The organism is uncultured Psychroserpens sp. (assembly GCF_947501425.1).
GTDB lineage: Bacteria > Bacteroidota > Bacteroidia > Flavobacteriales > Flavobacteriaceae > Psychroserpens.
This window is the reverse complement of sequence record NZ_CANMVN010000010.1, coordinates 173,015-230,685: the sequence shown is the minus strand read 5'-3', so window position 1 is coordinate 230,685 and position 57,671 is coordinate 173,015. Positions and strand designations below refer to the sequence as shown.

The window sequence follows — 57,671 nt, the reverse complement described above, 5'->3', positions numbered from 1 at the left end:
GACCGTTGCCTTTGGAGTAGGCCTGACTTAAAAGTTCGGTCATCCCATATTCACTATGAATATGAGTGACGCCAAATCCAGATTTTAAAATATGGTGAAGTTCGTCTCTAACTAGTTCTTTTCTGCGACCTTTCATACCACCTGTTTCCATAATGATGGTGTTTTTTAAATTGAATTGGTATTGCTCAACAAGATCTAAAAGAGCAAATGACACACCAATGAGCAGTATTTTTTTTCCTTCGGAATCAGACCTGATAAGTTGTGTTTTCAATGCTTCAAGATCATTCAAATAAAAACCACTCTCTGAATGCTGAGAGGCTTGTATCATGGTATTGACCATGTAGATCAATGACGAGCCCTCGCGTTCCAAATAGTTTGGTAATAATGCCAGAACAACATAGTCACTAATGTTTCCGTAGAACTGTTGAAAGCCCTTATTAAAACTTTGTTCGTATAAATTGAGATCTGTCACGTAATGTTTACTTGTAACAGTTCCTGTGGTTCCACTACTTGAGAAAACATCTTCGATTTGAGCTTTGGAACTTAAAACCTGATGGCTTTTAAAGAATTGAATGGGCAAAAAAGGAATGTCCTCAATCAATCTTATATCACTAGGATGTTTATAAAGCAAATCACAAAATGACCGATACACTGTATTATTTTCAAACTGGAACTTAAAGATGTCTAAAGCTAAAGTATTGAAGGTTGTTTCCGAAGTAATTGAAAATATATCCTGTGTATGTATCATCATAGCAAAAATAAAAAAAGCGTCCCGAAATTATCGAGACGCTTTCATAATAATTTATAATAACGTGTTTACTTGATCACTAACTTTTTAGTGACTGAAGCGTTATTTTGAGAGATCTTTAAGATATATACACCAGCGTTTAATGCAGATACATTTAAACGGTCGTTAGTTAAAGACTCATTGATCACTTGTTTTCCTAAAATGTCAAATACAGCAACAGTAACATCATCAGTATTTGTACCTGTAATGTTTACAAATCCTGTTGAGGTTGGGTTAGGATATACTTTAAAGTTATCTGCTGTGAAATCTTCAGTAGATAATGTTGTTGGTGTCACTTCTGCCCATGATGTTCCTAATCTTAATTCGTCAAATAAGATAAATGGTGTCTCACCTGTGCTATCTTGTCTAAGCGCAAATTGATCTAAACTTGTCTCAGGAGACGCATCGGTTACTGTAGCTGTAGCAGCAGGTGCTGTTCCTCCAAATGTAGCATCACTAGGATTAACCCATGTATTTATAACACCATCAGTAGTGTTATAACTCATAACCACAAGAACAGTAGAACCAGCATTAAGAACAGTTGGATCTAAACTTGCGCCAGAAGGTGCCGTGTTCACGTTAGAAATACCAATTTGGTACTGTCCACCAGTTCCTTGCTCTGAAGGAGGTGCTATTGGAACAATCCATAATCTTGCATCAAAACCACCTAGAATTGCAAAGTATCCTGGTGTAGTTGCAGCACTATTATCAGTTACATTAATCAAGAATGATGCATAAAGTGTATTACCACTATCAACAGCTGTAAATTCTATAGCTGTATCGCTACCAGCACCATCAAATGTGACGTGGTTTCCGGTTTGTGAAGAACTTGCTAATTGAGGGTATGTTAATCCGCCTGGTCCACCAATCAATATTTCATCAGAAGAATCAGAAATGTTTGCCCAGTTAGGTGTGTTTCTCAACTCTGATCCCTGTGCATAATCAAATCCTTCGTAAAGAGGTAATGTAAGTGCAGGGTCACAATCAGGGCTGTTTATGTTTCTTGTGAAATCACAGCTACTATTTGCAGGATCTCCAGTAAATGTTACTGTGAAATCAGTACCTTCAGTAATGCCAGTAATTGTGATTGTACCATCTGCAACAGATGTTGGGTCATCACCACCAACAGTTCCAACACCGCCTGTGTCAACCGTATAAGTTGTTGTAGCACCACCTGTATAAGCTATAGTCACATTGTATGTGTCGTCAGTAGCTGGAGTAATACTATCACATGTTTCTGTAATCGTACCTACTTGTAAATCACAAGGGAAAGCGATATCAAAACTTGACATATCTGAAGCTATTGGACCACCACCATCAATTAATTCAACAGTAACCATAAACGTATCTCCGTCAGCAGTTGGAGTAATTGTAAACGGACTTGTAACACCGTTAGTTGTTACAGGTGTTCCACCATTTGTTACAACAGTAATATCAAAAGTAGATCCGCCTGGTGCGTTTTCAGCATTGAAAACAACATCAACAGACGTTGTTCCAGAAGCAACCGAAGATCCATCTCCAGGAGATGTGATTGTTACAGCAGGAGTCGTTGAGCATCCTGTGTAAGAACCTAAAGTGTCCCAACCAGAATTAGAATCACCTATAACCCATTCAGAAGTTGCAGCATCCATACCGAATGATGCTAATGGAACAGGGTTAGGACTGCACACAGATGTTTTTCTTGTCAATGTTTGGTTTTGAGTACCATTAGTGTCATCACCAACTGCCCAACCAGAACCTGGATCATCTTGTAAATCACCTAAAATATCAATGATAGTGTAAGTGTCAGCAGTAGCACCTGCTAAAGTCAGAGCAAAAGCATCATCACCATTACTAAGAAAAGTAAAAGTTTGATCTGCTACAGCTAAAATTGTTGCGTCTGCACTAGGATGTGCAATGACATAAACATCACCATCAGCTAAAATTGTTCCAGGAGCAAAAGTTACATTGTCTGGAAAATCAAATTCATCAAAAGTGTTACAACCGTTAGAACATGACGATAAAGAATAATTACTTAAATCAACATCAGAACCTGTACCATTGTAAATTTCTAAAAATTTGTTATCTCCAGAACCTTCACCATATTTACTAAAAAGTAAATCGGTTGTTTGCGCATATGACAAAGATGCCATAACAAATGTTAAACACAAAAAGTAAAGTTTTTTCATAATTAATTATATTAGATTGAAAATTAAAAAGTCTACAAATATACTCAGTTTTTGTAGTTAAATCGAATAATAGAGTTACTAAATCGTTATTTTAAAATTAAGTAGTTAGGTGTATTAAATATCTATTACTCAATTTTATAGTGGAATATTCAGGTTAACATAATGTTATTAATTAATATAGGATGATAACTTTTTGTTATTAATTATATCTTTACAATACTAAGTTTTTTCAAAATAGGACAATGAAAAAAAGAGATATTAAGATTTTATTAGTTGATGATGAACCAGATATCCTAGAAATAGTAGGTTATAATTTATCATCTCAAGGGTATCAGATCATCACAGCTGAAAATGGTGTGGAAGCCGTAAAAAAGGCGAAGAAAGAAAAGCCACAACTCATTATTTTAGATGTCATGATGCCTGAAATGGATGGTATTGAAGCATGTGAACTTATCAGAAAAGTTCCAGAACTTACCGATACCATAATTACTTTCCTGACAGCTCGCGGAGAAGATTATTCGCAAATGGCTGGTTTTGATGCTGGAGCAGATGATTACATCACCAAACCTATAAAACCAAAAGTACTGGTAAGTAAGGTGAAAGCACTTTTAAGACGCCTCAAAGAAGAAGATAAAGCCGATGGAATTATTAAAATAGGAAACCTTATTATAAATCGGGAGGAATATAAAATTACAATTAAAGGTCAGGAACTTGTTCTGCCAAGAAAAGAGTTTGAATTGCTATCTTTGTTGGCAACTAAACCTAACAAGGTTTTTAAACGTGAGGAAATACTTGACAAAGTATGGGGAAATGAAGTCGTTGTTGGTGGACGTACCATAGACGTTCACATTAGAAAACTACGGGAAAAAATTGGAGACAAGAAGTTTAAAACTATTAAAGGAGTAGGCTATAAGTTTGTAGATTGATGCAGAATAAATTAAAAAAAACGTATAAGTTCGCTTTCAAAACGTCTTTATACATCACTATTTTTTTGACGCTCTTATCGAGTGTTTTTTTGTATTTATTACATTCTGTAAACTTAATTTACCTTATTTCATTTGCCTTATTTACTTATATCTTATCATTTATAGTCATTCAATATCGCGTAGAAAAATTCATTTACCGACGAGTGAAAAAGATTTATGATGATCTTACCCTTTTAGAATCTACCTCATTGCGTACTCAGCCAATCACAACAGATATGGCAACACTTACCGAGGAAATTGATAAATATGCCAAAGATAAAAAGCTTGAAATTGAAACCCTTAAAGTCAGAGAAGAATATCGTAAAGAATTTCTAGGTAATGTGTCTCACGAGTTGAAAACGCCATTGTTTACGGTTCAAGGGTATTTACTTACTCTGCTAGATGGCGCAATTGAAGACAAAAAAGTAAGAGATAAATATCTCAATAGAGCCAGTAAAGGTTTAGAGCGACTCATCTATATTGTTAAAGACCTCGATATGATTACTAAACTAGAGGTTGGAGATTTGCGACTTAACATAGAGACTTTCGACATTGTAGAATTGGTAGAAAGCGTGTTTGAGCTTCTCGAAATGAAAGCTGCTAAGAAGAAAATATCGCTAATATTTGACATTGATTATAATGAACCTATAATGGTAAATGCTGATAAAGAGCGAATTCAACAGGTGGTTACCAATCTTGTCGTAAATTCCATAAAATATGGAGAGGAAAAGGGTACAACAGAGGTAAGCATTGAAAACCTTATAAAAAATAAAGTGATTGTTCGGGTAACCGATAATGGTGAAGGGATTTCTGAAGCTAATTTACCCAGACTCTTTGAACGCTTCTACAGAGTAGATAAGAGTGGTTCTCGTAAAGAAGGAGGCTCAGGATTAGGATTAGCTATTGTCAAGCATATTATTGAAGCGCATAATGAAAAGATTTATGTAGAAAGTGAACTTGGTATTGGTAGTGAGTTTTCATTTACCCTCGAAAAGACGGAATAACTTCTTGTAATTTAGCTCATAATCCATCGCTTCTAAGCCTTTATAATCTGATATATTCTTTAGCTTTTCAAGATTGAATGCTTCCTGACTGCAACTCGGAACGTAACCAAGTTTAGTTAATCTCTTAGCTAAATATTCCTGTTCAAATTGCCCAGGTGTAGGGATGAAAAATGCAGTTTTACTCAATTTTGTTAAGTCCATTACAGTGGTATATCCAGACCTAGAAACAATCAGTCTACTTTCATTAATAGCAGATTCTAGTTCAGAACTGGTCATAAAATTATAAATGATCATATTGTTTTCCTCGGAAATAATCTGTTCTTGATCAATCGTGCCTCTAATGAAGATAACAGTCCCACTATAGTTTTTAAATTCATTGAAAAGTATCTTCTCAACAATGGTGCGTTGAGGTTCTGGCCCTGAAAGCAAAACCATGACATCATATTTGATAGGCGCCTCTTTTTTTGAAAACCGACTTAATGGACCAATGTATTTGATGGGAATTTCACTCACATGAGTATGACCTAATTTTCCACTAAGATTGATGTCTCCAAGGTTATCGGGAACCCAACATTCGTGAAAACGTTTAATGATTTTTTGATGTAATTTAGTACTTAACCAAGTGGTATTTCCACTAAGAACCTGAAGTTGATGAGTTACAAAAACACATGGTACTTTTTTATTATGAGCACCTAATCGGTTATCAGAAATAATTCCGTCAATTTGATGAGTCTCAATTATAGAGGCAATAACCTTTTTTTCTGCTTTAATAGCTTTCACCATTTTAGGAGAACTCTGTAGCATTTTTAATTTAAAGCGTTTCCCTTTTTTAGGATAGGTTATTTCGTAGGAAGGCAACTCTAAAGACTCAAGTTCGGGAAACTCCTTTTGCAGTAATAATAAGGCATCTCCATCACTAGCAATGACAGGCTCAAATTGGTGAGCAATCAAAGCTTTGATAATTGGGATGCATCTTGTAGCATGACCTAATCCCCAATTTAATGGTGCTATGAGTATTCGTTTTTTCAAATTCAGTAAAAACAAAGTTAAAGCTTAAAATGTTTCCTTAATTTTACCAGTTGAAAAATAAAATTAAGAAATTGTTAATTTGTAAACGTGGGAAGTAAAAATAAACTTAAACGATTTAAAGAAAACGAAACATTTGAAAATGTCTTTCAACCTAAAAGAGATGAACTAGTCAATTCAAATTTTAAATTGAAAGGGCAATGGAATGCTTTAGTATTCAAAAATGAAAACCCGCTTGTTTTAGAGTTAGGTTGTGGTCGTGGCGAGTATTCAGTAGAACTCGCAAAAAAATACCCCAATAAAAATTTTATAGGAATAGATATTAAAGGAGCACGTTTTTGGAGAGGAGCAAAAACCGCTATTGAAGAGAATATTCCTAATGTTGCATTTTTAAGAACCCAGATAGAATTAATTGATTATGCGTTTGCTAAACATGAAGTTGATGAGATCTGGATTACGTTTCCTGATCCTCAAATAAAATATAAACGCACTAAGCACAGAATGACAAACTCTAACTTTCTAAAACGCTATAAAACCGTTTTGAAACCAGATGGTGTGGTTAACTTAAAAACCGATAGCGAATTTATGCATGGTTATACATTAGGGTTGCTTCATGGAGAGGGTCATGAAGTCTTGTATGCAAATCATAATGTTTACAAGCAAGAGGGTAGCCCAGAGGAAGTTACCAGTATTCAAACCTATTATGAGTCACAATACTTAGAACAAAACAAACCAATTACGTATATTAGGTTTAAAATAAAATAGATTTGAACGTTACTGTCATTTTTTTTCTAGGATTAATCATTGCTCTTGTTGGTGTAGTTCCGCCAGGTTTATTAAATATGACAGCAGCTAAAATAAGTCTTAAAGAAGGCTATTCTAGAGGTATTATATTCTCCATTGGTGTATGTCTCATTGTGTTTCTTCAAACATACATAGCAGCAATGTTTGCTAGATATCTAAGCAATCATCAAAATGTTGTTGAAATTTTACAGCGTGTGGCTTTTGTTATTTTTGTGCTTATTACCATCTATTTTTTGTTGCTAGCTAAAGCATCTGTAAAACCAGATGTTGAACCGCTTAGTAGAAGTAAGCAGAGTCGGTTTTTTCAAGGGATGTTTTTATCAGCAATTAATGTATTTCCTATTCCATATCAGGCTTATATGACCATTACTATAGCAAGTTTTGGCTGGTTTAATTTTGATGCTATGAGTATTTTGACCTATTGCTCTGGAGCCTCAACAGGAACATTTGTGATGCTATATGTTTATATTTTCTTTTTCGATAAGATCAAGAACAAGAAATTTACATCTCAAAAGAACATGAACTATATTATTGGTGCTATTACTGGAATAGTAGCAGGAGTAACACTAATCAATATTATAATGGAGATGTAAGATGAAGCCCAAAACTCTAAATTTCTTTGACAAAGTTTATGAGGTTGCTCGATTAATTCCTTTTGGAAGAGTGACAAGTTATGGCGCAATTGCTAATTACCTAGGCGCAAAACGCAGTGCCAGAATGGTTGGTTATGCAATGAATGGCTCAGGCGGAAAAGATGTTCCGGCTCATCGCGTGGTAAACCGAAAAGGATTGTTAACAGGAAAGCATCATTTTGATGGTACAAATCTGATGCAACAGCTTTTAGAAAGTGAAGGTATTAGGGTTGTAAATAACCAAATACAAGATTTAGATGCCATATTTTGGGATCCAGCTAAGGAATTATAGTTTACTTATCTCATCACTTTATTGTTCTCGTTACTGATATTTAGTGTTCAATAACTTAGCCATATTACATCATAAGAAATAGCAATCTTTAGGCTTTAAACTTCAAGCTTTATTGAGTATCTTTGCATTTAGAATGATTCTGAATAAATCACATTTCAGAAGTTAAAAATTGCTATGAAATTAAATAAACAAGACATACTCAAGGCACTTGAGACCATTTCAGCTCCTGGAGAAGGACAAAACATGGTTGAAAGTGGTGCAGTTACTAATGTTGTGACCTTTGCAGATGAGGTAATTGTTGATATTACCATTACTAATCCAAGTTTGCAAGCTAAGAAAAAGACAGAAGTAGAAATCATGAAAACCATTCATGATAAAGTGTACGAAAAGGCTAAGATAAAAGTGAATGTTAAAGTTGATGCACCTACAAAGTCGGCTCCAAATGTCATAAAAGGAAAAGCTATTCCGGGAATTAAGAATATTATTGCTGTAGCCTCTGGTAAAGGAGGTGTTGGTAAATCTACAGTAACAGCAAATTTGGCAGTTACCTTAGCAAAAATGGGATTTAAGGTTGGTATTTTAGATGCAGATATTTATGGGCCATCTATGCCAATTATGTTTGATGTTGAGCTTGAAAGACCTTTAGCAGTTAATGTAGATGGAACATCTAAAATGCGTCCTGTAGAAAATTATGGTGTTAAACTATTATCTATAGGATTTTTCACAAAACCAGATCAAGCTGTAGTTTGGAGAGGGCCTATGGCTGCAAAAGCATTGAACCAAATGATTTTTGATGCCGCTTGGGGTGAATTAGATTTCATGTTAATTGATTTGCCTCCAGGTACAGGTGATATTCACTTAAGCATCATGCAATCATTACCTATTACAGGTGCTGTAGTTGTAAGTACACCTCAAAATGTGGCGCTTGCCGATGCCAAAAAGGGAGTGGCCATGTTTCAGCAAGACAGTATCAATGTACCAGTGTTAGGTATTATCGAAAATATGGCCTATTTTACACCAGAAGAATTACCAGATAACAAATATTATATCTTTGGGAAACAAGGCGCTAAGAACCTGTCTGAAGATCTAAATGTTAGATTTTTAGGAGAGTTGCCTTTGGTGCAAAGTATTAGAGAAGCAGGAGATGTTGGTCGTCCAGCAGCTTTACAAACGGCTTCTGCCTTAGAACAATCTTTTGAGAAATTAACTCAGAATGTGGTTGAAGAAGTGGTGAGTAGAAATGATAATTTACCACCAACAGAAGCTATTAAAATAACTACTATGGCTGGATGTTCAGCAGTAAAGAAGAATTAGAAAATGAGTACAGAACAATTAAGACTGAATGTCGAAAAAGCTTTAGATGAGATTCGTCCGTTTTTACAAAGTGATGGCGGTGATATTTCATTACTATCTATTGAAGACGATAAGTTAGTAAAGGTTCAATTGCAAGGCGCTTGTGTTGGATGTAGTGTCAATCAAATGACTCTTAAATCTGGTGTTGAGATGACTATAAAAAAGTATGCGCCGCAAATAGAAGAGGTTATCAACATCGAAGCATAAAATAATGTGACTTTTGTCACATAATTTGTCCCTCTTTTCTTTTAATTTTACTTTCCGAAATTTGAATTGATGATTACAACAGATATACTTATTATTGGAGCTGGACCAACAGGATTATTTACTGTTTTTGAAGCAGGTCTGCTTAAATTAAAATGTCACTTGATTGACGCCTTACCACAACCAGGAGGGCAATGTTCTGAGATTTATCCTAAAAAACCCATTTATGATATTCCTGCTTATCCCGAAATATTAGCTGGTGATCTTACCGATAAACTATTAGAGCAATGTAAACAGTTTGAACCAGGTTTTACACTTGGTGAACGCGCTGAAACTATAGATAAACAAGATGATGGTACGTTTATTGTAACCACTAATAAAGGAACCAAACACCATGCACCAGTTGTCGCAATTGCTGGTGGTTTAGGAAGTTTTGAGCCGCGTAAACCATTGATTGATAATATTATAGATTACGAAGATAAAGGTATTGAGTACATCATTAAAGATCCAGAATTCTACAGAAATAAACGAGTAGTTATAGCTGGTGGAGGAGACTCTGCGTTAGATTGGAGTATTTTTTTAAGCGATGTCGCAAGCGAAGTTACTCTTATTCACAGACGTAATGAGTTTCGTGGACATTTGGATTCAGTTGAAAAAGTTCAAGAGCTAAAGAATCAAGGGAAAATAGAATTGATCACACCTGCTGAAGTTGTTGGTGTTCATGGTAATGGGAAAATTGAAGCTGTAACTATCAAAAAAGGTGAAGATTCGTTTCAAAAAGAATGTGATCACTTTGTGCCGCTTTTCGGACTTTCACCAAAATTAGGACCCATAGCAAATTGGGGATTAGAAATCGAAAAAAATGCAATCAAAGTCAATAACGCACTAGATTATCAAACTAATATCCCAGGCATTTTTGCTATTGGTGATGTGAATACCTATCCAGGAAAGCTAAAGTTAATTCTTTGTGGTTTCCATGAAGCTACTCTGATGTGTCAGGCGGCATATCAAATCATAAATCCAGGAAAGCGTTACGTTTTAAAATATACTACTGTTAGTGGTGTGGATGGTTTTGATGGTACACGTAAAGAAGCACCAAAAGCAGTTGTAAAAGCTATAGAGTAGTGGAACAAGACGTAACTATAAAAATAACAGATCGCGACGGGAATACACATGAGGTATTAGCTCCTACAGACATGGCAATGAATTTAATGGAAGTGGTTCGTTCTTATGAACTTGCTCCCGAAGGAACTATTGGTGTTTGTGGAGGTATGGCGATGTGTGCTTCATGTCAGTGTTATGTCAAGTCTAATCACGAACTTCCAGAAATGCAAGATGACGAAGAAGCCATGTTAAGCGAAGCATTTTATGTTAAAGAAAACTCCCGTTTAGGTTGTCAATTGCCCATTTCTAAGGAGATGGAAGGACTTGAAGTGGAGTTGGCTCCTGAGAGTTAATCTGTTTTATAATCTTCTAGTTTTCTGGGACCTTCTAGTAAAATTCTAACAATCTTAAGTGTGCCATCATCAGTGGTAGCAATTTGCCATTTGATAAGTGAGATCTCGCCATTTTCAATTTCAATACCTGTTATGCTTCTTGGATGTACGCAGCTTCCATCGTTAAAAAAAGCAATATCTCCTGGCTCAGGAAATCGAGGCCGATGCGTATGACCAGCAATAGTAACTAGATTATTGTTTTCTGCAATCCATTTTTTAGTACGGCGTTCTACTTTGATGAGCTCCTTATAATTTTTAGCCGGACTCGTTGGATCTGCAATTCCCATAACATTCAATGGTTTCCATAGAATACGTACCATAAATCGACTCCACTTCCAAAATAAATAATTCCACCAATCGGCTTGATGACCATGTAACAAAAAAAGTTCCTGACCAGTTTCCGAGTGTTTTAAAACAACAGCCTCATGATATGTGATATCACAAAATAGCTCTACATCTTCACCTATCTTAGGATCAAAATATGTGGATAAGTACTTTTCAACATATTTAGGATCGCGATATACCATGTCGTGATTTCCCCAAATCATATGGAGTCGTCCCTGTTCGTGGAATAACTTCATTAACATGTATACATTCTTATGTGCTTCTAAAATAGAATTGAAAGAGAGATTCTCCCAAAGTTCATCGCCATCACCCAATTCGCAGTAGCTAAATCCTTCAGCATAATAATGTTTTAATGCATGGAAGTAGATGTTTCGGTTATTGGCAAAATCATCAGCAAAACTATTGTCGCCACGATGGCAATCACTAAATAAGATGTACTTACTAGAATTGTCAAAGTGGACAACTTTAGCATTTTTATATGCACGATCTAATCTGGTTTTTGATGACATGGATAAACTTTCAACTAAAATAAGCAGAAATTAGTCATTGAGTGATACCTCATTCAATTTTTTCAATTGCAAGTGGTAGCAAACGTTCAACAAATTTGCTGTATGCTATTTCAGAAGGATGCAAATTATCCGAAGCTATCAATTCTGGATTGTCCAAACCCTGACGTGTAATATCAGTGATATTCAGAAACGTGATGTTTTGTTCATTACAATAGGCTTCGGCAAAATTATTGTACATATCTATTTGAGAGGACGTCGTTGCAGGGTTTCCAAAATTTTGTCCAAATAAGGTATAGGCATAATCTGGAATCGATAATACGATTAGATTGTTTTTGTCTCCTTTTGCCGCTGTAACAGCCGTTTCTATCAATTGTGGGAATTCAATTTCATACAGTGAAAAAGGCTTGCCTTGGAATTGATTGTTTACGCCAATTAAAAGTGTGACGAGATCATGATCATCAGTTAACGTTTCCGAAGCAATGGCATTGATAAGGTTGGTTGTGGTCCAGCCTGTTTGTGCTATGACCTGAAGTTTAAAGGTGTCTTGTTCGGTGTATCTCTGTTTTAGGCTGTCTTTTAATTGCTCTGGAAACCTACAGGTGTCACAAACACTTTGTCCAATGGTGTAACTGTCACCTAAACTTAACATTTTAAATGTTTTTGGGAGAACAGGATCAGCTGATGTATCATCAGAAGATGAACAGTTCATAACAATTGCTAGCATTAAAAACCATATGATATGTGTCTTTCGCATGGTTGCAAAGGTACGATATGTTGCTAATAAAAAATGCTTCCCTTTTTTGAGAAGCATTTCATAAGTTATATCATTTGATAATTAACTCATACACAACGATTTCGTCAGAGTGAGATAATTAAAAAAGCCTTAGGTTTTATTTGAAGGCGTTGAGTCCAGTGATATCTAATCCGGTAATGAGCAAGTGAATATCGTGAGTACCTTCATAAGTAATAACACTTTCCAGGTTCATTGAATGACGCATGATACTGTACTCTCCAGTAATCCCCATTCCACCAAGCATTTGTCTTGCTTCACGAGCAATATTGATTGCCATATCAACATTGTTACGTTTAGCCATTGAGATTTGAGCCGATGTCGCTCTACCTTCTTCACGCAAAACGCCTAAACGCCATGTTAGCATTTGAGCTTTGGTAATTTCAGTGATCATTTCTGCCAGTTTCTTTTGTTGTAATTGGAACTGTCCAATCGGTTTTCCGAATTGAATGCGCTCTTTACTGTAACGTAGTGCAGTGTCATAACAATCCATGGCTGCACCAATTGCTCCCCAAGCAATTCCATATCGAGCAGAATCCAGACATCCTAATGGAGCACCAAGACCAGATTTGTTTGGTAAAAGGTTCTCTTTCGGAACTTTGACATTATCAAATATAAGTTCACCTGTAGCGCTTGCACGGAGTGACCATTTATTATGTGTTTCAGGAGTAGAAAAGCCTTCCATTCCACGCTCAACTATAAGTCCGTGAATTCGGCCGTCTTCATTTTTAGCCCAAACTACAGCAACCTGACAAAAAGGAGCATTAGAAATCCACATTTTAGCACCATTTAAAAGATAATGGTCACCCATATCTTTAAAGTTTGTGGTCATGCCACCAGGATTACTTCCGTGGTCAGGTTCTGTTAATCCAAAAGAACCCATCCATTCACCAGAAGCCAATTTCGGTAAGAACTTTTGACGTTGTTCTTCGGTTCCGTACTTCCAGATTGGATACATCACTAAAGACGATTGTACTGAAGCTGTACTTCTTACACCAGAATCACCACGCTCTATTTCCTGCATGATCAACCCGTAAGAGATTTGATCCAATCCGGCACCTCCATACTCTACAGGAATGTAAGGTCCAAAAGCTCCAATTTCTGCTAAACCATTTATAATTTGGTTTGGGAATTCAGCCTTTTGAGCATACTCTTCGATGATAGGTGAAACGTCACGCTTTACCCAATCTCTGGCAGCATCACGTACTAATTTATGTTCTTCAGAAAGTAAGTCATCAAGATTGTAATAATCAGGAGCTTCAAATAAATCTGGCTTCATAATGATTGTTATTTTGTTTGGGTAACAAAAATAACGAAAACGTTTTCAGTTGACAATTTTAAAACTACATTTTCAAATAAAAATCCTTAGTCAATTCTATGTAGTCATTTGTGTACTGATGTCGGGAAGTTTCTATGATTAATTCTGAAGTTTCTAAAGGTGTCTTTGAGAATGAAAACTCTATAAGGCTTCGTTTAATATTAGAAGATGTAGAGCCTTTTACGTGAGTAATTCGTTTTGGAAAGAGCTTGACATTTGATGCGAGTGTAATGAATTGAGTTTCTTCTGAAAAAGGTATAATCACCGAAAATATACCATTTTTTGAGAGTAATACAACAACGCTATTTAATAAATGGGCAAAAGGCATAGCGTCTTGAAATCGCGCAAGATCGCGTTGGTGGTTTTCAGTTTTATAAGTTTCAGAATAGAAAGGAGGATTACAAACAATCAGATCGTACGTATCATCGATCTCATCAGCAAACTCTTCAAGAGAGGCATGATAGCAAAATAACCGATCGTTCCATGGTGATTGCTCAAAATTCTCGACACATTGCTCAAAAGCATTATCATCAATTTCAATAGCCTCAATAATTTGAGCATCAGATCGCTGTGCGAGCATTAATGATAAGATGCCAGTTCCTGAACCAATATCTAAAATGGAAAATGGATGATTTTCAATCGATGTCCAAGCACCAAGTAAAACAGCATCAGTGCCAATTTTCATAGCACATTGATCCTGGTTTATTGTAAACTGTTTAAATTGAAATGGTTTATCCATATAGCATCATCCTGAACTTGTTTCAGGATCTCATTATTATTGTGCGTTACTGAAATCGTAGATTCATGAATAACTTAATTTGAAAATAGACATTTGAATACATAAATTTAGCATGACTAAAAGTTAATTGTCTTCTAAATACAAATCGATAAGTCCTTCAGGAGTCTCTACAAAAATAGTCTTATTGTCTTTGTCAACACGATCGATAAACTCATCATTCATTGGGATTAAGATTTCGATACCATTTCTATCGATTTCAAAAAGTGATTGGGCTGTTGAATCATTTACAGCTGTAATGATACCAACATGGCCAAAGTGTTTGTCTTCCACTTTAAAACCAATGATCTCATGAAAGTAAAACTTATCATCATCAAGTTTTGGTAAAAATTCCAATGGTAGGTATAATTCACTTTTGATAAGTGCATCTGCATCCGCTTCGGTATCTACATCTTCAAATTTTATACGTAGTAGTTCTGATTTATGTAATTGAGAAGCTTCAATAAAAAAAGGAACAAGGTTGTTTCTTACTTCAACAAACACCGACTCCATTTGTTCATAAAGCTCAGGTTCATCGGTGTCTAGTTTGACTAGTAGTTCGCCTTTAAAGCTGTACTTTTTTACAATTTTTCCAAGATAAAAGCAATCGTCTTTTTTCATAATCTGAAATAAAAAAACCCCGACAATCATCGTCGGGGTTAAAAGTATAAAAAATAATTTTCTATTCTTCTTCGTTTGAAGCTGTTGCTTCACCTTCAGCTTGAACTTCTTCTGCAGTTTCTTCTTCAGCTACAGGAGCTGCGGCAGCTATTCTAGCTTCGTTAACTGCTTTTTCAGCAGCTAATGCTTCAGCTTTAGCTTGTGCTTCAGCTTTAGATAAACCATCAGCTTTAGCTTGTATTTTTGCTGCTTTTTCTTCTAACCAAGCATCAAACTTCGCTTGTGCTTGTTCTTCAGTAAGAGCACCTTTCTTTACACCACCAGCTAAGTGGTTTTTAAGCAATGCACCTTTATAAGATAAAATTGCTCTGGCTGTATCAGTAGGTTGTGCACCATTCTGTAACCATTGTACTGCTCCATCAACATTTAATTCTATTGTTGCTGGATTAACATTTGGATTGTAAGCACCTAATTTTTCTAAGTATTTACCATCTCTTTTTGCTCGTGCATCTGCTGCAACGATCCAATAATAAGGTTTCCCTTTTTTACCGTGTCTTTGTAATCTAATTTTTACAGGCATAAATTTAATTAATTTGTGAGGTTCTCGACCTCTATTATTAATGAGAGCGCAAAGATAATACAATTATTTAATTATGAACATTTTATTTGAAATTAAGTAATATTGAAATTTTATTATACTTTTGGAATTCTTTAAACGTTATTGTATTTACCTAAATGCAATACTGAAAAAAATAAAATGAGAAAAATAGCCTTAATTCTTTTAACCGTAATACTAGTATCTAGTTGTGGTGACGAAGTAGAGTTTAATTCACCTGCAATACAAGGAAACTACAATGGAAATTCCTGGGTAGCATCATCATTTGCTGCTGATATTGATTTCGGAGGGTTTTTACTTCAAGGAAGTAATAATATAGAAACATTACAATTAGTTACACAAGACGATACAGCGGGAGTTTACAACATAGGTAGTGATAGTCCAAACGTTGCTATATTTAAAGATGCTAACGGAATAGTATACTCCACAGCAAATGAGCCAGATCCTAGTCTTTCACTTTATCCGGTAGAAGGACAGATTATAATAGAAAACATTATTGATACCAATCCTAAAACCATTACAGGAACATTTTGGTTCTATGCGTATTCTGAAGATGGATTACAAACCGTTAATTTTAACGAAGGTGTATTCCATAAAGTACCATTGGTTGGTGGTTTAGTAGCCATTGATAATGGTAGTAGTTGTTTACAGGCAACTCAACAAGTTAATATTAGTCAGGCAGCGTTTAATGCTACAGATACTAGTATGCCAGATTATACGACTATTTGTAATGCTTACAAAACAGCATTGATTGATAAAATAGATGTTTGTGGAGATCCTGATGGTAGCCAGCAACTTATTGTTGATTCTCTTGGAACTTGTATACCATAAGTAATTAGTATTAAAACAAATCATAAAAGCAGCCTAATATTTATTAGGCTGCTTTTTTGTTAATGACTTATAAATCATTGTTAAAGATGTTAAATTGTTCGATTTTTCCTACTTTTTTATTTATACTATTTAAGAGCGATGTGAAACAATACGCATCCAAAAAGAAAGTATTGAAATTTTTAAAAATGTAAGAGAAAAAATGAAGTATTCAGAAGAAATTTCAAACAAGTTAAATGAATTATTAGAGAAAAACTACGATGCAGAAAAAGGGTATTTAAATGCCATTGATAATGTAGAAAGTGACAGGTTGAAAATGTTTTTTAAACGTAGAGCTTCAGAACGAAGTGAGTTTGCCAAAGAGCTAAGGACCGAAATATTACAATATGGAGAAATTCCAAAAGATTCAGGAAGTTTTAAAGGAACAATGCATCGTAACTGGATGACCTTAAAATCAACTTTCAGTACCAATAATGAAGAGGCCATATTAGAGGAAGCCATTAGAGGAGAGGAAGCTAGTCTGGAAGCTTATAACGAGCTCATGAAAGAACGTAATTTGCCACCAAGTATAGATGTATTGTTATTGAAACACCGAAATGCAATACAATCGGCCATTAATACAGAAAAAGTGCATGAAGAACTTGTGTCCTAATTCAAAATAATCGATAGTAAAAAGTCAGCTTATAAAGCTGGCTTTTTTTGTTTAAAACTCTTTATAACTTCACTTCAAAAAAGCATACTTTATTTGTAATTTTATGGACTTACATCTGTAGATTTTATCTTCGGAAAACTAATAAATAAAACTGCAAATAAAGCCACATGTACTTAATTTTTGATACTGAAACTACGGGATTACCAAAACGATGGGACGCACCAATTACTGATGTTGAAAATTGGCCGAGATGTATTCAAATTGCTTGGCAATTACATGATGAAATGGGTAACTGTATCGATCATCAGGATTATTTGGTGCAACCTGACGGATTTAATATTCCTTATGATGCAGAAAAAATTCACGGTATTTCTACTGAACTTGCTCAGGAACAAGGCGTGCCTATTTCCGAAGTCCTAGAGAAATTTAATACTGCTTTATCCAAAACAAAATTTGTTGTTGGTCAAAATGTAAAGTTCGATCTCAACATTATGGGAGCTGAGTTTGTAAGAGAAAATCTTGCAAATCAACTACAAGAATTACCAGTACTAGATACCTGTACCGAACATACCGCAGAACTTTGTAAGATTCCAGGTGGTCGTGGCGGGAAGTTTAAATTACCAACATTAACAGAGTTACACCAGTTTTTGTTCAATACGCCATTTGCAGAAGCCCACAATGCAACTGCCGATGTTGAGGCTACAACGCGTTGTTTTTTAGAACTCATTCGTTTAGGCGAATATACCAAAGAAGAATTAGATGTTCAGCCTGATTATTTTGAACGGTTTAATCAAGAAAACCCACAACCAGTTCAACTTATTGGATTAAAGCATATCAACCTAAAAAAAGAAAGTGCTAAGATCAATGAACGACTTCAGAAGTTGCAAGGTGATGATATTTCCGAAGCAGAGATCAAAGAAAATATTTCTGGTCTGGCCGATGTTGATTTTGTGCATTTACATAACCATTCGCAGTTCTCAGTATTACAATCTACTATCAGCATTTCAGATCTTGTAGCGGTTGCTGCAGAACATAACATGCCTGCAGTTGCTTTGACAGATCATGCCAACATGATGGGTGCGTTTCATTTTGTAAAAGCTGTTAATAATCATAACAAGTCAGTTAAAGCTAAAATAGAAGAAGCTCAAGAGAAAGGTGAAGAATCTACAGCTAAAGAAATCAAACCAATCATAGGTTGTGAGTTCTTTGTTTGTGAAGATCATACGGACAAGACAAGAAAAGACAACGGCTATCAAATTGTTTTAATTGCAAAAAATAAGAACGGCTATCACAATCTGGCAAAGTTGTCATCTCATGCCTTTGTAGATGGATTTTACTACTTGCCAAGAATTGATAAAAAACTCATTCAGCAGTATAAAGAGGATCTCATTTGTTTGACAGGAAACCTTTATGGTGAAGTGCCTAGTAAGGTATTGAATGTTGGAGAAAATCAAGCCGAGGAAGCCTTAATCTGGTGGAAACAAGAGTTTGGAGATGATCTCTACATCGAGTTAATGAGACATAATCAGGAAGATGAAAATCGTGTCAACCCTGTACTCATTAAACTTGCTCAAAAACATGATGTCAAAGTTATAGCAACCAATAATACCTACTACTGCAAACAGGAAGATGCCAATGCTCACGATATTTTACTTTGTGTAAAAGACGGTGAAAAACAAGCAACTCCAATTGGAAGAGGTCGCGGATATCGTTACGGATTGCCAAATCAGGAATATTACTTTAAGTCCTCCAAAGAAATGAAGGCGCTTTTTAGGGATATTCCAGAAGCCATTACAAACATTCAGGATGTTGTAGATAAAATTGAAGCATTTCAATTAGCAAGAGATGTATTATTGCCTGCCTTTGATATTCCTGATGAATTTAAAGATGATGCCGATCTTGCCGATGGTGGAAAACGTGGTGAGAATGCGTATTTGAGACATTTAACCTATGAAGGTGCCAAAAAGCGTTATGGAGAGCTCACAGATGATATCACTGAGCGTCTCGATTTTGAATTAAGTGTCATTGAAAATACAGGATATCCTGGTTACTTTCTGATTGTTGAAGATTTTATCAGAGAGGCTCGTAATATGGATGTATCTGTTGGTCCAGGTCGAGGGTCTGCCGCTGGATCTGTTGTTGCTTATTGTTTATGGATTACTAATATCGATCCATTAAAATATGACTTACTTTTTGAGCGTTTCCTGAATCCTGACCGAATTAGTATGCCTGATATTGATATTGACTTTGATGATGAAGGTCGAAGTCGCGTCATGGATTATGTGATCGAAAAATATGGCGCAAATCAGGTAGCTCAGATCATCACCTACGGAACTATGGCAGCCAAGTCATCCATTCGTGATACTGCAAGAGTTTTAGATCTTCCATTATTTGATGCCGATCGTATCGCGAAGTTGATTCCAACTATGTCTAAATTGAATAAGATTTTTGGTTTAGACGAAAAAGAATTAGGTAAGAAGTTTAGAGCCGAAGACCTCGAGAAGGTCAACCAACTTTTGAACATTGCTGATGGTGACGATCTCGAATCGGAAACTGTAAATCTGGCAAGAACACTTGAAGGTTCGGTTAGAAATACTGGAATTCATGCTTGTGGAGTCATCATTACACCAGATGACATAACCAAGTTTGTTCCAGTATCCACAGCAAAAGATTCAGATTTATATGTGACGCAATTTGACAACTCTGTTGTTGAAGATGCTGGATTATTAAAGATGGATTTTCTCGGACTTAAAACCTTGACATTAATTAAGGATACCGTAAAGATTGTTAAAGCAAAACATGGTATAGAATTAGATCCCGAAAGTTTTCCTTTAGATGATGAGATGACTTATCAGTTGTTCCAAAGAGGTGAAACGGTTGGTGTCTTTCAGTATGAATCTCCTGGAATGCAAAAACACCTTAGAGATCTTAAACCAACAGTGTTTGAGGATCTCATTGCCATGAATGCATTATATCGTCCTGGACCAATGGAATATATTCCAAGTTTTGTTCGTCGTAAGCATGGAGAGGAAGAGATTGATTATGACCTTCCTGCTATGGAAGAATACCTCAAAGAAACCTACGGAATTACAGTCTACCAGGAGCAAGTGATGTTACTGTCCCAGAAATTAGCCGATTTTACCAAAGGTGAAGCAGATGTCCTTAGAAAAGCAATGGGTAAAAAACAAATTGCAGTTCTGGATAAGATGAAACCTAAGTTTATAGAGCAGGCGGTTGCAAATGGTCATGATGCCAAAAAACTTGAAAAGATTTGGAAAGATTGGGAAGCGTTTGCAAGTTATGCCTTCAATAAATCGCATTCTACATGTTATGCATGGATTGCATATCAAACAGCATACTTGAAAGCACATTATCCTGCTGAATATATGGCTGCTGTATTATCAAATAACATGAATGATATCAAGCAGGTTACGTTTTTTATGGAAGAATGTAAACGCATGCGATTGGATGTACTAGGTCCAGATGTTAATGAATCGTATTATAAGTTTTCTGTAAATCAGGATAATGCAGTTCGCTTTGGAATGGGTGCCATTAAAGGTGTTGGTCATGGCGCTGTAATAACTATAGTAGAAAACAGAAAAAAGGATGGGCATTACAAATCTATTTTTGATCTGGCCAAACGAATTGATTTACGTGCAGCCAATAAAAAAGCTTTTGAAAATTTAGCATTAGCGGGAGGTTTTGATGGGTTTGGAGATACGCATCGCGCCCAATACTTTCATGATGATGGTGATGGCATTACCTTTTTAGAAAAAGCTATAAAATATGGAGCAAAGCACCAAGAGAACGAGAATTCTGCTCAGGTCAGTTTGTTTGGAGCAGCAAGTGATGTTCAAATTGCAGAACCTATAGTGCCGCCTTGTGAGGAATGGGGAACCATGGAGAAACTTGCCCAAGAGAAAGAAGTAGTTGGCGTGTATATTTCTGGACATCCATTAGATGATTTTAAAGTAGAAATGAAAACCTTTTGTAATGCAAGTCTGGCATTATTTAATGAGTTGGAAAATTATGTCAATCGCGAGCTAACCTTTGGAGGTGTGGTAACTGATGTGCAACATCGTGTGAGTAAACAAGGGAAAGGTTGGGCAATATTTATGGTTGAAGATTATACTGATAGTTTTGAGTTTAGGATTTTTGGAGAAGAATATTTAAAGTATCGTCATTTTTTAGTTAAGAATAGTTTTATCTATGTTAAAGCGTTTGTTCGAGAGGGTTGGGTAAATCGGGATACAGGAAAGAAGAGTGATCCAAGAATTCAATTTAATAGTTTTCAGTTGTTGCATGATGTTATGGATACTTACGCCAGAAAGTTATCTGTACAACTGAATATTAGAGATTTACAAGAACAACGCATTTCATTATTACGAGATGTGTTTAGAATACATCAAGGTGAAAAAGCGCTCAATTTTATCATCTATGATAATGATGAAAAGATCAAATTGAATATGCCAAGTCGAAAGCAAAAAGTGAAGATATCTCAAGAACTTCTCAATGAGTTAGAAGAAAATAATGTTATGTATAAATTAAACTAAATCCTTTATGAAACTTAAGTATACATTATTTGTCGCTAGTTTTATTTTATGCTTTCTGGGATGCAAGCAGAATAAGAAACGTAGTGTTAGAGGCATTGCTACTACTGAAAAGTTTCAAAATGTATTGGATTCCATTTATGCGCTACATAAAGATGCAGTAGGTGTTATGGTTCATATTGAGTCTCCTGAACAAAACATCTCTTGGAGTGGTGCCGCTGGCTTTTCTGAGAAAGATACTGGAACATCAGTAGAGGCAGATCAACCCGTTATTATTGCCAGCAATACTAAAACTTATGTTTCTGTAGCTATCTTAAGATTGGTTGAAAATGCGAAGTTAAAACTTGATGATCCTATAGCTAATCTTATCTCCAACAGAACAGATAGTTTGCTTACTGAAAACGGCTATAATACTAAGGAAATAACTATCAAATACTTGCTGTCACATACGAGTGGGATACGAGATTACGCAGGAACTGAAGTTTATTTTGATATGGTAAAGAATAATCCAAAACATCAATGGACTCGAGATGAACAGATTGAATTAGCGATGTCTATAGATGGACCATTAGGTGTTCCAAATTCAGTATTTGCTTATGCTGACACCAATTACTTATTACTTACTGAAATCATCGAAAGTGCAACAGGACAACCTTTTTATGAAGCAATAAGAATGCTTATTAATTACCAAGGCCTTGGATTGGAGTCTACCTGGTTTGTAACTCAAGAGCAGTATCCTGAAGGAACAAAGCTTTTAGTGCATCAGTATGTGAGTTCTATGGGTTTAGATAGTTATGAAATTGACCAATCCTTTGACTCATTTGGAGGCGGAGGCTTAGCTGCTACATCAAAAGACTTAGCTGTATTTTTACAAAGTGTGTTCAATGATAAAGTATTCAGAAACTCTGAGACAAAAGATCTTTTGTTTAGCAAGGCAAACCCAAAGGAACCCATGGAAGGTGAATATTACTTAGGGTTGTCGTCTATTGATATTAATGGTGTCAAAGGTTTTGGGCATGGTGGTTTCTGGGGAACAGCTGTTAATTATTTTCCTGAATTAAACACTACTATTACGGTATTTATCCTAGAAAGAGATAAAAGAGTATTGAGGCTTACAGTTAATGAAGCCTTAGTCAAATTGCTCAAAAAATAACCTCTCTCTTTTTGTATGCCTTATGAATTTTAACTCATGTAACAATTCATAAGACGATACAATAATACGTTAACTTACATTGCGCAAAGGATAGAGCATTTGTTGGAGCTCTCCTCCTTCATTTTTCGAATTTCTGAGGAAGCGACTTGCGAAAGCCTGATGCTACGTCACTTAAGTGACGTAGTGATGCGCCCATCTTTATTGTATATAATCCCTCAATGACCTTATAATCAAAACAAATACTGCCATTGTAAGGTTTGGCAAAATTTTTGACTAATTTTGTGTAATTATCTACAAAAAGGTAGATGACATAAAACAGAAGTTAAACATAGACAATATAATTATGGCATTAGAAATAACAGATGCAACATTTGAAGAAACAGTATTAAAAAGTGATAAACCTGTAATGGTTGATTTTTGGGCTGCTTGGTGTGGACCATGTAGAATGGTAGGACCAATTATTGATGAAATAAGTACAGAATACGATGGTAAAGCCGTTGTAGGAAAGGTAGATGTAGATGCAAATCAAGAGTTTGCTGCAAAATATGGTGTGCGTAACATTCCAACTGTTTTGGTATTCCAAAACGGAGAGGTTGTTGGTCGTCAGGTTGGTGTGGCTCCTAAAAATGCGTATACAGACGCTATCGATTCTTTATTATAGGATATAATCTAAAAGAAATGATAAAAGGTTTGCCATTGTGGTGAACCTTTTTTTATTTTTAGCTAAAATTAAGAGATAAACACTATGAGCAAGCAACCAAAAGCACAAGATGTAATAGATAATAAATTATTAGAAGATCGTAAAATATTTCTTTGGGGAATGGTAGATGATGACTCTGCTAAGCATGTTATTGACAGATTACTATATCTGGATGCTTTAGAAACAAAAGATATTCATCTATATATTAATAGTCCGGGAGGTTATGTAACTTCAGGATTTGCCATGTATGATTGTATCAAATCATTAAACAGTGATGTGTCTACAATTTGTACAGGATTGGCAGCATCTATGGGATCTATTTTACTATCGGTTGGAACCAAGGGAAAACGTTTCATCCAACCTCATGCCAGAGTGATGATTCATCAGCCTAGTGGTGGAGCTCGAGGCCAAGCGAGTGATATTGAAATTACTGCTCAGGAAATCATCAAAACCAAAGAACTAAGTGCTAAGATCTTAGCAGAAAACTGCGGACAAACTTTTGATAAGGTGATGAAAGATTTTAATCGTGACCATTGGATGGGAGCAGAAGAATCTAAAGCCTATGGTATTGTTGATGGTATTTTAGAATAGCCTATGAATTTACAAGCAGAACTCAATAAAGCCGGAGGTTTTAAAAATCTCGAACTTCTTGCCAAACAAGTGGTTGAGGGCTTTATTGCTGGGATGCATAAGAGTCCGTTTCATGGATTTTCGGCTGAATTTGCCGAGCATAAAATATATAATCAGGGCGAAAGTACGCGTCATATCGATTGGAAGCTTTACGCCAAAACGGATAAGCTGTATACGAAACGCTATGATGATGAAACCAATTTACGTTGTCATCTTATTGTAGATAATAGTAGTTCAATGCATTATCCTGAAATGAAAGATTTCAGTATTTCTAATCTCAATAAAATTGGTTTTTCGGCATTAGCTTCAGCAGCATTAATGACTATTTTAAAAAAGCAAAGAGATGCAGTTGGGCTTAGTATTTACAGCGATGCCTATGATTATTATTCGCCTGAAAAAGGAAGCGAACGCCATCATCAAATGCTTTTGGCCGAGTTAAGCAAAATGGTCACCTCAAAGCAAGTCAATAAACAAACTGAAACCTATACGTATCTGCATCAAATCGCTGAAAACATACACAGACGATCATTGATCTTCTTTTTTACAGATATGTTTCAAACAGCTACAGACGATGTCAAGTTATTTGAAGCGCTGAGGCATTTAAAATACAACAAACACGAAGTGGTATTGTTTCACGTGATAGACAAAGAAAAGGAGCTTAAGTTTGATTTTGATAATACACCAAAACGTTTTATTGATGTTGAGACCAATGAGTATATCAATTTATATCCTGATACCATAAAAGAGGGTTATGAGCAAGCTGTTGAAGACTACTTTAAAAGCATACGATTAAAGTGTGGTCAATATCAAATTAAGTACGTAGAGGCAGACATCAATGAGAACTTTGATAGGATCTTAACCACTTATATGGTAGAGCGCCAAAAATTTAAATAAAATTTTCTCAAAAATCTTCAGAAAATATTTGTGATATTAAAAATCGAATGTATATTTGCCCTCGCAATACGCAACGGTCTGGTAGTTCAGTTGGTTAGAATGTCGCCCTGTCACGGCGAAGGTCGCGGGTTCGAGTCCCGTCCAGACCGCTAAAATTGCTAAGGCTTCAAGAAATTGAAGCTTTTTTTTGCAATAAGATTAGTTGTGTTGTTCTCAGAGAAATCTGAGAGTTGTGAGAACCTCAATGTTGTTGAGTTCTTACCAATGAGAAGCTTTCCTTTCTTCTTTGTACTCCGAAGCTTTAGCGTAGGAGTGTAAATTGATCGGGATGCTTTTTTGTTTTAAACACTTTTTGATGACATTCCTAAATTCTTCAGATGTGATAAAAAATAATCATATCATGAAGACTTTTAAGTACATTATCCTTTTAGCCATTGTTTCATTCTTATTTGCATGTAGCAGTAATGACGATGGAACTAGCCAACAATTGAATCAATTTCAATCAGGCATCTGTCTTAATATTACAGGGCCAACTGCTGTCTATTGGGATGGCAGTCATAACCAACCAACACCATTGTCTCAAATTCCAACTATAGCCAATCCAGGTCAGCAGTTTATTCACTCACAATATCCTGCTTTAGGTTTTACAATGCCTCAAGGTTATATTGCTCAAGAAATTACAGATCAGCAAACAGGTACGATTGGCGTAAATGTATTTAGAACCGATAATAATGTGGTATGGCGCTACATTCCATCATCTCCAGCAATAGGTCAGATTTCTATATCAGATGTGGTTAATTTTGAGATTAATCAAATTAAGGCCTTTTACGGAGTAACAGAGCAAGGTAACATTATATGTGCCGAAGATTTTGTGTCTAATGAGTTTGGTTTTCCAACTAGTTTTTCGTCACGTTTAATTCGCTTCGGAAATTTTACAGCTCAATTAATTGTGCAGGCACATTTTATGCCGAGCTTAGGAAATACCTTTATTTCTGTAACTCTAGCTTCGGGACCAACAGCAGAGTTTGATAATCTGGTTATGGATACCTATTTACCATTGCATTGGCAATTGTTAGTGATATCTGATGATGTAAGAGACTCAGATCTTGATGGAACACCTGACAATCAAGACTCGGCACCTTTCAATCCTAATATTCAATAGCTTGACTTATCAACAAGTAATGAACAATTACAATTCGATTAAATGCATTTCAACGAAGATAAATAACATTTGGTCGGATATTTTTTTGTTTATATGATAAATTACACTATGTTTGAAGTCCTTCTTAAGCCCCTAAAATCACTTATCAAGGAAATCATATTAATCCATTCATGTTTAAATACCATTAGGTATTTGAATTTCCCTCAATTTTATAGACATAATTATGTCTTACAGTTAATAATCCATTCTTCCCTCGAATTGGCATTTTTAATGCTGTTTTATTGTTAACATAATTAAAATTGAATTTATAATCCCTAAAAACCAAAAACATGAAGACCCTAAAAATTACTCTACTACTTGCAGCAGTATTATTATTAACAGTATCTGGACAAAGCAGTGATACTGTTGTAGAAAATTCAGACGAGCAAAATTTCAAAACATACCAAAAAACAGATTTATTAGCACATACTAAGAAAGGACTTAAACTTCCGAAGAAAGTATAAGTTTCTGTAATCTCGAAATAAATTGTAATAAGCCTATATCTTATCTTAGATATAGGCTTATTTATTGTTATGCAAAATGTAATAAAATCAATAAAAAATTCTAACTTTGAGAATAGAATGAAATAATCCATTGAAGCATATATTTACTCAGTTTTTAGTTTTAATTGTTTTGTCATTTGCACTTAATGCAGAAGGACAAAACACTGAACTAGATTCTATAATGAAGCTAAGAGAGCTCTCTAATGATGCTTCGTTTGATATAGAAAGTAGATTATCTTACGCTTTAAAGGCAAGTGAGCTTTCAAAGACAACTGCCATTGATTCTACACTATTAAAAAGCAATCGCAACCTATCTTATTTTTATCTTATTACAGGCAACTATGATTCATTTGGATCTATAAGTTTAGATAATCTTGAATTAGCATTGAAGCTCCAGGATTCTACTGCAATTTCAACAATGTACAATAACCTAGGTTGGTATTATTATGAAATAGAAGGTGATAATATAAAATCATATGATTATTACCTCAGTGCACTCAACTACTATGACGCTTTAAATGATCAAAGGGAAAAAGCTGTTGTTCTAACAGGAATAGCAACGATTCAGGATGATGAAAAAGATTATTTGGGAAGTGAACAAAATGCTATTGAAGCGCTTAAAATCTTAAATAACCTAAAAGATAGTGGAGATAATTCCGTTGTTGAAGATCAATACATTTGTCTTAATCTCTTAGGAATTGTATCTCTCAAGCTTGAAAATTTTGATGAATCTATAAAATACCATGAGCAAGCTTTTGAGCTTACTAAATATCTGGATAACAGAGATTACTTAAGACTACAGTCTGAGAATAATTTGGCTATAGCTCATCGATCTAAAGGTGATTTGGAAAAATCTTTGGAGATTTATGAAGATATTTTAAATGATGAAGAAACGCTTAACTTAGATCCATCATTTTACTCATTGGTTATTGTCAATAAAACCTTCACACAATTTTTAGTTGGAGACTATAATTATGATGAATTGGAGCGTGAATTTAATAGAGCTCTTAAAATAGCTGATAGTATTGATGATCAATATTCTAAACTTTCTGCATCAATAGACTTAGCAAAGTTTTACAAGGCTAATAATAAAAATGAATTGGCTAAGAAATTTGCTCAGGACAGCTACAATATTTCAAAGGAGATCCCTATAAATGATTTGTATCTGGAATCGATGTTGCTATTGTCTAAACTCACTCAAGGTGAAGAAAGTAAAAAATATCTGGAAGATCATATAAAACTCAGTGATAGCTTACTAAATGTAGAAAGAGCGGTTAGAAACAAATTTGCACGTATCATGTATGGTACTGATCAAGTGGAGGAAGAGAATCAACGTATGTCTCAACAGCTTATATGGCTATTGGCAATTTCCGGAGCCTTATTAGTTACATTGTTTTTATTGTACATTATAATTACTCAGCGAGCCCGAAATAAAGAATTGAAATTTGAACAAGATCAACAAAAAGCCAACGAGGAGATTTATAATTTGATGTTATCGCAACAAGATAAAGTTGATGAAGCTCGAGCCAATGAGAAAAAGCGAATTTCAGAAGAACTACACGATGGCATACTGGGACGACTTTTTGGAACCAGATTGAGTTTGGATAGTTTAAATTTTTCCGAAGGAAAAGAAGCTGTACAAAACAGATCAACGTACATTAAAGAACTCATGACCATTGAAAATGATATCAGAAAGATTTCTCATGATTTAAATACCGATTTTGTCTCTGGATCTGGATTCATGGATATTGTTACTGAACTTATTGAAAAGCAAACTAATGCTTATAGACTGGAATCTTCTTTTGACTATACTGATGATATCAATTGGGAATTTGTACCTAATAAAACTAAAATCAATATTTATAGAATTATACAAGAATCACTTCAAAATATTTACAAACATGCTAATGCAAACACTGTAAAAATTAGTATTCAATTAAAAAATAATGTAATTTGCTTATCAATAATAGACGATGGAGATGGGTTTGATGTCAATAAAAGTAAAAAGGGTATTGGCCTCAAAAATATAAACTCTAGAGTTAATGAGGTTGAAGGGAAAGCCGAATTTAATTCTATTATTAAAAAAGGGACCGAGGTTAGTATTACTATACCTTACAAAAATTAATATAATGCAGAATATACATATTTTAATGGTTGATGATCATCCAATCATTATTGAGGGGTATCAAAATACATTGATGGCTACAAAAAAGGACAATCAAACCTTGATAATTGATACTGCTAATACTTGTGATGCTGCTAATCTTTTAATGCAAAAAGCAGCAAAAGAACGACCTTACGATGTATGCTTTTTTGACATTAGTTTACCAGCTTCTTCAGATGGTAAAATTACTTCAGGTGAAGATTTGGCCAAGATATCGCGTAATATTATGCCTGATGCTAAAGTCATCATACTAACAATGTTTAATGAGTCTTATAGAATTCATAGTATTGTTAAAGAGATAAATCCTGATGGGTTTTTGATTAAAAGTGATCTTACCTCGAGTGAATTGGCTGAGGCATTTCACCACATTCTAATCGATCCACCTTATTACAGTAGCACAGTGAGTAATTTTCTTAATAAATCTGTAGTTAATGAAATCTATGTGGATGAGATTAATAGAAAAATTCTACATTTATTATCCCAAGGCATCAAAACAAGAAGTTTGACAGAATACATAGATTTATCTATGAGCGCTATTGAAAAGCGAAAAAAACAACTCAAAATTTTGTTTTCAATTAACGACGGAAAAGACGAATCTTTGATAATTGAGGCTCGTAAAAAAGGATTTCTTTAAAAAATACTGTTAAAATTACGGTTTTTTGTGTTTTCAACTGTTTCTGTAGCCCTCGTCAATACTACAAAGTACGGTTTTTCCGCATCAAGTTTACGGTTTTTCCGTAACAAAAAGTTATTAACAATAGATATATTTGAAGTGTCAACAAAATTAATTAATCCCTCTAAGTAATTTGTTGAATTAATAGCAAAGAAATAAACCTAATACTCCTCAACAGTATTAGGTTTTTCTTTTTAAGATGCTCTTATGTCAAAATAAGACAGCTTTGTACTCAAAAAACTTCACAATAAAAAAGCCAAGAAATACCATAGCAACTATAAACTTAATAAATGTAGAGGCTATAAATCCCAGAAAGGATCCAAAGGCTGCCTTTAAGGCTTTATCAAATTCGGTTTTATTTAATAATTCTCCAATTAGGGCTCCAAAGAAAGGGCCAATAATAATACCTCCAGGAATAGGAGAGAGCAAACCAACAATAAGTCCAACAGATGTACCTATCATGCCTGCTTTTGTGCCACCAAAGCGCTTAGTACCCATAGCTGGTATAATATAGTCCAGTATCCAAATACCTAGAGCGAAGACAAATGTGATGATTAAAAAGGTCCAGTTCATTGGAACAACATCCGCCAAATGAAAGATTAATAACCCAACCCAACTGGTTAAAGGTCCTGGAAGTACAGGGAGAAAACTGCCAATTATTCCAAGTATCATAAAAAATGCAGCTAAAATAACTAAAAATATATCCATTAAATAGGTTTAAAATTCTATAAATAAGACGTGAAAATATATAAAATGTTACATTTTTAAACTAAAAAATTAGTTCAAACTAAATTTTTAGTTATATTTGAATTGTTAATAGTTGCATATTATGTTTTTAAAAAGTGTCAAATACCTAATTATAAGCTTAGTTATGAGCTGTTTGTGTACTGTAACAGCACAACAAATGGCAGATACATCTTTAGTGACCAAGCTTAGTAATCCTTATCATAAATTTAAAAAAGGACCAAAGGTATTTATAGATGAGACTCATGATAACTTTCACACCAAAGCTGGTCGTTTTAAACCCTTTAGTGAGCTCTTAACACAGGATGGATATCAGGTGAAGCCTATGCTCAATTTTGATGATTTGAGCGCAACAGATATTCTCGTAATTTCAAATGCGATACATTCCAAAAATGTTGGAAACTGGATGCAACCCATTTATAGTGCGTTTAGTACAGAAGAGATAAAGGCTATAAAAAAATGGGTGAGCAATGGTGGGCGATTATTCATCATTGCTGATCACATGCCGTTTTCTGGAGCAACTAATGCTTTGGCTGAGAGTTTCGGATTTGAATTTTGCGACGGATTTGCTCAATTGTCACAGCCAAGACGCGAGCCAGATGTGTTTTCAGAAGAAAATAAAAGACTCATCAGTTCTCCACTTACTGATGGCACTTTTGGAACAGCTCTGAATAGTGTCACCACATTTACGGGCTCTTCATTTCAAATGCCGTCAGAAGCTACAGGAGTTTTAAAATTCCTCAAAGGTGATACATGTTTACAACCCGAAATTGCGTGGCAATTTGATGATGATACTAAGGTCAAAGATTTAGAAGATAGCTATCAAGGCGCTATTATGAATTTTGGAAAAGGAAAATTAGCCGTTTTTGGTGAAGCAGCTCAGTTTACTGCTCAGGTTGTAACTAATAATAATGGCACATTCCGATTCGGATTTAATTCTGAACATGCGCCCAATAATATAGATTTTTTAAGAAACCTAATGCTTTGGTTAAGCGCCAAAGACGCAAAATAATAATCAGAACTAATGAAACAACTAACAAAAGCTGAAGAAGAGATCATGCAAATCTTATGGCAATTGGATAAAGGAAATGTCAAAGACATTATTGAGCTACTTCCAGACCCTAAACCAGCATATAACACCGTATCAACAATTGTTAGAATTCTTGAGAATAAAGGGTTTGTAGACTATGAGAAACAGGGAAAAGGTCATACGTATTTTCCTTTGGTCAAAAAACAAGATTATAGTAATCAGTCCATAAACAATCTGGTTGATAATTATTTCCAGGGCTCTTTTAAAAGTATGGTGTCATTTTTTGTCAAAAAGAATGATGTGGATTTAAAAGATATGGAGGCTATTCTAAAAGACATTAATAAAACAAATAATTAGTATGTTACATTATATCTTACAAGTTATAGCGTTTCAGTTAGTGTTTCTAATCATCTATGATGCTTTTCTCAGAACGGAGACTTTTTTTAATGCAAACAGAGCCTATTTGTTAATAACAGCAGTATTTTCTGTCGTTCTTCCTTTTATTAAGATTGAGCAGATAAAAACAGTTGTAGCCGAAGATTTTGTCATTAGACTTCCTGAAGTTATTATTGGTAATACTACAGAAACTATAGCCTCGATAGATCCTCAAATAGCGATGCAAGCTGGAATAAATTTAGAACCTGAACCTGTATCTATTTGGACTATCATTCTCGTATCAGGAATGTGTTTGGCAACACTACTTTTGCTCTTTAAAATTTCAAAATTGCTATGGATAGCTCATAAATATCCTAAACGTTGGAAAGGAAATCTATTGATTATTGAGTTATTAAACAGTACCAAGGCGTTTTCATTTTTCCATTACATTTTTTTAGGTGGAAATTTAAAATCAGAGGAGCGGACTTCAATACTGGAGCATGAAATGATTCATGTGAAACAAAAACATACGTTAGACTTATTATTTTTTGAGGTCTTTCGAATTGTATTCTGGTTCAATCCATTGATATACATGTACCAAAATAGAATAGCAACATTACACGAATATATCGCAGACGCTAAAGCTGTAAAGCAAAATAATAAAACAGATTATTACAATAATTTACTGTCACAAGTTTTTGAAACTGAGCAGTTTTCATTTGTAAATCCATTTTTTAAACATTCATTAATCAAAAAACGAATTCTTATGTTAAGCAAGTCAAAATCAAAGCAAATCCATATGCTAAAATATGCATTGTTGATTCCAATGGTGTTCACGATGCTTATTTATACATCATCTTATGCCCAAGAAAAACAAATCACTTCAACTTCGGAAACAGTAAACCAAAATTCTCAGGAGCTATCTGATGAAGCTTTATTCAATAAATACTACAATGAAATTATTGAACTAGATAACAATAGAGTTGAATTTGATAATATCTATAATTCCTATAAAGCTAATATTGATAAATACATTTTAATAAGAGAAGATTATTATAAAAATGCTGCTCTGTTCAAATTCATTTTTAGTAAAAGAGCAATTCAATTAGAAGAAGACAGTCAGCTCGATGAAATAGATAGAGAGCTTATGGAGCGTTTTTCTAAATTTAAACCTTATCTGGAGTACTTAGAATACAAAAAAACTGATAAAGCTAAATTAAAATGGGAGAATAATGCCAAAGCTGGTCAGTTAAGAATGGTTTTCAATGATACAGGAAACTGGACAGACCAAGAAGAAAAAGAGTTTAAAGAAAAGCTAGATTTAATTGAAAAAGACAATGCATACAAAGAGCTATTAACCACTTCTGTAAATGGAAGAAGTACAATGAAAGTTCATGATGTGAAATCTAATAATACAACAGCCAGCTCTAATGAAGAAACCAAGATTATTGATACCAATGTTGAAATTCCGTTTTCAACGGTTGATGAGGTTCCTATCTTTTCATTTTGTGAAGATCTAACTACTGAAGAAGAACGCCGAACATGTGTTAGTAAAGCTATTGCTACTCATGTTAACAAAAAGTTCAATACCAAATTAGCAGAGCAGCTAGGTTTAGTTGGTAGGCAACGTATCAATGTCATCTTCAAGATCGATAAAAATGGTTATGTGACTGGAGCTAAATCACGAGCTCCTCACCCTGAACTAGAGAAAGAAGCTGTAAGAGTGATTAATACGTTGCCTCGTTTTATTGCTGGTAAACAAAAAGGTGTACCAGTAACAGTCCCTTACAGTTTGCCTATTATTTTTCAAGTACAAGGAAAAACAAATCAGTTCAAAGCTCTTGAAGACAGCAAGACAAAAAAAGGAAAAGAAGCGACTTTAAAAGAGGTACTCAAGACTTCAGTGAATAGTCAAATGCAAACTAAAGAAATACCGTTTATGCGAGTTGATGAGGTCCCTATGTATGAATCCTGTGTTGGCTTGACATCCCAAAAAGATAAAAAGGCATGTGTTAGTAAAGAAATATCAAAATTTGTGAATAAAAACTTTAATCTAAATCTGGCAAGTGAGCTTAAAATAGTTGGACGACAAAACATTTCTGTGATTTTTAAGATTGATGAATTGGGATATGTTAAATATGTAAAAGCAAGAGCGTCACATCCCGATCTCGAAAAAGAAGCGATAAGAGTCATTAAGGCATTACCAAAGCTTATTCCAGGAAAACACGAAGGTAAACCTGTTACAGTGCTTTACAGTTTACCAATTACCTTTCAAATAGCTTCAGATACAAACAAAGACAAGAAAAATTAATGCGAATATTTTTTAGCCTCATCATCTTATTTACACTAACAAAAACCGAAGCTCAGTCTTCGGTTTTAAATCGTGCTGACAGTTTATATATTAATGGTAATTATACTAAAGCTATTGAGGCTTACAAAGCTTATGACAATCCGTTGAAAGTTTACAATAAAATAGCGAAATCATATGTTGCTATCGGTAACTATGACCTGGCTTTAGAGAATTATAAATTAAGTATTGAGTCAGATCCTAAAGATGCGTTAACGCTATACGAATATGCGAAATTACTCTCTAAGACCAAAAAGTTTAAGGAGTCTATTGAGGTATTCAACGCCTTAATGAATATTGATTACCGCAACCCTAATTATCATTACGAAATGGGCTTAGCCTTGGAGCGTATGAAAGATTCTACGGCTATTAATAGGTTTAAATCTGCCTATGACCTTGATAAGACACATCAAAAAGCCATTTATAAACTTGCCAAGGATTATTTAAAAAGAGGACGGCATTCCTTGGTAGATAAATATACAGATATTGGTTTTGAAACTTATAAAAATAATGTTGAGCTCATAAGTTTAAGAGCCCAGAGTTATTACTTCAGGGAATATTATACCAAAGCTCAACAATGGTTTGAAAAATTGATTAAACTTGGCGAAAGTTCAGAATTCATACATGAAAAACTGAGTATGTGTTACGCTCAAAATTATGAGTATGAACTTGCTATAGAACAACGATTGAAGGTCTTAAAATACAATCCGTTTGACACCAATTCAATGCTGGTTATTGGTAAGTATTATGAGAATTTAAAAGACTATACAAACGCTGAGAAGTATATCAGACAAGCGTTAAAACTACAGGATGTTCCATTAGATTTTGAATATCAGAGATTGGGTGTTGTTTTGAACAGACAGGATAAACATAAGGAGGCAATAATTGCTTTTGAGCGATCACTTAAGGAAAACCCTGAAAATTTAAGCTCTGCGTTTTACATTGTTACCACAAAAGATAAGTACTACTCAGATACTGATGCTAAGATTAAACTCTATCAGAATTTTATAAAGTCTTATCCTGAGAGTTATTATTTACGTTTTGCTGAACAACGCATCAAGGAACTTAAAGAAGAGCAATTTTTAAAGGAAAAACAGTAACTTACTTTATATCTAAAAAAATTGTACTTTTCGGTTTCAGTATGTATCCATGAAACGTTTATTTTTTTTTCTGGTAATCTTTAACCTGTTGTCTTGCGATTATTTCGATAAGAAAAAGGTTTATACAGAAGATATACTTGAAGAAGAACTTCAAACATTCAACTGGAAGGATGTTGATGAGTATCCGGTTTTTGAATCTTGCGATAGCACATCAGGAAAAGAAAATAAAAAAGTGTGTTTTGAAAACACACTGCGAAATATCCTTAATAAAAATCTGGCTAAGCATCAGATTATTGTTTCCGAAGACATCAATGATACCGTAAAACTCTATATCACAATTGATAATAAAGGAGACTTCGTTATCAATGATATCATAAGCTCAGAACTAACTAAAGCACAAATTCCTGAATTAGATAGTTTGCTAAGACATAGTTTAGACTCTTTACCAAAAATTTATCCTGCAATTAAAAGAAGTCAGTATGTAACTAGTAAGTTTATGTTGCCAGTAGTTATAAAGATCGATTAGAATCGTATGGCTAATTTTTGCATAATTCTTAGAGTTTCAACATACAACCAGATAAGTGTTGCTAAAAGGCCCCAAGTTGCGAGCCACTCTTTCCATTTAGGTACGCGGTTTTTGAAGCGTTCAATATAATCAAAGTCTAAAAGAAGTGAGAACGAAGCTACAATAGCAGCAATACAATTAAATGCGATTGCAAACCATGAATTCCCCCAAATATATGGTTTGATACCAAAGAAACTTAATATCCAAGAGATCAAATAGACCACCATAATGCTTATGACTGAGCTAATGATGACACTTCTCAATTTCTTAGTTACAATGATGATACGTGTTTGGTAGAGTATCAACATGACAAAAAAGGTAACTATTGTTACACCAATAGCTTGATAGGGAAGTTCTGGAAAGTGTTTGTGTGCATATGCCGAAAAACCTCCAAGGAAAAGCCCTTTAGCTATTGTATATAAAGGCACTAAAATAGGAGCCCAATGGTGTCTGACAGAAATTACAATACTAATAATTATAGCTGCCAACATGCCTCCAAGAGTAAACCATCTCACAGACATTCCTTGCTCATTAAGTTTCCAAATGTAAGCTGTAATTCCAGCAATAATTAAAATGCAAAAGATAGATTTAAAGAAGATGCCAGTAACTGACATTTTCTTAGCAGAGGTTTTCTTATCATCCCAGAAATAACCTGAGAATACGGGATTATTAGTTTTATAATTTGAGAGCCTACCCACTATAAATTAAACTTGTAACCTATTGAAAAATCTTGAGAAAAATTACCTTGATTATCTAGTAATAGCGCAAATAATTCATTGTAAGCTAAGGTGATAAAACTATTTTTGGTGACTCGAATATCTGCGCCTATTCCAAAAATAAAAGGCACATCAAAAGCTGTTTCGTTGAATTCTTCGGTAGTTAATGTGCCGTCATTATCAGTCACAACAACTACATTAGAAAAGTTTACTGTGGCAAATTTTACATGTCCGTAGAGACTAATTTTTTCTTTATTAATAAATCTAAAGCGATACCCAAGTGCTAATTCTGTTGTTGAATATTGTAGTTCATCCTGTTCTAAGACATGTTTTAATTGCAAAAACACGGCATGTCTAGAAATTAGATTAACATCAAGTACTTCAAGTTCAGCACCAAAAAGCGGAGTCGTTAAATTATCTGGATTAGAAATAAATGGACTATTTGTAATACCACCAAAGGCTCCAAGTCTGAACAGTAGTTTATTTCTTGTAGCTGTAGATTGATAGGCTGTATCTACACTTCCATTGTAAGTGTCTATAAATTCTTTTAAACTGAAAAGTGTGAGATTCAAGCGCTTGGTTGACATAGATTCATCAGTCAATTCAGTAAGTAGTGTTTTGTATTCTTCTTGAAACTTGCCATCCTTTTTAGTGTTTTTAAGTTCAATAATTCTGTTACTCTCAGTTCTAACAAAATAGCGATAGTTCCCATCAATGATATTCCAAAGTAGATCTAGTTTTCCATCAACTTCATTTTTCAAAACCAGCTGTTCCCCATCAACCGTATAGGTTTCTTGGGCTTCTAAAAATGAAATACTCATCAGCAGGCATATCAAACAGATAAATTTTTGCATCACGATTATAGGTTATGGTTCTGGTAAATCTAACAAAAATAAATGATAATAGCACTATTTTTTATAGGCTCTATCTTTCCATTTATACCCTTTAAATACAGATATGAAAACTATATAAACACAAAAAAATGGATATAATAAACTTGATAGCAGGTAAGAGGGTAAAAACTGCTCCTGACCAAAGAATCGAGCAGTTTTAAATAGTAGCAAAAAGTCAATTAAAAGTTTAATAATAACAGTATATACTAGTGCTTTTAAAGTTATTATTTGTGTAAAATATAAAAGCGGCAGACTTACTAAAAGCGCATTGGCTAATAGCACTATGAATCCAGTAAGTTTTCCAATAATATTACCATAACTAGATGTTTTTGCAGCCCATCTTATGCGTTGCTCCATCAATGCTTTAAAGTTGGTTTGCGGATTTGTAGTCACAATAATTTGATTACTTTTTATATAATGTACACTGTTTTTGTCAGCTTTTACAGCTTTTTCTAATAAAAAAATATCATCACCACTCGCAATATCAGAGTTACCATTAAACCCGTTTAGCGTTTCAAATAACATTTTTTGGTAACATAAGTTTGCTCCGTTACATAGGAAAGGTCGTTTTATTCCAAAGCCACCAATAGTTGCTCCTTGCAAACTCAAAATGTCTAATAATTGAAAGCGCTCAAAAAAAGAATGCGTCTTTTCAAAAGTAACAGGTGCTGCTACTAATTTCACATTGTGATTTTGAAGGTAGTTATCAAAGGTGTCTAACCAGTATTTTGGTAATTTACAGTCTGCGTCTGTAGTAATCACCCATTCATATTTTGCATGTTTTATCCCAGTAGTTATGGCATCTTTTTTGGGAGAGGCTGTACGCCTTACATTATTTAAAACTGAAATATCAATCGTATTTAAACGAAAGGGTTTTGCATTAATCTTTTCGATAGAATCATCATCAGAATCATCATCAACAAAAATAATTTCAAACATTGATTTAGGGTAGTTAAGATCTGAAATAGATTTTAAGAGGACATCTAAATTTTTAGATTCATTTCTAAATGGAATTATAATGGAGAATTTAGTTTCAGCTGAAATGTCCTCTAATTTGAATTCTTCTACTTTATCAAAGCCATAGATCAAACTTCCAATTAAACAGAGGTACATAACTGATATAATAAATATGATTGTAAGCATTAGTGATCTGTGATTTTTTGAAAGTTGAAATTAAGCACATAATAACTCCCAAAAATACTAGGAAGTACAAAATTGAGTAACCACATAATGGTGACAATACTAAGTGCTGTAAATTCATTAACGCCAACTATAGAAAATAAATATACTGCAACACTGCCTTTTATAACAACATCAAAAATAAATATTGAAGGAATGATTGAGGCTAACAAATACATACTGGTAATGACAATCATAGCATTAAAATAAGTCACATCAACACCAAAAATTTGAAGTAAAAAATAGAACTGAAAAGAAAAAATCAAATAGCGACCAATCGAAAGACCAAACGCTGTGACTTGTGTTGACTTTGGAAGGTTATTGATAAAGGTCTTTAATTTTTCGATTGAGAACCCTTTAATTTTGAATTTGTTTTGTTTTAGACCAAAAAGTGTAAATATACCTACCACAACTATAAGTACTAAAAATCGTGATACTTTATAATAGTTGATATTTAGGTCATATTTGGAGTGCATGAGCCATAATCCTATAATTCCTAAAAGTACTGTGACTGCCATTTGCATCATGTTACTCAATAAATTTAGAAGCATGATCTGTTTTCTTTTTGTAGCCCGGAAGTAAATAGCCTTGGCACCATATTCACCAATTCGGTTGGGTGTAAAAAGAGAGGCAGTTAAAGCACCTAAACTTTGTTCCAATGCATTCTTCAATGATATATCTTCAACGTAGTTTACTAGCGTCTTCCATTTTAAAATTTCAAAAAACCAGTTAAAAGTCGTTAGAAATAGTAAAAAAATGATGTTTTTTGATGAAAACACATTGTTTTTATTCAAAAACCCCAAAAACTCATGTAAGTCCAGATCCTCATTTGTCGTCAATTTTTTATAGATAAAATAAAAAGCCCCAATGACAATACTCAATTTAATAAGTACAAAAAAGAATTGTTTAGTTTTGTAAGTAAGACCACCATAGTACATGGTGCAAAATAATCAATTAATAATATGACCTCAAATTATCGACTTCAAAAATTAGGTGTTTTAATTATTGCTATTATGTCTTGCGTAACTTTGTATGCACAAAAGGATACCAATAAAATTAAAGCACAGATTGCCTTAGGAGTTAATAGTCCGTCTCAATCTGGTTTTGTTACTGGTTTTGAAAGTAAATCACTTAATTTTCCAACAGTAAATTTAGGCGTACAGTATATGTTTAAACGCCAATTGGGAGCGAAGTTAGATTTTGGATTTAATAGGTTTTCAAATGGAGATAATTCTTTAGAATTCAAAACCAACTATACCAGAGTCAATGCGCAATTGGTGTTTGATCCAACAGAATCTTTAGGATTTTTGCCTCAACGCATCGGAATTGTAACACATGCAGGTCCTGGATATTCATTTGTAAAGCCACTAGGTAACTATGGAACCAACAACATATCATTTTTAAATGTCATGGCAGGATTAGAAATTCACTATGCATTAACACAACGCATGTCAATCTATGCCGATACGTCTTATATTTTGGGCTTTGGAAAAGATTTTGAACCAGAAACAGAAGGATTTGGTTCGTTTAATGGAAGCCTACTAACGATCACTTTTGGAGTTTCATTCTCAATTAGTGGCTGTCAATACTGCGATTAATGAGCACTGAAAAAATCATACTAGGTATAGATCCGGGAACGACCATTATGGGTTTCGGACTCATAAAAATTGTGAATAAAAAGATGTCCTTTCTTCAGCTTAATGAATTAGACCTTAAAAAATACTCTGATCATTATCTCAAACTAAAGCTCATATTTGAACGTACAGTTGAGCTTATTGATACTCACCATCCAGATGAAATTGCCATTGAAGCCCCTTTCTTCGGAAAAAATGTACAAAGTATGCTTAAACTTGGCAGAGCTCAGGGTGTTGCTATGGCTGCTGGTTTATCCAGAGAAGTCCCAATTACTGAATATTCACCAAAAAAGATCAAGATGGCTATTACAGGAAATGGTAATGCTAGTAAAGAACAAGTTGCAAAAATGTTGCAAAGCCTGTTAGATCTTAAGACTTTACCAAAGAACCTTGATGCTACTGACGGACTTGCTGCTGCAGTTTGTCATTTTTACAATCAAGGTCGTATAGACATTGGTAAAAGCTATTCGGGTTGGGGCGCTTTTGTAAAACATAATGAGGATAGAATAAAAAAGTAGTTTATATGTTATCTTGTAAAAATGTAGAGTCGTGGAGTTATTAAACCGCAATTTACACAGAATCTAATGTATTTAAGTACACTTTTTTTTGACCTAAACACCTAAACATTTAATTTGAGCGGCATCTATATCCATATTCCATTTTGTAAGCAGGCATGTCACTATTGTGATTTTCATTTTTCAACAACTTTAAAAAAGAAAGATGAGCTCATAAAGGCATTAGCTAAAGAATTAGAAATGCGTAAAGGTGAGTTTAATAATACCACTGTTGAGACAATTTATTTTGGTGGTGGAACCCCTTCAATACTAACTCATAAAGAGTTAAAATTTTTAATTGATGCGGTTTATCAACACTATACTATTTCCGAAGCACCAGAAATCACGCTCGAAGCTAATCCTGATGATTTATCACCAGCCAAAATTGAGGAGTTGGCTAAAAGTCAGGTCAACCGCTTAAGTATTGGTATTCAGTCTTTTTTTGAAGACGATTTAAAATTAATGAATCGTGCTCATAATACTGAAGAAGCCAAAGCATGCTTGTCTTTAGCAACGCAGCACTTTGATAATATTTCTATAGATCTTATCTATGGTATTCCTGGCTTAAGTCATGAGCGTTGGACAAAAAATATTGAAATGGCGTTAAGTTTTGGTATTCCACATATATCCAGCTATGCACTAACTGTTGAACCAAAAACTGCACTGGAAAGTTTTATCAAAAAAGGAGTTGTTGCAGCGGTTGATGATGATCAGGCACAAGAGCAATTTCATTTGCTTATTGAGATTTTAGAGTCTCAAAACTTTGTGCACTATGAGTTGTCCAATTTCGGAAAAGAAGGGTTTTTCAGTAGAAATAATTCGGCATATTGGCAAGGGAAACCGTATTTAGGTATTGGTCCTTCTGCGCATTCTTTCAACGGAAATGAGCGTGGTTGGAACGTACGTAACAATTCAAAATATATAAGTTCTATTCAAAATGACAGACTTGCTCTTGAAACTGAAACATTGACCATAACTGATAAATACAATGAATATATAATGACAGGTTTGCGAACAATTTGGGGTGTTTCATTGGAAAAAGTTGCTCAAGATTTCGGACAATCTTTTAAAGACTATCTTTTGCAACAAGCAGAGCCTTTTATAAATCAACATTTATTGTATATTGATGATGAAAAGCTATTGGTTACAACAAAGGGTAAGTTTTTAAGTGACGGGATAGCTTCTGATCTGTTTAAAATCAATTAATAATGTTAGCAACAATTCAATATAATTCTAGAAAATTACAAATAGACCTATCGCAACCTTTAGATATTTCTATTCCAATGCGTGCCTCAAAATCGAATGTTAATGCCTGGTATATTGGTGAGCCAAGTATTGAGCCTGTTCAACTTGAGGATGCTGTAATAAGCGTCAAAGAAGGTGCAGCTGTTAACTTTAATTCCATATCGTTTAATCCTCATGCTCATGGAACTCACACCGAATGTGTTGGCCATATTACCGAACAAGTGCATTCTGTAAATCAACATTTAAAGCAGTTTTTCTTTTTAGCCGAAGTGGTTACAGTAGCACCAGAGGAGGAAGGGACAGATACCGTAATCTCTAAAGCTCAACTTCAATTTGCTCTGGGAAATAAAAAAAGAGATGCTATAGTGATAAGAACAATGCCAAATACTAAAGAAAAATTATCACGTCAATATTCAAATACCAATTGGACCTATTTAAAAGAAGATGCTGTAGCTTTTTTGGTAAAAAAAGGAATTAAACATGTATTGATCGATCTCCCTAGTGTAGATAGAGAGCAAGATGGAGGAGAACTAATATCTCACAAAACCTTCTGGAATTTCAAAGGGAAATTACGAAAAGACTGTACAATTACAGAGCTTATTTATGTGCCAAATACTATTGATGATGGCGAGTACTTTTTAAATCTTCAAATTGCGCCATTTGAGAATGATGCAACACCAAGTAAACCAATTTTATACAAAGTATCTGGGTAATATGAAATCACTACTAAAACTTGAGGAATTAGCAATGTTTGGGCTTGGGATCTTTATGTTTAGTCAATTGCATTATTCGTGGTGGTGGTTTATAGGTTTAATTTTACTTCCTGATATTGGAATGCTTGGTTACCTTGTAAGTAGCAGAATAGGAGCAATAACCTATAATCTATTCCATCATAAAGGATTAGCGGTATTGCTTTATGGTCTTGGCATATATTTTGAAACCGAACTATTACAACTAATAGGAATCATTTTGTTTGCTCATGCATCAATGGATAGAATTTTTGGTTATGGCTTAAAATTTGAAGATGCTTTTACACATACGCATTTAGGCAATATTGGAAAACACTAATTATGGATACATTTTTTATCATCATCATAAGTATTTTAGTTACACTAGGAATTGTAACGATTGTAAGACAATTTTTAACGAGAAAACAAACCAATTCACAATCAATACTCTTATTAGATAAAGTTAAAAAAGTATGTAAATTCATTACTGTTGAAGGTGATTTTGCAGAGATCTATCACTACGAAGATGTTAAAGCAAGATTTTTAAAGTTGATCTCCAGTAAGAAGAAAGCACTTGTTGTTATTAATGCTAAAGCACACGTAGGATTTGACTTGTCTAAAATCCAAATGGATTCTGATGTCAAAACCAAAACTTTAAAATTGTATCATTTTCCCCAACCTGAAGTGTTGAGTATAGAAACCGATTTGAATTATTACGACAAATCTGATGGCATGTTCAATAAATTTGAGGCTTCAGATCTTACCGAATTACACAATGAAGCCAAGCTTCATATCATGAATAAAGTTCCGGAAAGCGGCTTATACGAGATTGCCAAAAAAGAAGCCTTAGAATCTGTACTACTTATCGAAACCATTGTACAAACTATTGGTTGGACCTTAGACTATTCTGCTTTGAAAATTGAAGATAAGGCACCAAAAAAAATAGAGCAGTAGTTTTATTTGAGTAGCTTAAAAGCCTATACAAATGAATATAGAAGACTATAGAAATTATTGCATGAGTAAAAAGGCAGTGACTGAGCATTTTCCTTTTGATGATGATGTTTTAGTATTCAAAGTATTAGGAAAAATGTTTGCTTTGGCATCATTAACAAAATGGGAAAGTGGCGAAGGATTTATCAACTTAAAATGCGATCCTCAATATGCCATTGAATTGAGGGAAACTTATGAGAGTATTCAGCCAGGATACCATATGCACAAACAACAATGGAATAGTGTGTATATCCAAACTGGAGAATTATCTCCAAAACTGATCACAAGACTTATTGATCATTCCTATGATATGGTCGTTAAAGGATTACCTAAAAAAAAGCAACAGGAACTCGATTAGTATTTTCATTCATCTACACTTATTTGCTATCCGTCTATCAAATTAATTCTTCGATAGAATATTTTCATTAGGAATACAATGTCATAATACATTTGTTACATATTAACAAAGTAAGATGTCCATGTTTCCCTCGACCCAAAATCTATTATTAAGAGTATTCAATTTGTTTTCAGACAGAGTTCATGATGATGAGTTATATAAAGCAAAATTGAATGAACCCCAAGATGAAACCATGAAAATAACAAAACAATTACAAGCGAGTTTAAAGCAATTAGAATTTATAAGCTATTTTGAAATGCATATTGATAAACGTAAAGAGGATAGCTATTCTCTTAGCTTTTTACAGGAATTAGAGAGAATAAAATACGATTCTCAAATGAATACTCTAGAGTTAATCAACTATCAAAAAAAGTAAATTCTTCAATTACCATTCGTCGACACTTAAGCGTTATTCAACGACACTAAATTCGAGTTAGACGAAATATATCTATCATTTTTTATAATTGGTATACTTTGCAATACAATAACGTAAAGTACCCTCTCATGAGTAATCTATTAAAAGTTTTATTAATTGAAGATGACGCTATAGAAGTCATGAAATTAAGTAGAGCCATCTCATCACTTGAACTTAAACATCAAATTGTTGAAGCTAATAATGGTGAAGATGCATTGGATATTTTACAAAAAAAAGAGGTGTTACCAGACATAATTTTATTAGATTTAAACATGCCCAAAATAAACGGAATTGAGTTTTTGAGTATATTAAAGAATGATAACACATTAAAGTATATACCAACAATAATACTCACCACATCTAATAATCAAAAAGACCTTTTGGAGTGTTATAAAATAGGCGTTGCTGGATACATTTTGAAACCTTTAAAATATGAAGATTATGTTAGAAAAATCGATAGTCTATTTGCTTATTGGAGTATTAATGAATTAATAAAAGTATAATGAAAGGGATTGTTTTTACAGAATTTTTAGAGTTAGTAGAAGATAAGTTTGGACTTGAAATGGTTGATCATATCATTTCAAATTCTGATCTTGACTCTGAAGGTGTCTATACATCAGTTGGAACTTATAAATTCTCTGAGATGCTTCAGTTATTGCAACATTTAAGTGCAAAAACAGAAATTAGCATTGATAATTTGTTATTGGTGTATGCAGAACATTTCTTTAGTGTGCTGGAAGATAGCTATCCTGGTTTATTGGCCACGTATACTGATCCAATAGAAATGTTGTCATCTATAGAAAATCACATCCATGTTGAAGTGAGAAAAATATATCCTGATGCCGAATTACCAACATTTGAAGTTATTGAAAAAACAGAGAACTCACTGGTAATGGATTATAAATCTAATAGAGCAATGCATCATTTTGGTTTAGGTTTGATGAACAAAACATTTGAACACTTTAATTCAACAGCAGATATTGTTTTAGAGAAGATAAAAGAAGATGGTACTGAGGTACGTTTTATAATTAAAAAGAATTAATGAGTCAAGACCAACTTGACATATTAAAACGAGCACTAGAGCGCGAGAAATCTGCTAGAAAAGCAGCCGAAAAAATTCTCGAAGAAAAATCTAGAGAACTCTATAATACTTCACAAAAATTAGAAAAACTTCTCGATGAGAAATCCTCACAATTACAAGGCGTTTTTGAAAATATTGTCGATGCTTACGTGGTTATGGATGTCAACGGTAATGTGTTGAAATTTAACGATGCAGCGACTCGGCTTTTTGGTTACGATATCGATAAAGAGTCTGTAAATGTAAAAGATCTAATTTATAAAGAAGACTATCAGTATGCTATGTCCTCATACATGGATTTACAGGCTCAAGGTTATTTCAAAAACTACGAGGCTAGAATTTATACAAAATCAGGCGAGGTAAAGTGGGTACATATCAATGCAAGTATGGTTATAGATAAAGACCAAATTCCTATTGCAGCCCAAGGAATCGTAAGAGATATTACAGCAGATAAAGCTTCTGAAGAAAAATTAATAGAATCTGAAAACAGATTAGCTACACTCATATTAAATCTGGATAGTGGAATTGTTTTAGAGGATGAAAACCGAAATATTGTCCTAACAAATAAAAAGTTTTGTGAGCTTTTTAATCTTAATGTCGAACCTGATAGTTTGATTGGTATGGATTGTAGTTCAGCTTCAGAACAAAATAAATTATTATTTAAAAACCCTGAGGCTTTCATTGATCGAATGCAAAATATAGACAAAGAAAAAAAGCCTGTTATTGGAGATGAATTAGAAATGTTGGATGGAAAAATCCTAGAGCGTGATTATATGCCTATAACTATTGGAGAAAAATCTAAGGGTTTTTTATGGACATTTACAGATGTTACTTTAAATCGTACATATCGTAGGAGCCTTGAAGCACAAAAGGAAAAATATAGCAGTATTATAGCGAATATGAATCTTGGATTGGTTGAGGTTAACAACGATGATGAAATTTTAATGATTAATCAAAGTTTTTCAGAGATGTCTGGTTATTCCGAAGCCGAATTAATTGGTAAAAAAGGAGGTGAGGTATTTCAATTTGATAATCATGAAGATGTTATAGATATTGAAAATAAAAAACGTCTAAAAGGTGAGTCAAATTCCTATGAGTTAGAAGTGAAAATTAAGTCAGGAGAAATAAGGCACTGGCTAATTAGTGGTGCTCCTAATTTTGATCTAGCAGGAAATGTAGTTGGCTCTATTGGAATTCATCTAGATATTACCGATTTGAAGAGTTTAGAACTTCAAAAAGAAAAATTACTGCAAAAGCTGGAAAAAAGTAATAATGAATTGCAAGAATATGCACACATTGTGTCTCACGATCTCAAATCACCACTACGGAGTATCGATGCTCTAGTGAGTTGGTTAAAAGAGGATAACAAGGACAAATTAGATGATGCTAGTGTTAAGAATCTTGAACATATTGAAACCACTTTAGAAAAAATGGAACAGCTAATTTCTGATGTGTTAAACTATTCTAGTGTTGGTGCTGAACATGTTGAAACAACTAATGTTGATACCAATATATTGGTCAATGACCTTCTAAATATGATTTATGTTCCTGATCATATTCAGATTAACGTATTGAACAGACTACCTACTTTAAGTGGAGATGCAATTAAGTTACAGCAGGTGTTTCAAAACCTTATCAGCAATGCAGTTAAATTTTGTGATAAGGATAAAGGTTTGATAGAGATTGATGTTTCGACAAAATCAAAACACTATCAATTTTCAATAAAAGATAATGGAATTGGTATTGAGAAACAGTACCATCAAAAAATATTTAAAATATTTCATTCACTTAATAAAAGTAAAGATTCAACAGGAATAGGACTCTCAATCGTAAAAAAGATTGTCAATCTCCATGATGGCAATATTTGGGTAGAGAGTGAACCCCAAAAAGGATCAACTTTTTATTTTACTCTAAAAAAATAGTATGTTAATTACAAGTACAAATATAGAAGAGATTGTTAGTGCAATTTCAAATCATGTCAAAGACAATAGTGCATTAATTTCTCTTGGTGAGCATACTGAGATCAATATAGATGAATTAATCTCTAAACTTAATGACGCTAAGGTCACTTTCATAGGTGGTCTGTTTCCTAAAGTGATTCACGGCAATACCATACTAGAAAAGGGGATTGTCATTAATACCCTTAATGATGTAGAATCTTTGTTTTTAATTAAAGATATAAGTAAAAAAAATTACCAGGTTCCAAATATGTCATTTGATAATAATCATGAGTATAGTTTATTCACCTATGTAGATGGGTTAACATCTAATATTTCTCATTATTTAAGCGAATTATATGAACACTACGGAATGCAAACTAATTATTTTGGCGGTGGAGCTGGTAGCTTGTCATTAGAGCAAAACCCATGTGTTTTTAACAATGATGGGTTTTTCCAGGATGCGGCTGTGGGTTGTGTCATGCGGATGAGTTCTAAAATTGGAGTGCGTCATGGATGGAACAAAGTTGATGGTCCGTTTATTGTTACCAAAGCAGAAGGTAACGTTATTAAGGAAATCAATTGGAAAAATCCATTTCAAGTATATAAAGAGGTTGTTGAAGCGCATTCTCAAAAAGTATTTACCGATAATAATTTCTTTGATATTGCTAAAGGATATCCTTTTGGTATTGTAAAAGAAAATGCCGAATGTATTGTTAGAGATCCATTAATGGTTAATGAAAAAGGAGAGCTTATCTGTGTTGGTGAATTAGAAGATAATACACTTGTTGATATTCTTAATGGTAACCAAGAGTCACTTATCAATGCCGCTGAAATGGCTGCTCAAGAAAGTGTTAACCAGGCACAAAACCCAAGAAAAGCTATAATTATAGATTGTATCTCTCGAATTTTGTTTTTGGAAGATAGTTTTCATAAGGAGTTAACAGCGATAACGCAAACCATAAAACGTAAATATCCAGACGTCTCAATAGGAGGTGCATTAACTTTAGGTGAAATATCTTCTTATGGTGATGGTTTTTTAGATTTTTATAATAAAACAGTTGTTGTAGGATTATTTGAATAAATGAAGATTGAAAACCACATATCAGATATCTTGCAACTCTACGAGTTTTCGATGGCTATTGGTAAATCGTTAAACTATAAGGAGAGTTGCGATGTGTTTCTTAAGTTAATTCTGAAACGAAAAAATCTAAATGCAGCCTGGATCCTTGAGTACAATGAGAACCAAATAACATCTCGCTATTCTATTCCTTTAGGACAAGAGATTAATCATAACCCTAACCCTATAGTTAGTGAGCTTCTCAATTCAATTCAAGAGTCTAAGATTATTGATTCTAATTCAATTATAGAAGATATATCACCAATTGATATTCAAAATGGTACAGTAGCAATTTTCAGTCTAGCTGAACAGGGTTTTTTGTTTCTATTTTCTAAAAAAGATAATTTAAAAACGAAAGACTTACTGCAATTACAGCCTGTTATCAATAAGTTCTCTGTAGGTCTAAAAGCTTGTAAAGCGTTTAGTGAACAACAACAATTGTTAAATAATCTTGAATCAAGAAATCAAGAATTGAGTGATTATGCTCATATGGTATCACATGATTTAAAATCGCCGCTAAGGAGTATTGATACATTAACCTCATGGTTAGAAGAAGACTATAAAGAAAAGTTTGACAAACAAGGGAAACAACAATTGCACTTAATTAGAAATAGTGTTGAAAAAATGGATACCTTAATCAATGGGATATTAGAGTACTCAACAATTGCAAAAAATCAAATTGAAACTTACGATGTTGATGTTAATACACTTATTGAGGATATTTTAAAAATCATTCAAGTCCCTAATCATATCACTATTACAACTCATGAATTACCAATAATCAAAGGAGATAAATATAGATTACAGCAGTTATTTCAAAACCTCATTGATAATGCAATACTATACAATGATAAACCTATAGGGACAATCTCTATTGGAGCCAATGATAAAGATGGATTTTGGGAATTTTATATTTCAGATAATGGCAAAGGCATAGATAATGTATACTTCGATAAGATTTTCAAGACTTTTGAATCTCTGGAAAGTAATATGTCATCTACAGGTATTGGCTTATCTATAGTAAAAAAAATAGTCAATTTGTATGGTGGTAATATATGGCTAATATCAAAACTTAATGAAGGCACAACCTTTTATTTTACCTTAAAAAAGCATTAATGGAGCAACCTAATCTATCTTATATTCACAGTATGTCTGGAGGTGATAAGAGTTTTGAACAAAAACTCATAGACATCATTAAAGGCGAATTTCCAGAGGAGAAAAAAATCTATTATGAGAACATAACTGCCAAAAATTATAAACTTGCAGCTGAGAATGTTCATAAACTTAAACATAAAATTAGTATTTTAGGCCTCGAGAAGAGTTATGAGACTGCAGTTACATTCGAAAACAATTTATTAGAAGATAGAACAACACTTCAAGATGAATTCGAATCCATATTAATCATCATAACTAATTATTTGCAACAGTTATAATTAAGTATTACATGAATTGTATTATTATTGATGATGAAGCTACAGCCAGAGCTATAATTGCTCAATTGTGCTCAAACGTAGATCATCTTAATGTTTTAGAGGAATTTCCAAATGCAATACAAGCCATTAAATATTTAAATCAAAATGAGATTGATCTAATTTTTTTAGATATTCATATGCCAGATTTTACTGGTTTTGATTTCATCGAAACACTCAAAAACCCTCCAAAGATTATTTTAACAACGTCAGATTCAAATTTTGCTATTCAGGCTTTTGAGTATGATTGTATCGTTGATTATTTGGTAAAGCCTATCACACTTGAACGTTTTCAAAAAGCTATAAAAAAAGCTAACGCGAAAACAGTCACTGCAACTGGTTTAGATTCATCTGAAAAAGTTGAAACTACTTCAGGAAATGATTTGTATGTGAATATTGACAGGCGTCTCATCAAAATTGATATTCCAAGTATTTATTTGGTGGAAGCTAAAGGGGATTACATTCATGTAAAAACTGAGAGTCAAAACTATACAGTGCACTCCACCCTGAAAAAAATTGAAGAGAAATTACCAAACGATTTATTTTTAAAAGTCCATCGTTCATTTATTATCAATGTCAACAAAATTATTGACATTGAAGACAATAGTGTGCTTATCAAAAAAGACGTTATTCCTGTTAGTCGTTCAAATCGACCAGAGTTAATGAAGCGTCTTAATTTACTCTAAAACCATTCATCGATACTTAATTGTATTCTATCGCTCTTGATTTTCGATCTAACGAAAATTATCTATTACTAGCCGATAGGTGTCTATTTTTGTCTAAGAATCATAACATCATAGTTTTGTGATTAATAGCAGAAATTTAGGCAGGAGAATTTTTATATTCTCTTGCCTTTATTGTTTTAGTACCACCTATCTATAGATATACGTCATTTAAGTCCTAAATAACGCTAACCATAGAAAAATTATTCTGGCATATTTACCCTAACGCTATATTCGCTACAAATGGTTGAACCTTAAAAGGGTTAATACTAGTATATGGGACGACGAAAGGCAAAAGATTTCTCTTTTGTCTTTTGTTATTTATATACCATTCATCGATAGCTAAGTGTCATTTAACTTCATCTGGATTTAACTAAGCGAAATTTTAAAAAATAAACAGTTTAAGCTCCTAGTTTTGTTCCATAATCTTTTAGTAAATAACAATGTATAAACACTACTATTCTAAAATTTGGTTAACCGTTTTTGGAACCATCTTAATGAGCTTCTTTTCTGATGCTCAAGACATTCCTTTTAATTGTGACTATAACGCATATCTATTTCAATACAATGATGTTTATGCTATTGACCTAGCTTCTGGAAGTTCATATCAGGTAGCTGAAAATATCACCCAAGGAAATGTAAATGCCGCAGCATACAATCCAGCTGATGGATTTATTTGGGGATCTTTAACTTCTCCTGCTAAAACTATTGTTAGAATTGGAAAAAATTTTACAACTACCACATACTACATTGACCAATTACCTACCAATAACAGGTACGTAGGTGATGTGAGTCCACAGGGTATATATTACCTTAAAGGTGGTGGGACAACATATTATAAAATTGATCTTGACCCAGAGTCAGTTAATTATACTGAGCATCAGGAAACGGCTGTATTATCTCAAAACATAAACATTCATGATTGGGCGTTTAATGCAGTTGACGGAATGTTATATACAGTAGAAAAAAATACAAATATTTTATATCGAATAGATGCTTCAAACGGAAATGTTCAGGCAATAGGAGAGGTGCCAATTCTGTCTGGTTTAAATTATACCTATGGTGCAGTTTATTTTGACGCCGAAGGTAGATTTTATGTGTCTGCCAATCAAACCGGAACTATTTATGTCATTCAAAATGTACAAACACTAGTGGCTAATAGTAGTATGGATTCTAATTTATTTGCTTTTGGTCCTTCCAGTTCTAGTAATGATGGCGCACGCTGTCCTACAGCTCCAGTATTGCAAGAAATTTGCGATAATGGCATTGATGATGATGGTGATGGACTCATCGACTGCCAAGATCCTTCATGTTCTGGATATGGTGACTGTGCTTTAATCACACCTCCAACTAGTGGAGGGAATCAGGGTGGTTTAGAAAGTAATAATAGATTATCTGAGCAAATCAATAAGCGAAATTTCAATCGTATAAAAACAGGGTATGTGTTTAACAGAAATACAGCAAGACGTCTCACAAAATCAAGTACATATTTACAAAGAACTATCAATTCTGAATTTACGCTTGAAGATTTTATTCCATTAGATGTTATCAACGAAGATGAAGTTATTGAATCTACTCCTGTAGATTTACTCAATATCACAAATGCTACCGAAATATATGCAGTTGATTATTTAGAGAATAATACACCAGTAGCGACTATTATGGCTTTAAAAACAGAAAATGGCGTTTATGAGCACACCAAATACATATGCGATAGACTACTTGGAGCAGAATTAATCTCTGTTAATACAATTGATATTAACGGACAAGCATTTATCAAGTCGATTATAAAAAACACTGATGGTACTTATGAGTTTGTATTGAGTTTGTCGGCAAAAGTGATTAATAATGAAGAGAACTTCGCCATAGAGAGCCATTGGAATCTTGATCAATATGAAGCAAATGTAACGTATTATAACTTTCAGATATGGACTAATGCTGTAGATGATCTCTATGCACTTGGACAAGAAGTATTGAATCTTCTAGACGTACAAAAGCCTATTTCCAGCTATAATAATTCAATCCCTCCCTCAGTTTTCGTTAGAAAAGGAAAATATATTAATGGAGCCCTCGACCTACAAATCATTAATACCAATTTTAGCGAAAACGTATCCTTTGACGCTGGTTTTAGAATTACCGAAACAAGCGAATTTGGAGCCCTAAATTCTACCATAGATCTTAACGAAAATTACATCACTAACCTACAAGTAGAAACTGGACATCTCTTTGATATCGGATTCAGAATTGGTGACGGGATCGCAACACCTGATGATTTGTTTATGTCTGATGGTCCCTGGGGAATTGATGATTCTCAGGTAGATACAACCATAGATACTTATGCAGTATTGCCAAACGAATTTGTTTATGACATTACTGATTTTCCGCTGGAGCGTAATATTGTATTAAAAGCCACAACCAATAGTTACGTAGCAGCATACAGAGCTTTAACACCAAGATTTAAGCCTGTTGATCTTACAGATTATAACAGTTTGAAATTTAGTGCTAAAGGTACTGGAACTTTAGAAGTAACTTTAGTAAAGCAAGGTATTTCAAATTGGGAAGAACAATACCACAAGACAATCACATTATCTAATGTTAATGAAGATTATGTATTACCGATAATTAGTTTTGATTCGATCAATGGGGTTGATCCTTATTTAGATGATGTGGTTTCTGTGGTGTTTACAATGGTGAGTTTAGATGGTACAACCACCACCAAAGAAATGACTCTAGAAAACTTGCGTTTTTCTCAAGACACCTTATCTGTTGAAGAATTGGAGGTACAAACTTTACGCGTTTCTGCGATTCCAAATCCGATGTCAACTTATACAACAATACAGTTTAAGGCAAATCAAACTGAAATATTACAATTAGTAGTCTTTGATCAGTTGGGTAAAATAGTATACCAAACAAGTTATAGAGCTCAGTTTGGAACAAATGAAATACGACTGAATAGAAATCAACTGGATGCTGGAATGTATTTCTGTAAAATTATAAGTCGACAAAATGTATATAATCCCCTAAAATTAATAATTAGATAACCCTAGTTTAGTTCTTGATTCAACTTACAAGGAGATTTGCTGTTAAGTTGTTTTGAGTAAAGGCAAAAGCGAAAGCTTTTGCCTTTTTTATGTTGTTACCGTTTCATTTTTAATAAAAGGTAAACGTTGTGTAATCTTGTTGAATAAATAATGTTATCTTAGATGTGATATAACATGTAATACACTACACAAACGTTTAAAATGAAAAGAAAAGTAATTCCGATTTTACTATTAATAATATTCACAAATTTTGGATATGCTCAATCAGAACAAATCAAAATAAAATCTGATAATTTAACGGAGTCTAATTATCTAAAAATAGACGAATTTTATTTAACCCATTATCTTTATATTGATCTGTTTTTGAGAGAAAACTTATTTCCAGAAGCAAGTCCGGAAGATGTTTCCTCTATTCTAAGTGCTCTAATGAAGTATGTTTCAGTAGACAATAAATTAGACATTGAAATTGAAAAACCAGGAAACAGGAATTACTTAATCCGATTTGCAATATTGAAAAAAGATGACGGAACAGAGCTTTTAATTGCTTTTACAAATTGGAGCACAAAGAAAAAGGAATTTGAGAAAGACATAAAAATAGAAAACGATTCCTACACGAGATGGTATTTTTTAAATGGAAACAAAATGACCTACAGGAAAGATATGTCTAGCGAGAATGATTACTCAAGTATGAATAAATCTGATTTAGCTAATGCTTATCTGTTTGATGAACTACCCGAAAACGATGCTGAGGTAAAAAGTGCATTAGACGAATTTCTTAAAGCAAGTGATTTGGATATATCTGATGAAATCATGGCTAATTTACTTCTCTTGAAATATCAAATCTTCAAAAAAGATAAAGGCAAAGTTGCTAAGCAAACCGAATATCTTAATGAATTATTTGAGACTAATAAAACTGAACCTAATCTTAGAGGATTAAAAATGGCATTTGATGCTACAAAGTTTCAAATAGAATTAACCAAATAGATACCGTTTATAAGAATACTTAGGACATTGTTTGCTGTGCCTACTTCTTAAAAATATTCCGATCTCCAAATCGATACTTAAATCGTAATCCAATTTCTGTAAAAGTAAAACCAGCAGCTGTAGCAGAGGCAATATTGCTGCGTGCTCCAAAGAGATTAAACATACTTCGATCTGAAATCTTATAGCCTAATTTACCCTGAAATCTATAGGTGCTCTGCTGTGTGCCATCATCTATAATTTGTATGCCTGTTGCAGCCGTTAACTCATAGAACCATGTTTTTGGTTTGGCTGTATTTACATCTTTGATCCAATTTAAAAAGACTTCTCCTGCTTGAAATGATTCTGGACTAAAGTAAATATTAGGAACCTGCTCTTTAAATGTAATGTATTGATAGTTGAGTCCGAGTTTTAGTGACGGTTTTGATAGTAGGTTATAATATAATGAGGTAAATAGTAAATGTCTTGTGTTTTCGTCGTTTTGTGATGTATACATATATTGTGTAAACCAACCAAGATTATAATTTGAACTTAGGTTGTAATTGGCATAAAAATTATTCTGAACAATCTCTCGTGCTAAGAGATCAGCATTAAAACTTTGAATATCGCGTTTGTATCCTAAATCTAAGGTTTGCATTTTAAAAGGTTTGATATGAAACGATATATCTGTTAAGAGTTGTGTGAAATCGTTGTTTTCTGATCTAGCTGAAGTTAATCCTGCTGTACCTTTAAATGTAATTGTATTTAGGAGTTGGTAAGAAAGCCCCACAGATATATCATTAGAGTTAGCTTTAATCTTAGTTACCGCATTGTTTGTAGTTCTGTAGTTATAACTTCCAAGGAGTTTGAATTTTGTTGTTATTGGAAATGATACCTTCGTACCAAATGAAAAAGCTTTATTATCGCCATTATCAAATGTATAGGATGTTCTGGAATCCAAGACAGGTGAAAAATTCTCATTTAAGACAGTTATAAAATTCATTGCATCCTTTTGATTGGTGTAAAACTTTAATGTGTTTTCTGCAGAAGTGTAGGCATCATCATAATAGCCTAAGGCTTTCAAAGCATTAGCCTTACCGAGATTTCCATCAAATGAAGTGCTATCATTTACAAGTATTCTATTGTAATCTTCCAGACTTTTTTTAAAGTTACTTTTGTAAATATTTAATGTTGCTCTTAATGCGAGAATCCAATTTTCATTAGGTTGCTTGAGCATTAAAGCTTCAATAAGTCTCTCGGCTTTGTTAAAAGTTTTATTCCATATTAAAGCCTGTATGTAGCGTTCAGTGGTTTGTTGTGTAACTTTTTCCGAAGTATCAGAATCTAAGAGCTTATATGCATTAGTACTTAGTTGCAATGCCTTTTTCTCTTTTCCGTGAAGGTGCGCTACTAGCGCCAATCCATTTATGGCTTCTATCTGGTTTGATGGGTTTTTAGCCAATCTGTTGTAGGTGCTTTCAGCAAAATCTAATGAATTTGTAATTAAATATAAATTGGCAAGATTCATTAAGGTCTCTTTGTCCTCTCCTAGAAATTCCAGATTTTGAATTAATAAGGTTTCGGCTTCATCGTATTGTTGCGCTTGTTGTTTAGAATAAGCAAACCCTAAGTTGATATATTTTTTTGAGATGAGAGCATTGGTGTTTCCTGGTGAGACTTCTAGAGCGCTGTTTACATATAATAACGCCATATCATATGCTTTTAAGTTAGATAATGTGTTTGCGTATCCCAATAGTGCAGAGAAATTTTTTGGAGCTTCCTCTACTAAGGCATTATAATATGTTTTCGCTTCAGAGAATTGTTCATTCCATAACAGCGATTCGCCATAATTTAACTTCACCTCAAAATCGGTTGGATATTCATTGAGAAGTTTAGTGAAAACAGCATTTGCTTTTTCTGGATTTCCGTTTAGACCAATGGCTCTTCCGTAGCATAAACGTGCTGTTTTATTATTTGGAAACTCTTTGAGAATGTTTTCAAAAAATAATTGGGCTTGTTCATATTGTCCTGTTTCCAGATAGTTAAAACCTTTCTGCATTTGTTGTGAACTAACAGATATGCTAATGAACAAAAAAGTAAGATAGATCAATGATTTTAAAGTCTTCATATAGGTTTGATTTGCTTATTTGCAAGTTACGGATGAAGACCACTTCATTCATCTACAGCAAACTGCCATCCGTCGAAATCAAAAGGGCATACGTGGAATATGTTCGGATATTAGCGTCAAATTAAAACGCATAACCCTTAAAAAATCAAGATTATGGCACTACAAATTTTAGAAGAAAACGGAACTTTTCAATTACACGGAAGTTTAAATGCAACAACAACCAGATCATTTATTAGTCATTTTGAACACATCATTAATACGGTAAAAGATATCACAGTAGATATCGATCATGTTAGTTCTATTGATTCTTCGGGAGTAGAAGCTTTTAAAATTTTAATGGCAACTGCATTTAAAAGTAATCATGTGTTTTCAATTATTGGAAATGGATGCAAAGATATATACGAGGATTACAAAAGTTCTTTTGCAGCATAATAGAAAAGCTACTAAATAAAAAAAACATGCAGGTAATTTCAGTAATTAAATCGAAAATGTTGACACCAGAACAACTGTTTATGTTGAGTGTTTTGTTGGTTAATGCAGGTAACTATGGATACAACCTTATTTTAGGTCGTCTTTTAGGACCTGAGCAGTTTGCTGATGCTGCAGTTTTAATAACATTTTTATTAGTATTGTCCTTTGTAGCCATGACCT

59 protein-coding genes and 1 tRNA gene (2 of these 60 running past the window's edge) are annotated in these 57,671 nt (G+C 33.8%); 45 read left to right on the top strand and 15 right to left on the bottom strand.

The genetic code is table 11. From position 1 onward, the window contains the following. Positions 1–748 carry the 5' portion of an acyl transferase gene (locus Q0951_RS16145; RefSeq protein WP_299339148.1) on the bottom strand. The gene continues 233 nt to the left of window position 1, outside the view, so 748 of the gene's 981 nt are visible here — the first part of the coding sequence; the start codon lies at positions 746–748; the stop codon falls past the left edge of the window. 68 nt (positions 749–816) lie between these two features. Next, on the bottom strand, positions 817–2,919 hold the full coding sequence (locus Q0951_RS16140) for a T9SS type A sorting domain-containing protein (RefSeq protein WP_299339115.1): 2,103 nt from the start codon (positions 2,917–2,919) through the stop codon (positions 817–819). Between the two features lie 278 nt (positions 2,920–3,197). Between Q0951_RS16140 and Q0951_RS16135 the strand changes: the two genes are divergently transcribed. Further along, entirely contained in the window at positions 3,198–3,881 is a 684-nt protein-coding gene (locus tag Q0951_RS16135) for a response regulator transcription factor (RefSeq protein WP_299339111.1), read from the top strand. Continuing rightward, positions 3,881–4,924, top strand: coding sequence for an ATP-binding protein (locus tag Q0951_RS16130; RefSeq protein ID WP_299339108.1), 1,044 nt, complete (start codon positions 3,881–3,883; stop codon positions 4,922–4,924). The genes Q0951_RS16135 and Q0951_RS16130 overlap by 1 nt, the downstream gene beginning before the upstream one ends. On the opposite strand, the gene Q0951_RS16125 is transcribed toward Q0951_RS16130, so the two are convergent. Further along, entirely contained in the window at positions 4,898–5,953 is a 1,056-nt protein-coding gene (locus Q0951_RS16125) for a glycosyltransferase (protein ID WP_299339105.1), read from the bottom strand. The two genes, Q0951_RS16130 and Q0951_RS16125, sit on opposite strands and share 27 nt — an antisense overlap. Positions 5,954–6,040: 87 nt before the next feature. Between Q0951_RS16125 and trmB the strand changes: the two genes are divergently transcribed. The 7 genes from trmB (at position 6,041) to Q0951_RS16090 (ending at position 10,692) form a co-directional block, all read left to right on the top strand. After that, positions 6,041–6,715: a tRNA (guanosine(46)-N7)-methyltransferase TrmB gene (gene trmB, locus Q0951_RS16120; protein WP_299339102.1), complete on the top strand. Its 675-nt coding sequence runs from the start codon at positions 6,041–6,043 to the stop codon at positions 6,713–6,715. Positions 6,716–6,717: 2 nt separating this feature from the next. After that, complete coding sequence (locus tag Q0951_RS16115; RefSeq protein WP_299339099.1) at positions 6,718–7,347, top strand: LysE family transporter; 630 nt, start codon at positions 6,718–6,720, stop codon at positions 7,345–7,347. A 1-nt stretch (position 7,348) separates the two neighbouring features. Continuing rightward, complete coding sequence (locus Q0951_RS16110; RefSeq protein ID WP_299339097.1) at positions 7,349–7,678, top strand: MGMT family protein; 330 nt, start codon at positions 7,349–7,351, stop codon at positions 7,676–7,678. Between the two features lie 174 nt (positions 7,679–7,852). After that, on the top strand, positions 7,853–8,992 hold the full coding sequence (locus Q0951_RS16105) for an Mrp/NBP35 family ATP-binding protein (protein ID WP_299339094.1): 1,140 nt from the start codon (positions 7,853–7,855) through the stop codon (positions 8,990–8,992). Between the two features lie 3 nt (positions 8,993–8,995). Then, complete coding sequence (locus Q0951_RS16100) at positions 8,996–9,238, top strand: NifU family protein (RefSeq protein WP_299339091.1); 243 nt, start codon at positions 8,996–8,998, stop codon at positions 9,236–9,238. Between the two features lie 69 nt (positions 9,239–9,307). Further along, positions 9,308–10,360, top strand: a complete 1,053-nt coding sequence (locus tag Q0951_RS16095) for an NAD(P)/FAD-dependent oxidoreductase (protein ID WP_299339088.1) — start codon at positions 9,308–9,310, stop codon at positions 10,358–10,360. Continuing rightward, positions 10,360–10,692 carry a 2Fe-2S iron-sulfur cluster-binding protein gene (locus Q0951_RS16090; RefSeq protein ID WP_299339085.1) on the top strand — a complete coding sequence of 111 codons (333 nt, stop codon included), beginning with the start codon at positions 10,360–10,362 and terminating at the stop codon, positions 10,690–10,692. Before Q0951_RS16095 ends, Q0951_RS16090 begins: the two co-directional genes overlap by 1 nt. Here the strand turns inward: Q0951_RS16090 and Q0951_RS16085 are convergent. From Q0951_RS16085 to Q0951_RS16060, 6 genes are all read right to left on the bottom strand, one after another. Then, positions 10,689–11,585 carry a metallophosphoesterase family protein gene (locus tag Q0951_RS16085; protein ID WP_299339083.1) on the bottom strand — a complete coding sequence of 299 codons (897 nt, stop codon included), beginning with the start codon at positions 11,583–11,585 and terminating at the stop codon, positions 10,689–10,691. The two genes, Q0951_RS16090 and Q0951_RS16085, sit on opposite strands and share 4 nt — an antisense overlap. Positions 11,586–11,634: 49 nt before the next feature. Continuing rightward, positions 11,635–12,396, bottom strand: a complete 762-nt coding sequence (locus tag Q0951_RS16080; protein WP_299339080.1) for an SGNH/GDSL hydrolase family protein — start codon at positions 12,394–12,396, stop codon at positions 11,635–11,637. Between the two features lie 79 nt (positions 12,397–12,475). Continuing rightward, positions 12,476–13,654, bottom strand: a complete 1,179-nt coding sequence (locus Q0951_RS16075) for an acyl-CoA dehydrogenase family protein (RefSeq protein WP_299339077.1) — start codon at positions 13,652–13,654, stop codon at positions 12,476–12,478. A gap of 64 nt (positions 13,655–13,718) precedes the next feature. Then, the gene (locus Q0951_RS16070) at positions 13,719–14,432 is read right to left on the bottom strand and encodes a methyltransferase (RefSeq protein ID WP_299339074.1); all 714 of its coding nucleotides are present in this window, start codon (positions 14,430–14,432) and stop codon (positions 13,719–13,721) included. Positions 14,433–14,555: 123 nt separating this feature from the next. Continuing rightward, a complete protein-coding gene (gene rimM / locus Q0951_RS16065; RefSeq protein WP_299339071.1) occupies positions 14,556–15,089 on the bottom strand; it encodes a ribosome maturation factor RimM in 534 nt (177 codons plus the stop codon). A 61-nt stretch (positions 15,090–15,150) separates the two neighbouring features. Continuing rightward, complete coding sequence (locus Q0951_RS16060; RefSeq protein WP_299339069.1) at positions 15,151–15,669, bottom strand: 30S ribosomal protein S16; 519 nt, start codon at positions 15,667–15,669, stop codon at positions 15,151–15,153. Positions 15,670–15,846: 177 nt separating this feature from the next. On the opposite strand from Q0951_RS16060, the gene Q0951_RS16055 reads away from it, so the two are divergent. The 12 genes from Q0951_RS16055 (at position 15,847) to Q0951_RS16000 (ending at position 29,614) form a co-directional block, all read left to right on the top strand. Further along, the gene (locus tag Q0951_RS16055; protein WP_299339066.1) at positions 15,847–16,536 is read left to right on the top strand and encodes a DUF6252 family protein; all 690 of its coding nucleotides are present in this window, start codon (positions 15,847–15,849) and stop codon (positions 16,534–16,536) included. Between the two features lie 199 nt (positions 16,537–16,735). Further along, positions 16,736–17,185: a PA2169 family four-helix-bundle protein gene (locus Q0951_RS16050; RefSeq protein ID WP_299339063.1), complete on the top strand. Its 450-nt coding sequence runs from the start codon at positions 16,736–16,738 to the stop codon at positions 17,183–17,185. Between the two features lie 167 nt (positions 17,186–17,352). Continuing rightward, on the top strand, positions 17,353–21,738 hold the full coding sequence (gene dnaE, locus Q0951_RS16045; RefSeq protein ID WP_299339061.1) for a DNA polymerase III subunit alpha: 4,386 nt from the start codon (positions 17,353–17,355) through the stop codon (positions 21,736–21,738). A 7-nt stretch (positions 21,739–21,745) separates the two neighbouring features. Continuing rightward, entirely contained in the window at positions 21,746–22,888 is a 1,143-nt protein-coding gene (locus Q0951_RS16040; protein ID WP_299339058.1) for a serine hydrolase, read from the top strand. A gap of 328 nt (positions 22,889–23,216) precedes the next feature. Next, on the top strand, positions 23,217–23,549 hold the full coding sequence (trxA, locus tag Q0951_RS16035) for a thioredoxin (RefSeq protein ID WP_299339145.1): 333 nt from the start codon (positions 23,217–23,219) through the stop codon (positions 23,547–23,549). Between the two features lie 84 nt (positions 23,550–23,633). Further along, positions 23,634–24,179: a ClpP family protease gene (locus Q0951_RS16030; RefSeq protein ID WP_299339055.1), complete on the top strand. Its 546-nt coding sequence runs from the start codon at positions 23,634–23,636 to the stop codon at positions 24,177–24,179. Positions 24,180–24,182: 3 nt separating this feature from the next. Further along, entirely contained in the window at positions 24,183–25,112 is a 930-nt protein-coding gene (locus tag Q0951_RS16025) for a DUF58 domain-containing protein (RefSeq protein ID WP_299339052.1), read from the top strand. Between the two features lie 75 nt (positions 25,113–25,187). After that, positions 25,188–25,261, top strand: a tRNA-Asp gene (locus Q0951_RS16020). Positions 25,262–25,512: 251 nt separating this feature from the next. Beyond that, a complete protein-coding gene (locus Q0951_RS16015) occupies positions 25,513–26,274 on the top strand; it encodes a hypothetical protein (protein ID WP_299339049.1) in 762 nt (253 codons plus the stop codon). Between the two features lie 329 nt (positions 26,275–26,603). Continuing rightward, complete coding sequence (locus Q0951_RS16010) at positions 26,604–26,777, top strand: hypothetical protein (RefSeq protein ID WP_299339047.1); 174 nt, start codon at positions 26,604–26,606, stop codon at positions 26,775–26,777. 130 nt (positions 26,778–26,907) lie between these two features. Continuing rightward, on the top strand, positions 26,908–28,941 hold the full coding sequence (locus tag Q0951_RS16005; RefSeq protein WP_299339044.1) for a tetratricopeptide repeat-containing sensor histidine kinase: 2,034 nt from the start codon (positions 26,908–26,910) through the stop codon (positions 28,939–28,941). Between the two features lie 4 nt (positions 28,942–28,945). Beyond that, on the top strand, positions 28,946–29,614 hold the full coding sequence (locus Q0951_RS16000; protein ID WP_299339041.1) for a response regulator: 669 nt from the start codon (positions 28,946–28,948) through the stop codon (positions 29,612–29,614). Between the two features lie 249 nt (positions 29,615–29,863). On the opposite strand, the gene Q0951_RS15995 is transcribed toward Q0951_RS16000, so the two are convergent. Further along, on the bottom strand, positions 29,864–30,361 hold the full coding sequence (locus Q0951_RS15995) for a DUF456 domain-containing protein (protein WP_299339038.1): 498 nt from the start codon (positions 30,359–30,361) through the stop codon (positions 29,864–29,866). Between the two features lie 163 nt (positions 30,362–30,524). Between Q0951_RS15995 and Q0951_RS15990 the strand changes: the two genes are divergently transcribed. Genes Q0951_RS15990 through Q0951_RS15970 form a run of 5 tightly spaced genes read left to right on the top strand, consistent with a single transcriptional unit; the run spans position 30,525 to position 35,775 of the window. After that, positions 30,525–31,409: a DUF4350 domain-containing protein gene (locus Q0951_RS15990; protein WP_299339035.1), complete on the top strand. Its 885-nt coding sequence runs from the start codon at positions 30,525–30,527 to the stop codon at positions 31,407–31,409. Between the two features lie 12 nt (positions 31,410–31,421). Continuing rightward, a complete protein-coding gene (locus Q0951_RS15985) occupies positions 31,422–31,784 on the top strand; it encodes a BlaI/MecI/CopY family transcriptional regulator (RefSeq protein ID WP_299339033.1) in 363 nt (120 codons plus the stop codon). 1 nt (position 31,785) lies between these two features. Then, on the top strand, positions 31,786–34,113 hold the full coding sequence (locus Q0951_RS15980) for a M56 family metallopeptidase (RefSeq protein ID WP_299339031.1): 2,328 nt from the start codon (positions 31,786–31,788) through the stop codon (positions 34,111–34,113). Further along, a complete protein-coding gene (locus tag Q0951_RS15975) occupies positions 34,113–35,249 on the top strand; it encodes a tetratricopeptide repeat protein (RefSeq protein ID WP_299339029.1) in 1,137 nt (378 codons plus the stop codon). The genes Q0951_RS15980 and Q0951_RS15975 overlap by 1 nt, the downstream gene beginning before the upstream one ends. A gap of 49 nt (positions 35,250–35,298) precedes the next feature. Next, positions 35,299–35,775, top strand: coding sequence for a hypothetical protein (locus Q0951_RS15970; RefSeq protein WP_299339026.1), 477 nt, complete (start codon positions 35,299–35,301; stop codon positions 35,773–35,775). Here Q0951_RS15970 and Q0951_RS15965 read toward each other — a convergent pair. From Q0951_RS15965 to Q0951_RS15950, 4 genes are all read right to left on the bottom strand, one after another. Then, entirely contained in the window at positions 35,772–36,512 is a 741-nt protein-coding gene (locus Q0951_RS15965; protein ID WP_299339024.1) for a Bax inhibitor-1/YccA family protein, read from the bottom strand. The genes Q0951_RS15970 and Q0951_RS15965 overlap by 4 nt on opposite strands. Then, positions 36,512–37,351, bottom strand: coding sequence for a hypothetical protein (locus Q0951_RS15960; RefSeq protein WP_299339022.1), 840 nt, complete (start codon positions 37,349–37,351; stop codon positions 36,512–36,514). The genes Q0951_RS15965 and Q0951_RS15960 overlap by 1 nt, the downstream gene beginning before the upstream one ends. 87 nt (positions 37,352–37,438) lie before the next feature. Beyond that, positions 37,439–38,566: a glycosyltransferase gene (locus Q0951_RS15955; RefSeq protein ID WP_299339019.1), complete on the bottom strand. Its 1,128-nt coding sequence runs from the start codon at positions 38,564–38,566 to the stop codon at positions 37,439–37,441. Further along, on the bottom strand, positions 38,566–39,441 hold the full coding sequence (locus Q0951_RS15950) for a lysylphosphatidylglycerol synthase domain-containing protein (RefSeq protein ID WP_367179770.1): 876 nt from the start codon (positions 39,439–39,441) through the stop codon (positions 38,566–38,568). The genes Q0951_RS15955 and Q0951_RS15950 overlap by 1 nt, the downstream gene beginning before the upstream one ends. Before the next feature lie 123 nt (positions 39,442–39,564). Here Q0951_RS15950 and Q0951_RS15945 point away from each other — a divergent pair, with 123 nt between their 5' ends. The 17 genes from Q0951_RS15945 to Q0951_RS15865 all read left to right on the top strand — a co-directional run bounded on the left by Q0951_RS15945 (position 39,565) and on the right by Q0951_RS15865 (position 54,916). Further along, the gene (locus Q0951_RS15945) at positions 39,565–40,200 is read left to right on the top strand and encodes an outer membrane beta-barrel protein (protein ID WP_299339015.1); all 636 of its coding nucleotides are present in this window, start codon (positions 39,565–39,567) and stop codon (positions 40,198–40,200) included. After that, positions 40,200–40,754 carry a crossover junction endodeoxyribonuclease RuvC gene (gene ruvC / locus Q0951_RS15940; RefSeq protein WP_299339012.1) on the top strand — a complete coding sequence of 185 codons (555 nt, stop codon included), beginning with the start codon at positions 40,200–40,202 and terminating at the stop codon, positions 40,752–40,754. Before Q0951_RS15945 ends, ruvC begins: the two co-directional genes overlap by 1 nt. 114 nt (positions 40,755–40,868) lie before the next feature. After that, positions 40,869–41,996: a radical SAM family heme chaperone HemW gene (gene hemW / locus Q0951_RS15935; RefSeq protein WP_299339009.1), complete on the top strand. Its 1,128-nt coding sequence runs from the start codon at positions 40,869–40,871 to the stop codon at positions 41,994–41,996. A gap of 2 nt (positions 41,997–41,998) precedes the next feature. Then, entirely contained in the window at positions 41,999–42,748 is a 750-nt protein-coding gene (locus Q0951_RS15930; protein ID WP_299339006.1) for a cyclase family protein, read from the top strand. 1 nt (position 42,749) lies between these two features. Continuing rightward, a complete protein-coding gene (locus Q0951_RS15925; protein WP_299339003.1) occupies positions 42,750–43,103 on the top strand; it encodes a DUF4260 domain-containing protein in 354 nt (117 codons plus the stop codon). Between the two features lie 2 nt (positions 43,104–43,105). Further along, the gene (locus Q0951_RS15920) at positions 43,106–43,717 is read left to right on the top strand and encodes a DUF4230 domain-containing protein (protein WP_299339001.1); all 612 of its coding nucleotides are present in this window, start codon (positions 43,106–43,108) and stop codon (positions 43,715–43,717) included. Between the two features lie 31 nt (positions 43,718–43,748). After that, positions 43,749–44,111 (top strand): MmcQ/YjbR family DNA-binding protein, encoded by a 363-nt coding sequence (locus tag Q0951_RS15915; RefSeq protein ID WP_299338999.1) that lies wholly within the window; start codon positions 43,749–43,751, stop codon positions 44,109–44,111. Positions 44,112–44,232: 121 nt separating this feature from the next. Then, the gene (locus Q0951_RS15910) at positions 44,233–44,526 is read left to right on the top strand and encodes a hypothetical protein (protein WP_299338997.1); all 294 of its coding nucleotides are present in this window, start codon (positions 44,233–44,235) and stop codon (positions 44,524–44,526) included. A gap of 128 nt (positions 44,527–44,654) precedes the next feature. Then, positions 44,655–45,068 (top strand): response regulator, encoded by a 414-nt coding sequence (locus Q0951_RS15905; protein ID WP_299338995.1) that lies wholly within the window; start codon positions 44,655–44,657, stop codon positions 45,066–45,068. Next, positions 45,068–45,607: a heme NO-binding domain-containing protein gene (locus Q0951_RS15900; protein ID WP_299338993.1), complete on the top strand. Its 540-nt coding sequence runs from the start codon at positions 45,068–45,070 to the stop codon at positions 45,605–45,607. The genes Q0951_RS15905 and Q0951_RS15900 overlap by 1 nt, the downstream gene beginning before the upstream one ends. Beyond that, complete coding sequence (locus Q0951_RS15895; RefSeq protein WP_299338990.1) at positions 45,607–47,565, top strand: PAS domain S-box protein; 1,959 nt, start codon at positions 45,607–45,609, stop codon at positions 47,563–47,565. The genes Q0951_RS15900 and Q0951_RS15895 overlap by 1 nt, the downstream gene beginning before the upstream one ends. A 1-nt stretch (position 47,566) precedes the next feature. Continuing rightward, positions 47,567–48,664, top strand: coding sequence for an FIST N-terminal domain-containing protein (locus tag Q0951_RS15890; protein WP_299338988.1), 1,098 nt, complete (start codon positions 47,567–47,569; stop codon positions 48,662–48,664). After that, complete coding sequence (locus tag Q0951_RS15885; protein ID WP_299338985.1) at positions 48,665–49,816, top strand: ATP-binding protein; 1,152 nt, start codon at positions 48,665–48,667, stop codon at positions 49,814–49,816. Then, entirely contained in the window at positions 49,816–50,133 is a 318-nt protein-coding gene (locus Q0951_RS15880; protein WP_299338984.1) for an Hpt domain-containing protein, read from the top strand. Before Q0951_RS15885 ends, Q0951_RS15880 begins: the two co-directional genes overlap by 1 nt. 11 nt (positions 50,134–50,144) lie before the next feature. Beyond that, the gene (locus Q0951_RS15875) at positions 50,145–50,855 is read left to right on the top strand and encodes a LytTR family DNA-binding domain-containing protein (protein ID WP_299338981.1); all 711 of its coding nucleotides are present in this window, start codon (positions 50,145–50,147) and stop codon (positions 50,853–50,855) included. Positions 50,856–51,334: 479 nt separating this feature from the next. Further along, positions 51,335–53,932 carry a T9SS type A sorting domain-containing protein gene (locus Q0951_RS15870; protein WP_299338978.1) on the top strand — a complete coding sequence of 866 codons (2,598 nt, stop codon included), beginning with the start codon at positions 51,335–51,337 and terminating at the stop codon, positions 53,930–53,932. A 201-nt stretch (positions 53,933–54,133) separates the two neighbouring features. Continuing rightward, the gene (locus Q0951_RS15865) at positions 54,134–54,916 is read left to right on the top strand and encodes a hypothetical protein (protein ID WP_299338976.1); all 783 of its coding nucleotides are present in this window, start codon (positions 54,134–54,136) and stop codon (positions 54,914–54,916) included. A gap of 40 nt (positions 54,917–54,956) precedes the next feature. On the opposite strand, the gene Q0951_RS15860 is transcribed toward Q0951_RS15865, so the two are convergent. After that, positions 54,957–57,020 (bottom strand): tetratricopeptide repeat protein, encoded by a 2,064-nt coding sequence (locus tag Q0951_RS15860; protein WP_299338974.1) that lies wholly within the window; start codon positions 57,018–57,020, stop codon positions 54,957–54,959. 153 nt (positions 57,021–57,173) lie between these two features. On the opposite strand from Q0951_RS15860, the gene Q0951_RS15855 reads away from it, so the two are divergent. Next, entirely contained in the window at positions 57,174–57,452 is a 279-nt protein-coding gene (locus Q0951_RS15855; RefSeq protein ID WP_299338972.1) for an STAS domain-containing protein, read from the top strand. Between the two features lie 26 nt (positions 57,453–57,478). After that, positions 57,479–57,671: the start of an oligosaccharide flippase family protein gene (locus Q0951_RS15850; RefSeq protein WP_299338969.1), read on the top strand. It continues 1,055 nt past the right edge of the window; 193 of the gene's 1,248 nt are visible here — the first part of the coding sequence; the start codon lies at positions 57,479–57,481; its stop codon lies beyond the right edge, outside the window.

What these genes read in the sequence shown, in the direction of transcription:
- Q0951_RS16140 (WP_299339115.1), bottom strand. Translation starts at nt 2,919, where the DNA reads ATGGCATCTTTGTCATATGCGCAAACAACCGATTTACTTTTTAGTAAA.
- Q0951_RS16135 (WP_299339111.1), top strand. Translation starts at nt 3,198, where the DNA reads ATGAAAAAAAGAGATATTAAGATTTTATTAGTTGATGATGAACCAGAT.
- Q0951_RS16130 (WP_299339108.1), top strand. Translation starts at nt 3,881, where the DNA reads ATGCAGAATAAATTAAAAAAAACGTATAAGTTCGCTTTCAAAACGTCT.
- Q0951_RS16110 (WP_299339097.1), top strand. Translation starts at nt 7,349, where the DNA reads ATGAAGCCCAAAACTCTAAATTTCTTTGACAAAGTTTATGAGGTTGCT.
- Q0951_RS16105 (WP_299339094.1), top strand. Translation starts at nt 7,853, where the DNA reads ATGAAATTAAATAAACAAGACATACTCAAGGCACTTGAGACCATTTCA.
- Q0951_RS16100 (WP_299339091.1), top strand. Translation starts at nt 8,996, where the DNA reads ATGAGTACAGAACAATTAAGACTGAATGTCGAAAAAGCTTTAGATGAG.
- Q0951_RS16095 (WP_299339088.1), top strand. Translation starts at nt 9,308, where the DNA reads ATGATTACAACAGATATACTTATTATTGGAGCTGGACCAACAGGATTA.
- Q0951_RS16085 (WP_299339083.1), bottom strand. Translation starts at nt 11,585, where the DNA reads ATGTCATCAAAAACCAGATTAGATCGTGCATATAAAAATGCTAAAGTT.
- Q0951_RS16080 (WP_299339080.1), bottom strand. Translation starts at nt 12,396, where the DNA reads ATGCTTCTCAAAAAAGGGAAGCATTTTTTATTAGCAACATATCGTACC.
- Q0951_RS16075 (WP_299339077.1), bottom strand. Translation starts at nt 13,654, where the DNA reads ATGAAGCCAGATTTATTTGAAGCTCCTGATTATTACAATCTTGATGAC.
- Q0951_RS16070 (WP_299339074.1), bottom strand. Translation starts at nt 14,432, where the DNA reads ATGGATAAACCATTTCAATTTAAACAGTTTACAATAAACCAGGATCAA.
- rimM (WP_299339071.1), bottom strand. Translation starts at nt 15,089, where the DNA reads ATGAAAAAAGACGATTGCTTTTATCTTGGAAAAATTGTAAAAAAGTAC.
- Q0951_RS16060 (WP_299339069.1), bottom strand. Translation starts at nt 15,669, where the DNA reads ATGCCTGTAAAAATTAGATTACAAAGACACGGTAAAAAAGGGAAACCT.
- Q0951_RS16055 (WP_299339066.1), top strand. Translation starts at nt 15,847, where the DNA reads ATGAGAAAAATAGCCTTAATTCTTTTAACCGTAATACTAGTATCTAGT.
- Q0951_RS16050 (WP_299339063.1), top strand. Translation starts at nt 16,736, where the DNA reads ATGAAGTATTCAGAAGAAATTTCAAACAAGTTAAATGAATTATTAGAG.
- dnaE (WP_299339061.1), top strand. Translation starts at nt 17,353, where the DNA reads ATGTACTTAATTTTTGATACTGAAACTACGGGATTACCAAAACGATGG.
- Q0951_RS16040 (WP_299339058.1), top strand. Translation starts at nt 21,746, where the DNA reads ATGAAACTTAAGTATACATTATTTGTCGCTAGTTTTATTTTATGCTTT.
- Q0951_RS16030 (WP_299339055.1), top strand. Translation starts at nt 23,634, where the DNA reads ATGAGCAAGCAACCAAAAGCACAAGATGTAATAGATAATAAATTATTA.
- Q0951_RS16025 (WP_299339052.1), top strand. Translation starts at nt 24,183, where the DNA reads ATGAATTTACAAGCAGAACTCAATAAAGCCGGAGGTTTTAAAAATCTC.
- Q0951_RS16015 (WP_299339049.1), top strand. Translation starts at nt 25,513, where the DNA reads ATGAAGACTTTTAAGTACATTATCCTTTTAGCCATTGTTTCATTCTTA.
- Q0951_RS16010 (WP_299339047.1), top strand. Translation starts at nt 26,604, where the DNA reads ATGAAGACCCTAAAAATTACTCTACTACTTGCAGCAGTATTATTATTA.
- Q0951_RS16000 (WP_299339041.1), top strand. Translation starts at nt 28,946, where the DNA reads ATGCAGAATATACATATTTTAATGGTTGATGATCATCCAATCATTATT.
- Q0951_RS15995 (WP_299339038.1), bottom strand. Translation starts at nt 30,361, where the DNA reads ATGGATATATTTTTAGTTATTTTAGCTGCATTTTTTATGATACTTGGA.
- Q0951_RS15990 (WP_299339035.1), top strand. Translation starts at nt 30,525, where the DNA reads ATGAGCTGTTTGTGTACTGTAACAGCACAACAAATGGCAGATACATCT.
- Q0951_RS15985 (WP_299339033.1), top strand. Translation starts at nt 31,422, where the DNA reads ATGAAACAACTAACAAAAGCTGAAGAAGAGATCATGCAAATCTTATGG.
- Q0951_RS15980 (WP_299339031.1), top strand. Translation starts at nt 31,786, where the DNA reads ATGTTACATTATATCTTACAAGTTATAGCGTTTCAGTTAGTGTTTCTA.
- Q0951_RS15975 (WP_299339029.1), top strand. Translation starts at nt 34,113, where the DNA reads ATGCGAATATTTTTTAGCCTCATCATCTTATTTACACTAACAAAAACC.
- Q0951_RS15970 (WP_299339026.1), top strand. Translation starts at nt 35,299, where the DNA reads ATGAAACGTTTATTTTTTTTTCTGGTAATCTTTAACCTGTTGTCTTGC.
- Q0951_RS15960 (WP_299339022.1), bottom strand. Translation starts at nt 37,351, where the DNA reads ATGAGTATTTCATTTTTAGAAGCCCAAGAAACCTATACGGTTGATGGG.
- Q0951_RS15955 (WP_299339019.1), bottom strand. Translation starts at nt 38,566, where the DNA reads ATGCTTACAATCATATTTATTATATCAGTTATGTACCTCTGTTTAATT.
- Q0951_RS15945 (WP_299339015.1), top strand. Translation starts at nt 39,565, where the DNA reads ATGACCTCAAATTATCGACTTCAAAAATTAGGTGTTTTAATTATTGCT.
- ruvC (WP_299339012.1), top strand. Translation starts at nt 40,200, where the DNA reads ATGAGCACTGAAAAAATCATACTAGGTATAGATCCGGGAACGACCATT.
- Q0951_RS15930 (WP_299339006.1), top strand. Translation starts at nt 41,999, where the DNA reads ATGTTAGCAACAATTCAATATAATTCTAGAAAATTACAAATAGACCTA.
- Q0951_RS15925 (WP_299339003.1), top strand. Translation starts at nt 42,750, where the DNA reads ATGAAATCACTACTAAAACTTGAGGAATTAGCAATGTTTGGGCTTGGG.
- Q0951_RS15920 (WP_299339001.1), top strand. Translation starts at nt 43,106, where the DNA reads ATGGATACATTTTTTATCATCATCATAAGTATTTTAGTTACACTAGGA.
- Q0951_RS15915 (WP_299338999.1), top strand. Translation starts at nt 43,749, where the DNA reads ATGAATATAGAAGACTATAGAAATTATTGCATGAGTAAAAAGGCAGTG.
- Q0951_RS15910 (WP_299338997.1), top strand. Translation starts at nt 44,233, where the DNA reads ATGTTTCCCTCGACCCAAAATCTATTATTAAGAGTATTCAATTTGTTT.
- Q0951_RS15905 (WP_299338995.1), top strand. Translation starts at nt 44,655, where the DNA reads ATGAGTAATCTATTAAAAGTTTTATTAATTGAAGATGACGCTATAGAA.
- Q0951_RS15900 (WP_299338993.1), top strand. Translation starts at nt 45,068, where the DNA reads ATGAAAGGGATTGTTTTTACAGAATTTTTAGAGTTAGTAGAAGATAAG.
- Q0951_RS15895 (WP_299338990.1), top strand. Translation starts at nt 45,607, where the DNA reads ATGAGTCAAGACCAACTTGACATATTAAAACGAGCACTAGAGCGCGAG.
- Q0951_RS15890 (WP_299338988.1), top strand. Translation starts at nt 47,567, where the DNA reads ATGTTAATTACAAGTACAAATATAGAAGAGATTGTTAGTGCAATTTCA.
- Q0951_RS15885 (WP_299338985.1), top strand. Translation starts at nt 48,665, where the DNA reads ATGAAGATTGAAAACCACATATCAGATATCTTGCAACTCTACGAGTTT.
- Q0951_RS15880 (WP_299338984.1), top strand. Translation starts at nt 49,816, where the DNA reads ATGGAGCAACCTAATCTATCTTATATTCACAGTATGTCTGGAGGTGAT.
- Q0951_RS15875 (WP_299338981.1), top strand. Translation starts at nt 50,145, where the DNA reads ATGAATTGTATTATTATTGATGATGAAGCTACAGCCAGAGCTATAATT.
- Q0951_RS15870 (WP_299338978.1), top strand. Translation starts at nt 51,335, where the DNA reads ATGTATAAACACTACTATTCTAAAATTTGGTTAACCGTTTTTGGAACC.
- Q0951_RS15865 (WP_299338976.1), top strand. Translation starts at nt 54,134, where the DNA reads ATGAAAAGAAAAGTAATTCCGATTTTACTATTAATAATATTCACAAAT.
- Q0951_RS15860 (WP_299338974.1), bottom strand. Translation starts at nt 57,020, where the DNA reads ATGAAGACTTTAAAATCATTGATCTATCTTACTTTTTTGTTCATTAGC.
- Q0951_RS15855 (WP_299338972.1), top strand. Translation starts at nt 57,174, where the DNA reads ATGGCACTACAAATTTTAGAAGAAAACGGAACTTTTCAATTACACGGA.